This window comes from Micromonospora sp. NPDC004336 (assembly GCF_053602615.1).
Window position 1 is genome coordinate 1 of the sequence record NZ_JBSGDY010000005.1, and the last position, 56626, is coordinate 56626.

Here is a 56626-nt window from a genome sequence, read left to right on the forward strand (position 1 = left end):
CCCCACACAGCCTGAACCCGAACGGGCGCCCGACCACCAGGTCGGGCGCCCGTTCGTATGGGTACGCCCGGTTCGCCCCGCCGTCGGCTCCCGTCCCGCCCGCCGCTGCGATACCGTCGCCTCTCTTTCGCCGTGCCGTCCACTGTCGTAAAAGAATTTTTCCCACTAAGGTGCGGCGGAGAAGGTTAGTGCCAAGCGGCGCGAGGGAGATGTGGCGTGAACAGGTGGAAGCGGCTGGCCCCGGTCACCGCCGTCGTGGCCTCGGCCGCGATGGTGCTGTCCGGTTGCGGTGGCTCCGATGACGAGAAGGCCGCGGACAACAGCAAGCTGACGGTCTGGATGATGGGCGAGGGAAGCGAGGCGCAGACCAAGTTCCTCGACAGCGTCGAGACCGAGTTCCGGCAGAAGCACCCGGACACCGACGTGGTGGTCCAGTACATCCCCTGGCTGGAGGCGCCGAAGAAGTTCCAGGCCGCCCTCGCCGGCGGTGAGGGGCCGGACGTCACGGAGCTGGGCAACACGGAGACCCAGGGCTGGGCGGCGCAGGAGGCCCTGGCCGACGTCACCGACAAGATGAACGGCTGGACCGAGGGCAAGGACATCCTGCCCGACCTGGTGAAGAACGCCCAGCTCGACGGCAAGCAGTTCGGCGTGCCGTGGTACGCCGGCGTCCGGGCGATGTACTACCGCACCGACTGGTTCGCCGAGGCGGGCGTGAAGCCGCCGACGAACTGGGACGAGCTGGTGGCCGCCGCCAAGACCGTGCAGGCCAAGAAGCCGGGCACCTACGGCATCGCCCTGCCGGGCAACTCGGAGCTGCCCTTCTACTCGTTCCTCTGGGGCGCGGGCGCGGAGATCGCCACCCAGCAGGGCGACAGCTGGAAGTCCGGCTACACCACGCCGGAGGCGCAGAAGGCGGTCAAGTTCTGGACCGACCTGGTGACGGTGCACAAGGTGGCCCCGCCGGCCGCCGCGGGCTGGAACGAGATCGACGCCCGGACCCAGTTCGCCACCGGCAAGGCGGCGATGGCCTTCGCCGGCAGCTGGCAGCAGGGCGCCATCAAGAAGGACAACCCGGAGATCGAGAAGGTGTGGGGCACGTTCCCCATCCCCGGCCCGGACGGCAAGGCCGCGCCCGCCTTCGCCGGTGGCTCCGACATCGCGATCTGGAAGGACAGCGAGCGGCAGAGCCTGGCCTGGGACTACCTGACCGTGCTGCTGAGCAAGAAGAACGACCAGGCCTTCGCCGACAGCCTCGGCTTCTTCCCGGTCTACAAGGACCTCGTCAGCGGCGACAAGTACGCCAGCGACAAGATCATGTCGGCCTTCGCCACCACGATGCAGAACACCAAGCTCACGCCGCTCACCCCGAAGTGGGTGGAGGTCAGCCGCACCAAGACGGTGACCCAGGCGATGAACAGCTCGGTCATGAAGGGTCAGAAGACGGTCGAGAAGGCTACCGCCGACGCGGCCGCGGAGATGGAAAGCATCCTCAACGCCAAGTGACCACGCTGACCGAGGCGCCGGAGGCAGCCGCCGCGCGGGAGACCCCCGCGCGGCGGCGCCGCCGGGTGGACCGCCTGCCCTACCTGCTGCTCCTGCCCTGCCTGGTGATCATCGGCGTGCTGCTGCTCTGGCCGCTCGGCCAGGTGGTGGTGATGTCCTTCCACCAGCTCAACAACGTCCGACAGTTGCGCGGCGACCGCGAGTGGCCGTGGGTGGGCCTGGGCAACTACACCGAGATCCTCGGCGACCCGTTCTTCCTGACGGTGCTGCGCAACACCGTGCTCTTCGCCGTGGCCAACGTGGTGCTCACGATGATCCTCGGCACCCTGGTCGGGCTGCTGCTCAACCGGCTCGGCAAGCGGATGGCCGCCTTCGTGGCCAGTTGCGTGATGCTCGCCTGGGCCACCCCCGCCCTGACCGGCACGATCGTCTGGAAATGGATCTTCGACGACACCAGCGGCCTGGTCACCTGGCTGTTCAACGCGTTGCCGGACGGGCTCTCGCAGAGCCTCTTCGGGCGCAGCGACTGGACCGGGTACGGCTGGTTCAACTCGCCGCTGCTGTTCTTCTCGATCCTGACGCTCGTCGTCGTCTGGCACTCGTTCCCGTTCATCGCGGTCAGCGTGCTCGCCGGGCTCAAGAGCGTGCCGAGCGAGCTGCACGAGGCCGCCCGCGTCGACGGGGCCGGGCCGTGGAAGGTGTTCTGGAAGATCACGTTCCCGCTGCTGCGGCCGGTCTTCGGGATCCTGATCGTGCTCTCCACCATCTGGGACTTCAAGGTCTTCACCCAGCAGTTCGTGCTGGCCGGCGGCACGCAGGACCGGCCGACGTTCATGCTCTCCATCTACTCGTACGCGGAGGCGTTCTCGCCCCCGCCCAAGTACGGGCTCGGCGCGGCGATCGCGGTGATCCTCACCCTGATCCTGCTGGTGGTGACCGGCCTCTACGTCCGCATGGTGCTCAAGCAGGAGGAGGACGCGTGACGCGACCCGAAGGAGGAGGGCGCGTGACGCGACGCGCGGGGGGCGCGGGCGTGAAGCGGCTCGCCCTCAACGGCGCGGGCGTGCTGGTGGCGCTCTTCGCGGCGTTCCCGGTCTACTGGATGATCGCCACGTCGCTGAAGCCGAGTTCGGAGATCTTCTCGTCGACGCCCCGGCCGGTGCCGTCGGAACCGACGCTGGAGCACTACCGGCAGATCCTCACCGGCAACCTGATCCCGGGGGTGACGTTCGCCGACTTCTTCCTCAACAGCGCGCTGGTCGCCGTCTCCACGGTGGTGCTCAGCGGCCTGGTCGCGCTGCTCGCCGCCACCGCCGTGGCCCGGTTCCGGTTCAAGCTGCGGACCTCCTTCCTGATCATGCTGCTGGTGGTGCAGATGATCCCGCTGGAGGCGCTGGTCATCCCGCTGTTCCTGATGATCCAGCGGCTGGGGCTCTACAACACCCTGCCCAGCCTGATCCTCACCTACCTCGGCTTCTCGCTGCCGTTCGCGGTCTGGATGCTGCGCGGCTTCGTCGCGGCGGTGCCGAAGGAGTTGGAGGAGGCCGCCGCCATCGACGGGGCCAGCCGGGCGCAGACCTTCCGGAAGGTCCTCTTCCCGCTGGTGGCGCCCGGACTGGTGGCGACGAGCATCTTCTCGTTCATCACCGCCTGGAACGAGCTGATCTTCGCGTTGACCTTCATCAACGACCAGGACAGCTACACGCTGCCGGTGGCGATGACGTTCTTCTTCGGCCGCGACGACACCGCCTGGGGGCCCGTGATGGCCGCCTCCACGCTGTTCACCCTGCCGGTGATCATCTTCTTCCTGCTGGTGCAGCGGCGGATGGTCTCCGGCCTGGTGGCCGGCGCCGTGAAGGGCTGACCGCGCGCAGGTTCGAGGGCCCCTCGTCGACGCACCCGTCGACCAGGGGCCCTTTCCGCACCCGACGGGGGTGCCCGCCTGCGGACTAGGCTGATCATCATGACGGGCAGGCTGGCATCGGTGAACCTCGGCATCGTGACCGAGGCTGCGTGGGCGGGCGACGCGAGCGGCCGCAGCGGCATCGACAAGCGTCCGGTGGACGGCCCGGTGCTGCTGCGCACCGACGGGGTGGCCGGCGACTTCATCGGCGAGCGCGCCCACCACGGCGGCCCGGAGCAGGCGGTCTACGCGTACGCCGAGGAGGACGCCGGCTGGTGGGCGACCGAGCTCGGCCGCGCCCCGCGCCCCGGCGGCTTCGGCGAGAACCTGACCACGTACGCGGTCGACGTGACGGGCGCCGTGATCGGCGAGCAGTGGGCGGTCGGGTCGGCGCTGCTCCAGGTGACCAAGCCTCGGACGCCCTGCCGGACGTTCGCCGGCTTCTGGGGCGTACCGGACCTGATCAAGCGGTTCACCGTGCGCGCTGCCCCGGGGGCGTACCTGCGGGTGCTGCGGGAGGGGGAGGTCGGCGCGGGCGACCCGGTGGAGGTGGTGGACCGGCCGGCGCACGGGGTGACGATCGGCGAGGTCTTCCGGGCACTGACGCTGGAGCCCGACCTGCTGCCCCGGCTGCTCGACGCGCCCGACCTGCCGGAGAAGATCCGGGACAAGGCCCGCCGCCGGCTCGCCGACCGGAGCTGAAGCGGGCTTCTGGCGGCCCGGCCCCGGACGCCGGCCTCTGGCGGCCCGGCGCTTAGGCCGGCCTTCTGGCGGCCCGGCCCTGACGCCGGCCTCTGGCGGCCCGGCGCTTAGGCCGGCCTTTTGGCGGCCCGGAGCTGAAGCCGGCCGACGCCTGGTTCCGCCGGCCATCGACGGCGGGGCGGGTGTCGGCCGGCACGCACGTGGAAGCGCGGAGACGGGGACGGGCCCCCTCCCACGCGGGAGGGGGCCCGTCCGACTACGCCCGGCCGGAGCCGGGTGAGCGGGTCAGCGGAGCCAGGGGATGTTGCGGTCGAGCAGACCGCGCTGCTTGAGCTCCTTGCGCAGCGGGATCTCGTCGTCGATGTAGCCGTCCCAGTTGATGCCCCAGTAGTTCGCGGTGTGGGTGCCCTCACCGCAGAGCTGGCGCTGCACCGGCGTGCGGTTGGCCCACCACTCGCCGTCCTTGTCGATGTGCAGCTCGTCCAGGGGGCGGATCCACCGGTAGGTGTAGCCGACGAAGAGCATCTTGCGGGTGATGGTCGACAGGTTCGTCGACCGGGAGTGCCACTGGCGGCGGTCGAAGATGAACGCGTCGCCCGGGTTCGCGGTGATCTCCACCGTGCCCTCCGGGTCCGGGTTGTGCACCGAGGTGTCCTCCGGGCGCGGCAGCGAGTTCCACAGGTGGCTGCCCGGGATCACCTTGGTGGCGCCCCGGCCGTTCTCCGACAGGTCGGACAGGACGTAGGCCACCTTCAGCGAGAACATCGGCCGGGGCAGGTTGGGGTCCATCGTCTCCGGGTCGGAGTTCTGCCGGTACCCGTCCTGGTGCCATCCCCAGTACGGCTTCTCCGGCTCGGCCGCCGGCGGGGTGACGTCCAGGTGGTTGTGGTGCGTGTAGATGTTCCAGCCGGCCAGGCCCCACATGTAGGGGAAGGCGATCGGGTGGGTCAGCAGGTCGCCGAAGAGCTCGTCCCGGTCCAGGAAGCCCAGCAGGTGCAGGGTGCCGTCCTTGGTGGTGTTGCCCTTGGCCTGCTCCTCGGCGTAGACGCGGTCGACCGCCGCCTCCAGCGCCGCCCGGTGGTCCTCCGTCAGGACGTTGCGCAGCAGGAGGAAGCCCTGCTCGTGGAACTCCTTGCGGTCGGTGTCACTGATCGGTTCGTAACCGGTCCGGTCGCCGTAGTCGAACACCTCGACGTACCCCTCCCCATGAGGCGAAACCATTGCTGGCACAGGCCGCCGATCGTAACGCGCTGGCTCCGGGGCGGGGTACCGCCGGGCCTGATATGCGACCGTTGTCCGAACCGTGGGGAGCCGGTCGACTACGATGCGTCGCGTCGACGCGCGCTGTCGAGGTTTTTGGCCCGAAATGACGGATTGTGCGGTGACTGCCGGTAAGGAGATCGGGCCCGCTACGCCTCGGCGAAGACCTCGGCCACCACCCGGTCGTCGGTCGCGGGCTCGCCGTCGACCCGGCTCCAGGTGCCGTTGCGGGCGGTCCACTCCAGGCCGCCGAAGCGCACCCGCTTGACGCCGTGGTCGTCCGCGTGGGAGACCAGCCAGTGCGCGTACCGCCAGCCCCGACGCTCGTCGGCGGCCGGAACGGTGAGGCCGGTCAGGTCCGCCGCGCCGACGGCGGCCAGGCCCCAGTCCAGCGACAGGCCGCGGGTCAGCGCGGTCGCCGCCGCGGCCCCGCGCATCGCCGGGTCGCGGCTCACCGTGCAGGCGACCGCGCCGGTGGCGTGCCCGAGCAGGGCCCGGGTCAGCACCTCGGACTCGTCCGCCCACTTCTGGTACGCCTCGGGGAAGGCGGAGCGCTGCACCTTCTGCGCGGCGTCGGTGACCCGCATCCGCTCCCAGCCACGCACCTTTTTGAGCGCGGCGTAGAACCGGTTCGTCGCGTAGCGCGGGTCGCGGATCTGTTCCGCGGTGCCCCAGCCCTGGCTCGGGCGCTGCTGGAACAGCCCCACCGAGTCGCGGTCGCCCCCGGCGAGGTTGCGCAGGCCGGACTCCTGGTACGCGGTGGCCAGCGCCACCACGACGGCCCGGTCGGGCATCTTGCGCTGGATCCCGATCGCCGCGATCGTCGCCGCGTTGGCCATCTGGTCGGCGTCCAGGGCCACCCGGCCGTCCGCCTGCACCGTGCAGGTCCGGCTGGACAGCGGCAGGCGCAGCTGCCCACCCACCTGCCGGATGACGATCCAGATTCCGACCACGGCGACGAGGACGAGGACGACGCCGCCCGTCACGACTGCCCGAGTTCGCACCCACACCCCCTGTTCGACAGCCCGCCAAGCGTACGTCCCCCGTGGTACCCCCAGGGTCGTCCGACCGGTTTCGGTGGCCCCGCCGGCCGCCCGGCCCGCCGGTCCGTGCGCCCGCCGGGGCCCGGCCGGGTGAGCTTCCACGTTCCCCGTTTCCGGCGCGGCCTCACCCGCCGGCCCCGGCGGGCGGACGCGAGAGCCGCCCCGGGCCCGTCCCGGCGCGACGTCGCCCGCCCACGAACGCGACGGCGCCGGCCCGGCGGCTACCGGCCGGCGCCCGCCTCGGCGTCGCCGTCGGCGGCGGGCACCCAGCGTGCCGGCCGCTTCTCCCGGAACGCCAGCACGCCCTCGCGACCCTCCTCGGACAGGAAGTATCCGGTCGAGAGCGTCGACAGCCCGGCGATCTCCTCCCGCAGGTCGGCGGCGGGCCGCCGGCGCAGCAGCTCCTTCGCCCCGGCCAGCGCGCCGGGCGCGCCCCGCACCAGCGAGTCGCAGTATCCGGCGACGGCGGTGGCCAGCCCGTCCGCCGGCACCGCGGCGGTGACCAGGCCGATCTCGGCCGCCCGCCGGCCGTCGAAGGTGTCCCCGGTCAGGTAGAGCTCGGCCGCCGCGCGGGGGTGCAGCAGGGGCAGCACGGTCGCGGAGATGACCGCCGGGATCACCCCGATCCGCACCTCGGTGAAGGCGAACGTCGCCTCCTGCGCGCACACCGCCAGGTCGGCCGCCGCGATCAGGCCCAGGCCGCCGGCCCGGGCCGGCCCGGCCACCTTCGCCACCACCGGTTTCGGGCACTCTCGGACCGCCGCGAGCACGTCGCCCAGCATCCCGGCGGGCACGGTGCCGCTGGCGTACGCGGCGGCCGTCTCCCTCAGGTCCGCTCCCGAGCAGAAGACCGGGCCGGTGTGGTCCAGCACGACCACGCGTACGGCGTCGTCGGCGACCGCCTCGGCGAGGCCGGCCAGCAGCTGGGTCATCAGCGGCGTGGAGAGCGCGTTGCGGTTGTGCGGGCTGTCCAGGGTGAGCGTGGTCACCCCGCGGGCCGTGGCGGCCCGCACGAGCACGTCGGGAGAGGTCATGCCGGGCACACTAGTGGCCATGCCCGGCGTCCTTCCAGAAGGCGAAACCGTCCCCGTCGACGGGTCGCTGCCCGCCACCGCCACCCGCGCCGTCGGCGCGCGGGGCTTCGGCGTGTACGTGCACGTGCCGTTCTGCGCCAGCCGCTGCGGCTACTGCGACTTCAACACGTACACCGCCGCCGAGCTGGGCGGCGGCGCGAGCCGCGAGGGCTACGCCGACACCGTGCTGGCCGAGCTGGCGCTCGCCGGCCGGGTGCTGGGCGACGCCCCGCCGCCCCGGGTCGACACGGTCTTCGTCGGCGGCGGCACCCCGACCCTGCTCCCCGCCGACGACCTGGCCCGGATCCTCGACGGCATCGACCGCGCCTGGGGGCTCGCGCCCGACGCCGAGGTGACCACCGAGGCCAACCCGGAGTCGGTCACGCCGGAGTCGCTGAAGGCGCTGCGGGCCGCCGGCTACACCCGGATCTCGTTGGGCATGCAGTCCGCCGCCCCCGGCGTGCTGGCGATCCTCGACCGCACGCACAGCGCCGGCCGGGCCGTCGCCGCCGCCCGGGAGGCCCGCGAGGCGGGGTTCGACCACGTCAACCTGGACCTCATCTACGGCACGCCGGGGGAGACCGAGGCCGACTTCGCCGCCTCCCTGGACCAGGTCGTCTCCGCCGGGGTGGACCACGTCAGCGCGTACGCCCTGATCGTGGAGGACGGCACCCGGCTCGCCGCCCGGATGCGGCGCGGCGAGCTGCCGTACCCCTCCGACGACGTCGCCGCGGACCGCTACCTCGCCGCGGAGGCCGCCCTCGGCGCGGCCGGTCTCTCCTGGTACGAGGTGTCGAACTGGGCCCGCGACGAGGCGGCCCGCTGCCGCCACAACCTGCTCTACTGGACCGGCGCCGACTGGTGGGGCCTCGGCCCGGGCGCGCACAGCCACGTCGGCGGCGTGCGCTGGTGGAACGTCAAGCACCCCACGACGTACGCGAAGCGGCTGGCCGCCGGCGAGTCACCCGGCCTGGCCCGGGAGGTGCTCACCGCCGACGAGGCGCACATGGAGGACGTCATGCTCCGGCTGCGCCTCGCCTCCGGGCTGCCGCTGGACGCCCTCGACGAGGCCGGCCGGGCCGGTGCGGCGCGGGCGCTCGCCGACGGCCTGCTGGCTGCCCCCGAGTACGCGGCGGGCCGCGCGGTGCTGACCCTGCGCGGGCGGCTGCTCGCCGACGCCGTGGTCCGCGACCTGCTGCCCTGACCGGCGGGCGGCGGAAAGCGGCGCGGCGGGCGGCCGGCGGCCGGGCCGGTGGGCCGCCCCGGGCCGGCGCTCGTCGCGTTGGTGGGACGTGGCCGAGGCCGGCCGGGGGAGCGGCCGGCCCCGGCTCACCTGGTGAAGCTGTAGCTCATCGGGTAGCGGTAGAGGACGCCCTCGTTGGCCTTGACCCCGCCGATGATCCCGAAGATCAGCGGCACGAGCCAGACGAGCATCGGGACGAAGAACAGGATCCCGCAGGTGATCAGGGTGAGCACCCAGCTCAGCACGCTGGCGATCGCCCAGGTGATCTGGAAGTTCAGCGCCGCGACGGCGTGCGCCCGGACGGTCGGCGACTGCTGGCCGCGGGTCATCAGCGCGATGAGCGGCGCCACCCAGCCGAGGAGGCCACCGCCGACGATCACCCCGAGCGCGCCGCCGAAGTGGGCGATCAGGGCCCAGTTCTTGTCGTCGTTGCTGGCGTAGCCGGCGGTGGGCGCGCCGTAGCCGCCGGGCGGATAGCCGCCCGGCGGGGGATAGCCACCCGGTGGGGGGTAGCCGCCCGGTGGGGGATAGCCACCCGGCGGCGGGTAGCCGCCCGACGGCGGGTAGCCGCCCGACGGCGGTTGGTCACCGGCGGGCGGCGGATAGCCACCGGGCGGGGGATAGCCGCCCGGGCCCGGCGCCCCGGACAGTGGTGCGGTGGGTTCGTCGGCGCCGGGCGGGCCGGGAACCCCCGACGGAGCGGCCGGGTCCGGCCGGTCGCCGGGGTCCCCCGCTCCGGGAGGGCGAGGTGGTTCAGTCATGGACGTCACGGTAGGCGCAGCCGGCAAGGCCGCACCAGAGCGACACCGGCCGGGTTGCCGGGATGATCGGCCCTGGCGGCCGCCGCCCCGGCCGGCCGGCGGCCCGCCCCGGACGACCGGTCCAAGGTTGATCATCGCGTGGCCGGGCGCGCCGACGTAGACTGGCACTCGCTACGGACGAGTGCCAGCAGCCCGCCCGGCCCCCGGGGTGCCGGGCCCGACGTGCGACAGGGAGGTGGAAGGGATGGGTCTCGACGACCGCAAGCTCGCCGTGCTGCGCGCGATCGTCGAGGACTACGTCGCCACGCAGGAGCCCGTCGGCAGCAAGGCGCTGGTCGAGCGGCACCAGCTCGGGGTCTCGCCGGCGACCGTCCGCAACGACATGGCCGTGCTGGAGGAGGAGGGCTACATCCGCCAGCCGCACACCAGCGCCGGCCGGGTGCCCACCGACCGCGGCTACCGGCTCTTCGTGGACCGGCTGTCCCGGGTCAAGCCGCTCAGCCCGGCCGAGCGCCGGGCGATCGAGCGTTTCCTGGTCGGGGCGGTCGACCTCGACGACGTGGTGCACCGCACCGTCCGGCTGCTGGCGCAGCTCACCCGGCAGGTCGCCGTCGTGCAGTACCCGTCGCTGGCCCGCTCCTCGGTGCGCCACCTGGAGCTGGTGCCGATCTCCACGACCCGGCTCATGCTGGTCATGATCGCCGACACCGGGCGGGTCGAGCAGCGGCTGGTCGAGCTGCCCGCGCCGATCCCCGCCGAGGACGTGACGGACCTGCGCCGGCTGGTCAACGAGAAGCTGGTCGGCACCCGGCTCTCGGAGACCCCGCCGCTGGTGCAGGCGCTGGTCGACGAGTCGGTGCCGCACCTGCGGCCCGCCATGACCACCCTCTCCACGGTGCTGCTGGAGACGCTGATCGAGCGGCACGAGGAGCGGATCGCGCTGGCCGGGACGGCCAACCTCACCCGCGGCGGGCTGCTCGACTTCCAGGGCTCCCTGCGCCCCATCCTGGAGGCGCTGGAGGAGGAGGTCGTCATGCTCAAGCTGATCGGCGAGGCGGAGCCGAGCACGACGCGGGTGCTGATCGGCGACGAGAACGAGATCGACAACCTGCGCGCCGCGTCGGTGGTCAGCACCGGCTACGGCCCGGGCTCGACCAGCGTCGGCGGGCTCGGCGTGCTCGGTCCGACGCGGATGGACTACCCCGGCACCATCGCCACGGTACGAGCCGTGGCACGCTACGTGGGCGAGCTGCTGGCCCAGAACTGACCAGTCAGGGCCGACGGCCGGCTCCGGCCGACGACCGGCGCAACGCGAGACGAACATGAGGACACGGAACGCAGTGGCCAGGGACTACTACGGCATTCTCGGGGTGAGCCGGGAAGCCTCCGACGACGAGATCAAGCGCGCCTACCGCAAGCTGGCGCGGCAGTTCCACCCGGACGTCAATCCGGACCCGGAGGCACAGGAGAAGTTCAAGGACATCAACGCCGCGTACGAGGTCCTCTCGGACGACCGGAAACGGCAGATCGTCGACCTGGGCGGCGACCCGCTCGCCCCGGGCGGCGGGGGCGCGGGCGGCCCGGGCGGTCCCGGCGGCGCCGGCCCGTTCGTCGGCTTCCAGGACATCATGGACGCCTTCTTCGGCGGTGCGGCCGGCGGCTCGCGGGGCCCCCGACCCCGGACCCGGCCGGGCGCCGACGCGATCCTGCGGCTGGAGCTGGACCTGCACGAGACCGCGTTCGGTGTCGAGGCGCCGATCACCGTCGACACCGCCGTGCTCTGCACCACCTGCTCCGGCGCCGGCACCGCCGCCGGCACCCACCTCGCGACCTGCGAGGCGTGCGCCGGCCGGGGCGAGGTGCAGTCCGTGCAGCGCACCTTCCTCGGCCAGGTGGTCTCCGCCCGGCCGTGCACGGTCTGCCAGGGCTACGGCACCACCATCCCGCACCCCTGCCCGACCTGCGCCGGCGACGGCCGCGTCCGCACCCGGCGCTCGCTGACCGTCAAGATCCCGGCCGGCGTCGAGGACGGCATGCGCATCCGACTGGCCCAGCAGGGCGAGGTCGGCCCGGGCGGCGGCACGGCCGGCGACCTCTACGTGGAGATCCACGAGCGGCCGCACGACGTCTACTCCCGCAAGGGCGACGACCTGCACTGCCGGGTCACCGTGCCGATGACGGCGGCGGCGCTGGGCACGCGGCTGACCATCAAGACGCTCGACAGCGAGGAGACCGTCGACGTCAAGGCCGGCACCCAGCCGGGCAGCACCCTGCGGCTGCGCGCCCGGGGCGTACCGCACCTGCGCGGCACCGGCCGGGGCGACCTCTACGTCCACCTCGACGTGCGCACCCCGACCAAGCTCGACGCCGACCAGGAGCGGATGCTGCGCGACTTCGCCAAGACCCGGGGCGAGGAGGTCGCCGAGCTGACCAAGCAGGGCGGCTTCTTCTCCCGGATGCGCGACGCGTTCAACGGTCACGCCTGACCGGCGGCTCGCCGTCCCCGGCGCCGCCCGGGGCGGCTAGCCTGTTGATCGTGTCCGCACCGCTGTTCCTGGTCGAGTCGCTGCCCACCGCCGACCGGCTGACCCTCGACGGCCCCGAGGGGCACCACGCCGCCACCGTGCAGCGCCTGCGCGTCGGCGAGGAGCTGCTGCTCGCCGACGGGCGCGGCGGCACGGCCGCCGCCGTGGTCACCGCCGTCGGCCGGGGCACCCTCGACCTGGAGATCACCTCCCGGGGGTACGCCGACGCGTCCGTCCCGCGCCTCGTGGTGGTGCAGGGCATCGCCAAGGGCGACCGGGGCGAGCTGGCCGTGCAGGCGATGACCGAGGTCGGGGTCGACGAGATCGTGCCCTGGGCCGCGGCCCGCTCGGTCACCCAGTGGCGCGGCGAGCGGGGCGTACGGGCACGCGAGAAGTGGGCGGCGACCGCCCGGGAGGCCGCCAAGCAGGCCCGCCGTGCCTGGTTGCCCGTCGTGGCCGGCATCCCGGACGAGTCGACCGTCCGGGTCGCGCGCCGGATCGCCGGGGCCGCCGCGGCGTTCGTGCTGCACGAGGGGGCGCAGGAGCGGCTGACCGCCGCCGAGCTGCCCGGCACCGGCGAGATCGTGCTGGTCGTCGGCCCGGAGGGCGGCATCGCCGACGCCGAGCTGGACGCCTTCCTGGCCGCCGGCGCCCGCGCCGTACGGCTGGGCTCCACGGTGCTGCGCACGTCGACGGCCGGCGTGGCCGCCCTCTCGGTGCTCGCCACCCGCCTCGACCGCTGGTGACCGGGCCCCGCCGGCCGGGCGCGACGGACGGTCAGGTGCGCAGGTAGGACGCGCCGTTGAGGTCGACGATGGTGCCCGAGGCCCACTCTGCCCCGGGGCTGGCCAGCCAGTGCACGGCGGCGGCGATCTCCTCGGGGCGGGCCACCCGGTTGAACGGGCTCTGCGCCCGGATCGCGTCGCCCCGCTCGCCGCGCAGGTGCTCGGTGGTCATGTCGGTCTCGACGAAACCCGGGGCGACCGTGGCGACGGCGATGCCGTACGGGGCGAGGGCCACCGCCAGCGACTGCCCGAGCGCGTTCAGCCCCGCCTTGCTGGCCCCGTACGCCGGCTGCTCCGGCTCGCCCCGGAAGGCGCCCCGGGAGGAGACGTTGACGATCCGGCCGCCCCGGTCGCGCATGTGCTGGGCGGCGCACCAGACGACGTTGCCGGCGCCGGTCAGGTTGGTCTCGACCACCTGCCGCCACTGCCGGCGCCACTGCTCGTAGGAGGCGCCGAAGACGGGGTGCGGGGCGTCCCGCTCGCCGTACACGCCGGCGTTGTTGACCAGCACGTCCAGCCCGCCCAGCAGGCCGGCCGCCTCGTCGACCATGGCGCGTACGGCGTCCGGGTCGGTCAGGTCGGCGCGGACCACCACGTGCCCCTCGCCGGGCAGTTCGGCGCGCAGCCGCTCGGCCAGTTCCGCGGAGTCCCGGTGGTGGATCGCCACCCGGTCGCCGCCGGCGGCGAACGCGGTCGCCACCGCCCGCCCGATGCCGCGCGAGGCCCCCGTCACCAGTACCGCCCGTGAAGTCACGCCGGCCATCATGCCGTGCGGGCCCGGAGGGGGCGGCAGGGCCCCTTCCGCCGGCGCGGGCGACGGCAGGCTGCGCTTCCTTACACTGCCCCGATGGGAACCGACTGCCTGTTCTGCCGGATCGTCGCCGGGGAGATCCCGGCCACCGTCGTCCGGGAAACCGCCACCACGCTCGCCTTCCGCGACATCGGCCCGAAGGCGCCCGTGCACGTCCTGGTCATTCCGAAGGAGCACTACGCCGACGTGGCGACCCTCGCCCAGGGCGACCCGGCGCTGGCCGGCGAGGTGCTCGCGACGGCCGCCGCGGTGGCCGAGGACGAGGGGCTGCTCGGCGACGGCTTCCGGCTGATGTTCAACACCGGCGCGTACGGCGGTCAGGAGGTCTTCCACGTGCACGCGCACGTGCTCGGCGGCGCGCCGCTGGGCCCGATGCTGGCCCGGGACCTCGCGTGACGGCGGTCGACGAACGGCTGTCCCGGCTGGTGCGTACGGTCCAGGCGCAGGCCCGGGTGCCGGCGGTCTCGGCGGCCCTGCACCGGGCGGACCGCCCGCTGTGGACGTGCGCGGTCGGCGGCACCGGCAACGACACCGAGCTTGGGCCGGGCACCCGGTTCCGGATCGGCTCGGTCACCAAGACGTTCACCGCCGTGCTGACCCTCCAGTGCCGCGACGACGGCCTGCTCGACCTGGACGACCCGCTGGGCCGCCACCTGGACCTGCCGGCCCACGGCGAGCTGACCGTGCGGCGGCTGCTGTCGCACACCGCCGGCCTGCAACGGGAGCCGTACGGCGACGTCTGGGACACCCTGCGTGCCCCCGACGTCGACGAGTTCGTCGCCGACCTGGCCCGGGCCGAGCGCGTGCTGCCGCCGGGCCGTCGCTACCACTACTCCAACCTCGGCATGGCGCTGCTCGGCCGGCTCGTCGGCCACCTGCGGGGCGGCACCTGGGCGGAGGTGCTCGCCGAGCGGGTGCTGACCCCGCTGGGGCTGGCCGACACCTCGGTGACGCCGGGCCCGGACGCGGCGACCGGCTTCCTGGTCGACGCGTACTCCGACGAGGCGCACCCGGAGCCGCCCACGGACTTCGGGGCGGTGGGGCCGGCGGCACAGCTCTGGAGCACCGCCTCGGACATGGCCCGCTGGGCGGCCTTCCTCGCCGACCCGGCGGCGCTGGACCCGGCGGGCGCGGTGCTCGCCCCGGCGACGCTCGAGGAGATGCGCTGGCCGGCGACGGTCACCGACGAGACGCTCTGGTCGGGCGGCTTCGGGCTCGGGCTGATCCTGGTGCCGCAGGGGAGGCGGATCGTGCACGTCGGGCACGACGGCGCGATGCCCGGCTTCCTGGCCGGTGTCTACGGCCGGCGCGGCGGCGAGGGGACGCCCGGCGCGATGGGCGTGGCGGTGCTCGGCTCCTCCGGCACGGCCGCCGAGGTCCTCGACCTGCCGCACCGGCTGCTGGCCGCCGCCGTCGAGCACGACCCGGCCGACATCGCGCCGTGGCGGCCCGGCCCGCCCGCCCCGCCCGACGTACGCGGGCTGCTCGGCCGCTGGTGGGGCGAGGGCTTCGAGTACGTCTTCTCCTGGCACGACGGCGCGCTGCGGGCCCGGGGCGCGGACGACCCGGCGGGGAAGCCGCCGGCGGTCTTCGCCCCGCTGCCGGACCGGCCCGACGTCTACCGCACCGTCTCCGGCCGCGAGGTCGGCGAGCTGCTGCGGCTCACGCGGGACGAGCGCGGCGCGGTGGTCCGGATGCACTGGGCGACCTACCGGTTCACCCGCGCCCAGGAGACCTTCGACCGGTACGACTTCCGCGCCGGCTCCTGAGCGACCACCGGGACCGGCGGGGTGCGACGGCTCTGCGCGGGCCGTCGCACCCGCCGGGGTGGGCCGTGCCACCGGGCGGGGAAATGGGCGCGGTGCCGCCGCTGTTGAACCGATACGATGGAGCCAACGTCAGTACGCCGCGCCGGCAGGCCCGGCAACGAGATCGAGAGCAGGTGGCGCAGGGCCTTTCGGCCCGACCTATGACCGGCACCCCACCTCCCGGCCCGCCCCGGGTGCAGACCAGGATCACCGTCCCGGACCCGAAGATCATGGTCAACCTGCTGGGCGCGGGCGACGAGATCCTGCGACTGGTCGAGCGCTCCGTCAACAGCGACGTGCACGTGCGGGGCAACGAGATCACCATCACCGGCGCCCCCGCCGACAACGCCCTCGCCGAGCGGGTCTTCAGCGAGCTGCTCGAGCTCATCGAGAAAGGCGAGACCCTGACCACTGACGCCGTCCGGCGTACCGTCGGCATGCTCGAGCAGGGTGGCGCCGAGCGGCCCGCCGAGGTCCTGACGCTCAACATCCTCTCGCGGCGCGGGCGCACCATCCGTCCCAAGACGCTGGGGCAGAAGAAGTACGTCGACGCGATCGACGCGCACACCATCGTCTTCGGCATCGGCCCCGCGGGCACCGGCAAGACCTACCTGGCCATGGCCAAGGCCGTCCAGTCGTTGCAGGCGAAGCAGGTCAACCGGATCATCCTCACCCGGCCGGCGGTCGAGGCGGGGGAGCGGCTCGGCTTCCTGCCCGGCACGCTCAACGAGAAGATCGACCCCTACCTGCGCCCGCTCTACGACGCGCTGCACGACATGCTCGACCCGGACTCCATCCCGAAGCTGATGGCGGCGGGCACGATCGAGGTCGCCCCGCTGGCATACATGCGGGGGCGAGCGCAGCCGTACGACGCCCGGGTATTGACCCCGGAGGGCTTCAAGCCGTTCGGTTCGCTGCGAATCGGTGACCTGGTCATCGGCTCGAACGGCGCGCCCACGCCGGTGATCGGCATCTATCCGCAGGGCCCGAAGCAGGTCTACCGGGTCACCACGCAGGACGGGGCATCCACCGTCTGTTGCGGTGAGCACCTCTGGACCGTCGCCACTCCCGACGACAAACGGCGTGGCCGTCGGCGCACTCTCGAGACGCGAGAGATGATCGGCAAGGAGTGGCGGGGGCACGCCCGACGGTACGAACTCCCGGTCGTGGCGCCCGTACACATGGAGCCGCAGGACGTCCCGCTCGATCCGTACGCCCTCGGTCTGCTGCTCGGTGACGGCTCGATCTCTTCCCGGGCGACGCCCGCCTTCTGCACCTCGGATCCAGAACTCGCCGTCGCGCTCGAGGACGCGCTGCCCGGCATCGAAGTCGTCCGCAAGGACGGCTACGACCACGTCCTTCGGCACGTCAACGGGCACCGGGGCGGGGTGATCGTCGCCAATCCGGTGACGCTCGCCATCCGTGAGTTGGGTTTGGCCGGGGCCAAGTCGGGCACGAAGTTCGTGCCCGACGTCTACAAGAACAACAGTGTCGGCGTCCGACTGGCCGTGCTTCAGGGGCTGCTGGACACGGACGGCGGGCCGGTCGTCCAGGCGGGGCGTACGTGTCGGGTGCAGTACTCGACGACGTCCCCGCGGCTGCGAGACGACGTGGTGCACCTGGTCCAGTCGCTCGGCGGAGTGGCCACCTGGCGGGTGCGGGAGGCCGAGGGGCGCAAGCCCGGGCTGGCCAAGGGACGTCCGGTTCCCTACCGTGCCGACGCCTACGTCGTGGAGATCCGGCTTCCCGCCGGTGTGGCCCCGTTCCGCCTGTCACGTAAGCGACGGCTGTACGACGAGGGCGGCGGCGGCAGGCCCATGCGTTTCATCGACTCGATCATCCCGGCGGGTGTGCAGGAGACGATGTGCATCCAGGTGGCGGCGGAAGACTCGCTGTACGTGACCGATGACTTCCTGGTCACGCACAACACCTTGAACGACGCCTTCATCATCCTCGACGAGGCGCAGAACACCACGCCCGAGCAGATGAAGATGTTCCTGACCCGGCTCGGCTTCAACTCCAAGATCGTCGTCACCGGCGACGTCACCCAGGTGGACCTCCCCGGCGGGACGACCAGCGGCCTGCGGGTGGTCCGGGAGATCCTGGAGAACGTCGAGGACGTGCACTTCGCCCAGCTCTCCAGCTCCGACGTGGTCCGGCACCGGCTGGTCGGGGAGATCGTCGACGCGTACGCCCGCTGGGACGCCGAGCGGGAGAACCAGCAGGCGCAGAGCGTGCACGCCGTGCCGGGGCGGACCGCCCAGGGCGGCCGTGCCGGCCGGCGCCGCTAGACCACCGAGGGAAGACAGTTGTCCATCGAGATCGCCAACGAGTCCGGCGTCGACGTCGACACCGACGCCGTGCTCGCCGTCGCCCGGCACGCCCTCGACGAGATGGGGGTCAACCCCCTCGCCGAGCTCTCCGTGCTGCTGGTCGACATCGACTACATGACCGAGCTCAACCACCGGTGGATGGGCGGCGACGGCCCGACCGACGTGCTCGCCTTCCCCATGGACGAGGGCAGCGTCGACCACGGGCCGGGCGAGAGCACCGCGGCCGGCGGCGAGCCGGCGCTGCTCGGTGACATTGTGCTCTGCCCCGAGGTGGCGGCCAAGCAGGCGGCCACCGCCGGGCACTCCGCCGCCGACGAGCTGCACCTGCTCACCGTGCACGGCGTGCTGCACCTGCTCGGCTACGACCACGCCGAGCCGGAGGAGGAGCGGGAGATGTTCGCGCTCCAGGCCCGACTGCTGGCGAGCTGGCGGTCGACCCGGTCCCGGTGATGGTCACCCCGACACTGGCGGCCGGCGCCACCGGCCTGCCCGACCTGCAACTGCTGGTCTTCGCCGCCGGCCTGGTGGTGCTGGCCGGCCTCATCGCGATGACCGAGGCGGCCCTCGCCGCCGTCTCGCCCGCCCGCGCCGCCGAGCTGGCCCGCGACGGCGCGCGGGGCGCCCGGACGCTCCAGGCCGTCGCCGGGGACGTGGTCCGCCACCTCAACCTGCTCCTGTTGCTGAGGCTGCTCGCCGAGCTGACCGCCACCACACTGGTCGCGCTCGTCGCGGTGGACACCTTCGGCGCGGGCTGGCGCGCGGCGCTGGTCACCGCCGGCGCGATGACCGTGATCAGCTTCGTGGTGGTGGGGGTCGGGCCGCGCACCCTCGGCCGGCAGCACGCGTACGCGGTCGGGCGCTCCGTCGCGCCGCTGGTCCGCTGGCTGGGCCGGGCGCTCAACCCGCTGGCCTCGCTGCTCATCCTGATCGGCAACGCGGTCACCCCGGGGCGCGGCTTCCGGGAGGGGCCGTTCGCCACCCAGGTGGAGCTGCGCGAGCTGGTCGACCTCGCCGAGCAGCGCGGCGTCGTGGAGCACGGCGAACGCCAGATGATCCACTCGGTCTTCGCGCTCGGCGACACGATCGCCCGCGAGGTGATGGTGCCGCGCACCGAGATGGTGTGGATCGAGGAACGCAAGACGCTCTCCCAGGCGCTGGCGCTCTTCCTGCGCTCCGGGTTCTCCCGGATCCCGGTCATCGGCGAGAGCGTCGACGACGTGCTCGGCGTGCTCTACCTCAAGGACCTGATCCGGCGCACCCAGGGCGGCGCCCCGGAGGACCGCCGGCTTCCCGTCGCCGAGCTGATGCGCCCGGCCACCTTCGTGCCGGAGTCCAAGCCGGTCGACGACCTGCTCTCGGAGATGCAGGCCGCCCGCAACCACCTGGTCATCGTCGTCGACGAGTACGGCGGCACCGGCGGACTGGTCACCATCGAGGACATCCTGGAGGAGATCGTCGGCGAGATCACCGACGAGTACGATGTCGAGCGCCCGCCGGTCGAGCACCTCGACGACGGGGCGGTGCGGGTCACCGCGCGGCTCCCGGTGGAGGACCTGGGCGAGCTGTTCGACACCGAGCTGCCTGCCGACGAGGTGGAGACCGTCGGCGGCCTGCTCGCCCAGTCCCTGGGCCGCGTCCCGATCCCCGGGGCGCAGGTCGAGGTCGCCGGTCTCCGGCTGGTCGCCGAGGGCACCACGCCGACCTGGAGGACAACTCCGTGCTCACCGAGGCCGGGGTGCTGCTGCGCGACCACGAGGACATGGTCTCCGCGTTCGCCGCCGCCGGCATCCTGGTGCTCGTCGGCCTCACCGGCATCCGGGCGATCCGCACCGCGCTGCCCTACGAGCTGTGGCACGCCCTGCACCTGTCGAGCTACGCGGTGCTGCTGCTCGGCTTCGGCCACCAGTTCAGCAACGGCGCGCAGCTCTTCCGGCCGGGCCCGGTGCGCACCGGCTGGATCGCCGCGTACGCGCTGGTGGTCGCCGCCCTGCTCGGGGGCCGGGTGGTCGCGCCGCTGGCGTTCAACCTGCGCCACCGGCTGCGGGTCGCCGACGTGGTCGCCGAGAGCCCCGACACGATCTCGATCTATTTGACGGGGGAGCGGCTGGAGCGCCTGGACCTGCTCGGCGGGCAGTTCTTCCGCTGGCGCTTCCTGACCCGGGGCTGCTGGTGGCAGTCGCACCCGTTCTCCGTCTCCGCCGCCGCCAACGGCCGCTGGCTGCGGCTCACCGTGAAGGTGGTCGGCAGACACACCGCCGACCTGCGCGACCTCGAACCGGGCACCCGCGTCTGGGCGGAGGGCCCGTCGGGCACCTTCACCGCCGCCCACCGCACCCGCGAGCGGGCCCTGCTGATCGCCGGCGGCAGCGGGATCACCCCGATCCGCGCCATGCTGGAGGAGCTGCCGCCGGGCGCCGCGCTGATCTACCGCGCCCGTACCCCGGCCGACGTGCTGCTGCACCGGGAACTGGACTGGCTCGCCGAGGCCCGGGACACCTCGATCTGGTACGTCGTCGGCTCCCGCCACGACCCCGGCCCCCGCCAGGTGCTGAGCCCGGAGGGGCTGCGCCGCCTGGTGCCCGACGTCGCCCGCCGCGACGTCTACCTCTGCGGGCCGCCCGGCCTGGTCGAAGAGGCGCTCCGGGCGCTCCGCCGGGCCGGCGTGCCCCGCCGACAGATCCACCTCGCCACGTTCGAGCTGTAGGAAGGTCCCATGCGCCGCGCACTGCTCGCGATCACCGGCCTGGCGGCCAGCACCACCGTCCTGGTGGTGTTGAAGGGCTCGCCCGGCGCCACCGGCGCCACCGGGGTCGCCCAGGACCTGCCGGCCGAGCGGCCGCCGGTCGTCCCCGCCCCGGCGGGCCCCACCCCGACCGGCGACGACGCCTCCGCCGCGCCGTCGCCGAGCGGCCCCACCGCCTCGCCCCGCCCCGGGCGTACCGCCACCCGGACGCCGTCGGGCCGGCCCAGCGCCACCACCAGGGCGCCGTCGGCCCCGCGTACCAGCAGCAAGCCGCCACCGGCCCCGACCACCCGCACCGTGACCGGCCCGGTCGTGGAGAACGAGTACGGCAACGTCCAGGTGCAGATCACCCTTCGCGGGACGCGCATCGTCGACGTGGTGGCGCTGGAGCTGCCGGAGGAGACGGCCCAGTCCGACCAGCGCAGCGAGCAGGTCGACGGCCGCTACAGCGGCAGCTCCGGGCTGGTGGTGCAGCGGCAGAGCGCCGACGTGGACACCGTCTCCGGGGCGACCGCCACCAGCAACGCGTACAAGCAGTCGTTGCAGGCCGCGATCGACCGGGCGAACTGACATGCCGGCGTCGCCCTCAATCCCGGCGTCGGTTTCGGTCGCCGGGGCGGAGCGTGGTCGGGGCGGGTCCTCGCCGGCGGCCAGGCCCGGGTTGCGCCGGGTCGAGCAGGTGATGGGCACGCCGATCAGCCTCGACCTCGCCGACGACCTGCCCGCCACCGAGCTGGACGAGCTGGCCGAGGGCGTGTTCGCCTGGCTCCGCGAGGTGGACGCGCGGTTCAGCACGTACCGGGCCGACAGCGAGGTGTCCCGCCTCGACCGGGGCGAACTGCCGCTCGCCGAGGCCAGCGACGACCTGCGGTACGTGCTGGCGCGCTGCGCCGACCTGTGGGCCGCCACCGACGGCTTCTTCGACGCGTACGTCACCGGCCGGCTCGACCCGTCCGGGTACGTCAAGGGCTGGGCGGCGCAGGTCGCCTCGGACCGGCTGCTGGCGGCCGGGGCGGCGAACCACTGCCTCAACGCCGGCGGCGACGTGCGGGCCCGCGGGCGGTCGTCGTCCGGGCGGCCCTGGCGGATCGGCGTCCGGCACCCGTGGGACCCGACGGCCACCTGCCTGGTGCTGGCCGGCACCGACCTGGCCGTGGCCACGTCAGGCGTCTACGAGCGCGGCCACCACGTGCGGGACCCGCGCCGGGGCGTACCGGCCGTGGGGCTGCGCTCGGTGACCGTGGTCGGCTCCGACCTCGGCCTGGCCGACGCGTACGCCACCGCGGCCGTGGCGATGGGCACCGCCGGCATCGGCTGGCTCGACAACCTCCCCGGCCACCAGCACGCGATCATCACCGACGAAGCCCGCTACCTCCACTCCACCACCCTCCCCCTGCTGCCCCCCTGACCGCCCCTCCTGCCCTCCCCGCCCTCCTGCCCTCCGCGCCCTCCCCGCCCTCCCCGCCCCTCCTGCCCTCCCCGCCCCTCCTGCCCTCGGCGATCTTGCACTTTCGGCCCTCTATTCGCGCCGAATGACCGATATGGGCGGGCACAAAGTGCAAGATCGACGGGGCAGGGGAGGACGGGGCAGGGGAGGACGGGGCAGGGGGAGGGCGGGGGTTAGCGGTAGGGGCGGTGGGTGGCGGGGCGGGAGCCGAGGGGGCGTGGGCGGCCCGGGCGGGAGCCGGCGGGCCGGGTGGCCGCCCAGCGGCGGTGCGGACGGTGGTGACGGGGCGGCGGTTCGGCCCCGCCCGGCTGACGCGTGGTGTCGTCGGTGGACATGTAACCCCCGCTCCCGGCGCGGACGCGCCGTCGCCGTGCTCAACGAGCACCGACCCCTGAGCGTCGCGTCCCGGCCGCCCTGCCGGGCACCGGCCCGCTGCCTCCGGTCGACGGGTGCCGGAATTCGCCGTCGTGGCAAGCCCGCTGCCTCCGGTCGACGGTGCCGGAATCCGCCGTCGTGGCAAGCCCGCTGCCTCCGGTCGACGGGCGCCGGAACCCGCCGCCATGGCAAGCCTTCTGCCCCCGGCGGACGGTTACCAGGATCCGCCGTCGTGGCGAGCGCCGTGGTCACGATCCCGGCCAGCGACACCACGGTCGGGCCGGGACCTCGCATTCCCCGGCTCTTTCTCGGGTTCGAACCGCCGGCAGGTGATCAGGCGCTGCGGGCGGGCCGGGAGTCACCTGCGCCGGCACTCCGAGCCGCCGGCAGATGTTCCGCGCCGCCGGCAGATGTTCCGCGCCGCGAGCGGGCTGCTGGCTCACCGCGCCGGCACTCGGAATCGCCGGCGGGTGATCCGGTGCCGTGGGCGGGTCGGAGTTCACATGCCCCGGCGGGGGAGCGGCAGTTGGCCGGGGAGGAGGTCGGAGGTGAGCGTGACGCCGGTGGCCCGCAGGGCGTCGATCAGGGTGTTCTGCACCAGGTACGAGTCGGGCAACTGCCAGCGGGCCTGCTCGGGCGCGACCGCCCAGCGGACGGTGCCTTCGGGCAGCCGGGTCGGCGGGGCCGGGATCCACGACCCGGGGCCGTGCCGGACGACGTGGAAGCAGTGGTCCAGTTCGGGGCGGAGCGGGTCGCCGGGGCGGACCAGGAACATCCAGCGGCCGGTGGGGGTCACCAGCACCGGACCGCGTACGCCGACGCCGGCCGGGTGGGTCCGCACGGCGTCCAGGACGTGTCGACCGAGGTGCGTGGGGACCTCCAGCACGTCGAACGCCCGGCCGGTGGGCAGCAGCACCCCGTGCGGGCGGGTGCGCCACCAGGTCGCGACGCGGGCCGGGTCGGCGCTGGCCGCGTGCTCCCAGTTTTCCAGGGCGGGATGGCAGCCGACCGTCGGGCAGCCGGCGCGTCCGCAGACGAAGCGGCTGCGGGCGAGGCAGGCGCCGGGGGTCACGTCCCAGCCGTGCAGCGCGTACCGCACGGCGACCCGACGCAGGCGTACCCGTTCCAGCGGCGACAGGTGCACGACGCGCGGACCGACATTTCCCCACATGTGCCATCTCCCTCCGCCGGACCCGGTCGGCATCCAGGTCGCATGTCGAGCACCGTCACTGCCGTAACCCGCGATCGTTGACCTGACGAACGGCTGATGCAACTTGCACGGAAACTATGAGAACTGGCTGTACGGCTGACGTACATGCTGTGCGACCGGCGAAAACCTGAGACGTACCGCGCGCGCCCGCAACCGCGTAGGCCGATCCGGCCGCCGGTCGGCTCAGGCAGGGGAGGGGTGGAAAGATGGACGAGTTACCCATCGGGCGGCGGGTGGCCTACTGGCGCGGGCGGCGCAAGATGTCGCAGCAGGTCTTCGCCGACCGGCTGGGCAAGTCGAAGAGCTGGGTGGACAAGGTCGAGCGCGGGGTGCGCCGGCTCGACAAGTTCTCGGTCCTCTACGAGATCGCCGACATCCTCCAGGTCGACGTGCAGCTGCTGCTGGGCAAGGACCCGGAGCGGCGTACGGACGCGTTGAACTGCATCGACCAGGTCGAGGTGCAGGAGATCCGGGCGGCCCTCGAACGGTACGACTCGATGAGCGCGTACTTCGACGCCGCGCCCTTCCCGCCGCCGCTGGCCGACATGCGCAAGGCCGTCAACCACGCCTGGCTGACCTACCAGTACGGCCGCTACGGGATGCTCACCCGGGCGCTGCCGAAGCTGCTGCGCGACGCCCAGGCCGCCGACGCCGGCTATCGCGGCGACGACGGCCGGGAGGCCGCCCACCTGCTCGGGCAGGTCTACCAGATCGCCTCGTCGGTGCTGCGCAAGCTGGGCGAGTGCGAGCTGGCCTGGCTGGCCGCCGACCGCTCGATGGCGGTCGCCCAGCGCGCCGACGACCAGCTCCTGGCGGGCATCGCCACCACCCGGGTGTGCAACGCGCTGGTGGCGATGGGCCGGCCCCGCCCCGCTCTGGAACTCAACGTCACCATCGCCAACCGGCTGGCCCCCGGCGGCGGCAACGAGGCGTCCCCGGCTCGGCTCTCGGTCTACGGAATGCTGCTGCTCCAGGGCGCGATGGCCGCCGCGCGGATCGGCGACTCGGCCACGGTCGGCGACCTGATCAACGGCGCGCAGGAGGCCGCGACCCTCCTCGGCGGCGACCACAACCACTACTGGACCTCGTTCGGGCCCACCAACGTGGAGCTGCACCGCGCGGCGGCGGCGGTCGAGCTGGGCGACGGTGGCCGGGCCGTGGAGGTCCACCGCCAGCGCATCCAGGAGCCCGCGTTCAACGCGCTGCTGCCCGAGCGCCGCGCCCACCACCTGCTCGACATCGCCCGGGGCTTCGCCCAGATCGGCGACGTGGCCAACGCCGGCGAGATGCTGCTGCGCGGCGACCGCCTCGCCCCGTCGGAGATCCGCTGCCGGCCGATCGCCCACGAGGCGATGTCGGACATCCTGCGTCGCACACGGGGTGCGCCGCCTTCTCTGATCGCGGAGTTGGCTGAGCACATGGGAGTAGGGGTATGAGCACGGAGCCGGCCTGATGGCCGGCCCGCGCCCGAGCAGCGAGCGCCGCGAGGTGCTCTACGTCATCGCCTGCGGTTCGCCGCTGGCCCGTAACGTCGGTCGGCTCGTCGAGCTGGCCCAGCAGGACGGTTGGGACGTCTGCGTGGTGACCACGCCGGATGGCGCCAAGTTCGTCGACCGGGCCGAGCTGGCCCGGCAGACCGGTCATCCGGTCCGCACCCACTACAAGAACCCCGGTGACCTCGACGTGCTGCCGCCGGCGGACGCGATGATCGTCTGCCCGGCGACGGTCAACACGGTCAACAAGTGGGCGGCCGGCATCACCGACACGCTGGCCCTCGGCCTGCTGGTGGAGGCGCAGGGGTTGGGGGTGCCGCTGGTGGCCGTGCCGTACACGAACGCGGCCATGGCGGTCCACCCGGCCTTCCGGGCGGCCCTCGACCGGCTCGCCGAGTGGGGGGTGACGGTGCTCTTCGGCGACCACGTCGTCCCGCTGCACCCGCCCGGCACCGGCGAACGCCACCTGCACGCCTTCCCCTGGGCGATGGGCCTGGCCGTCGTCCGGGACCGCCTCTGCCCCGTCGCCTGACGCGCGGGAGGGACCCTGCCGCGATCGCGCCGGCCGGCCCACGGGCCGCCGCGCCGGCAGGGTCCCCTTCCCCCACCGCGCCGGCAGGGTTCCTCCCCGCGCCGCCCGGGACGATCGGCCGGTGCCGCGACGCGGCCCACGGCTTCGCGGACTTCCGTCAGGCTGGGTGGGCGACGCGACGCGGCCTCGGCCTCGCGGACTTCCGTCACGTTGGTGGGCGACGCGACGTGGGCCACGGCCTCGCGGACTTCGGTCGCGTCGGCGCCGCGACGTGGGCCACGGCTTCGCGGACACTTCCGTCGCGTCGGGTGGGCGACGCCCCCGGCCACGGCCAACGCCGGTAAGCTGGCCCGCCGTGAGCACCAACGCGGTCCCGCCGACCGTCTCCGACGTGGTCGCCGAGCTGGAGCGGCGCTACCCGCCGGCCTGGGCCGAGGAGTGGGACCGGGTCGGGCTGGTGCTCGGCGAGCCGTGCGCCCCGGTGCGCCGGGTCCTCTGCGTGGTCGACGTGGTGCCCGAGACGGTCGCCGAGGCGCTCGACGCCGGCGTCGACATGATCGTCGCCCACCACCCGCTGCTGCTGCGCGGCGTCTCGTCGGTGGCCCCGACGACGTACAAGGGGCGGATCGTCCACCGGCTGATCAAGGCCGACGTGGCGCTGTACGTCGCGCACACCAACGCCGACGTGGCCGACCCGGGGGTCTCCGACGCGCTCGCCGCCCGGTTCGGGCTGACCGGCCTGCGCCCGCTGCACCGGCCCGCGCCCGGCTCGCCGGCGCACGGCGCCGGCCGGGGGATCGGCCGGATCGGCGAGCTGCCGGAGCCGATGACCCTGGCGGAGCTGACCCGGCACGCCGCCGCCGTGCTCCCGGCCACGTCCTGGGGAGTTCGCGCCGCCGGCGAACCCGGGCGTATGGTTCGTACCCTCGCGGTCAGCGGCGGCGCGGGGGACGGCTTCCTCGCCGACGCGACCGCCGCCGGGGCGGACGCGTTCCTCACCGCCGACCTGCGGCACCACCCGGCCGGCGAGCACCTCGCCGCCGGCGGCCCGGCCCTGCTCGACGCCGCCCACTGGGCGACCGAACGACCGTGGCTGGACGACCTGGCCGCCATCCTGCGGGAGGCGCCGGGCGTCGAGACGCTGGTGTCCGACCTGGACACCGACCCGTGGACCGTGCACGCCGCCCCACCCGCTGTGGACGACAAGGAGCCCCGACCGTGAAGGCTGACCCGCAGGTCCAGCGCCGCCTGCTCGACCTCCAGGCGATCGACACCAACCTCGCCCAGCTCGCCCACCGCCGCCGCACGCTCCCGGAGCGGGCCGAGCTGGAGGGGCTGGCCCGGGAGCTCTCCGCGCTGGAGGACGAGCGGGTCCGCGCGCAGGTGACGGTCGACGACCTCGACCGGGACATCGCCCGGCTGGAGAAGGACATCGACCAGGTGCGGGCCCGCAAGTCCAAGAACGAGGACCGGCTGGCCGCCGGCACCGGCCCGGCCCGGGAGCTGGAGGCGCTCCAGCACGAACTGGTCTCGCTCAACCGCCGCCAGGGCGACCTGGAGGACGCCGAGCTGGAGCTGATGGAGCAGCGGGAGACCGCCCAGGGCGTGCTGGACGGCATCGAGAAGCGGCTCGCCGAGGCGCGGGAGAAGCGGGACGCCGTCGAGCGGCGCCGCGACGACGCCCTGGCCGAGATCGCCAAGGAGGAGGAGTTCAAGCGCGGCGCCCGTCAGCCGCTCGCGGCCGACCTCCCCGCCGACCTGGTCCAGCTGTACGACAGGATCCGCGAGGACTCGGGGCTCGGCGCGGCGCTGCTCACCGCGGGCCGGTGCGGCGGCTGCCGGCTGGACCTCTCCGGCGCCGACCTGGCCCGGATCCGCAAGGCCGCGCCGGACGACGTGGTCCGCTGCGAGGAGTGCCGGCGGATCATGGTCCGCACCAACGAGTCCGGCCTGTAGGCCGTGGCGCCGCGCGTGGTCGTCGTCGAGGCCGACGGCGGTTCCCGGGGCAACCCGGGCCCGGCGGGCTACGGCGCGGTGGTCCGCGACCAGGGCACCGGCGAGGTGCTGGCGGAGCGGAGCGAGTCGATCGGCGTCGCCACCAACAACGTCGCCGAGTACCGGGGGCTGATCGCCGGGCTGGAGGCCGCCGCCGAGCTGGGCGCCGCCGAGGTCGAGGCCAGGATGGACTCGAAGCTGGTGGTCGAGCAGATGTGCGGCCGCTGGCAGATCAAGCACCCGGGGCTGCGCCCGCTCGCCGCGCGGGCCGCCGGCCTGGTGGAGCGCTTCGCGGCGGTCCGGTTCAGCTGGATCCCCCGGGAGCGCAACCGGCACGCCGACGCCCTCGCCAACGCCGCCATGGACGCCGCGGCGGCCGGCCGGGCCCCCGCCCCGGCGACGGTCGAGCCGCCCCGCGTGGCGGAGCCCCCGCGCGAGGTCGCCGGCCCCGACTCGGCCGCCCGGGCGAGGGCCCGCGAGGTGGCCGCCCGGGCCGCGTCGGCGGCGAGCACCGGCACCGACCCGGCGACCGCCCCCGCCTCCTGGGAGCCGCGGCCCAGCTTCACCGCCACCCGGCTGATCCTGGTCCGGCACGGCGAGACCGCGTACACCGAGCAGCGCCGCTACTCCGGCCGCGGCGACGTGCCGCTGTCGGAGCGCGGCCGGGCCCAGGCCCGGGCGACGGCCGCCCGGGTGGCCGGGCTGGCCCCGTCCGTCGCGGCCGTGGTCAGCTCCCCCCTGTCCCGGTGTACGGCGACCGCGGAGGCGATCGCCGGTGCGCTCGGCGGGGTGCCGGTGCGCCGCGAGGACGACCTCGTCGAGTGCGACTTCGGTGCCTGGGAGGGGCGCACCTTCGCCGAGGTCCGCGAGGGCTGGCCGGGGGAGATGGACGCCTGGCTCGCCTCCACCCGGGTGGCGCCGCCGGGCGGCGAGTCGTTCGCCGACGTCGCCGAGCGCAGCCGCCGCGCGGTCGACGGGCTGTGCCGGGCGTACCCCGGGGAGACCGTCGTGGTGGTCTCGCACGTCTCGCCGATCAAGCTGGTGCTGCGCGACGCGCTGGCGGCCGGCGACGGGTTCCTGCACCGGCTCTTCCTCGACGCGGCCGGCATCTCGGTGCTGGACCTGTGGCCCGACGGCGGCGTCGCCGTGCGCACGGTCAACGACACCGCACACCTCGACGCCATCCGCTGACGCCCCACCCGCCGAGCAGGGAACGTCCGGCGCGGAGCCGCCGTTCGGCGCATCCCGTCGGCCGTTCGGCGCAGCAGGCTTCATCGGCAGAACGTGACCGGGCTCACATGGCCGTAGCCTCCGGCCGTCATCACTGCCGATCCACGACCTGCGGAGGTTTGTCGCAATGGCAGCACCCGAACCGGAGGCGCCGACAGCGGCGCGGTCCAGGGCGAAGGACCACAGCCCCTGGAACTGGTTGCTCTTCATCCCCATCGTGGTGCCGCTGATCCCGGTGTTCTTCAACGCGGACTCGCCCCGGATTCTCGGCTTCCCGCGCTTCTACTGGCTCCAGCTCGCCTACATCCTGCTCGGCGTGGCCACCACGACGCTGGTCTACCAGATGACGAAGAAGCGGGGTGGCCGCTGATGTGGCGCGACCACCTCACCGAGATCGTCATCTTCTCGCTGCTCTTCCTGCTGGTCAGCGGGATGGGCTTCGTGGCGGCCCGGTGGCGCGCCCCGAAGGACATGGCCCACCTCGACGAGTGGGGGCTGGGCGGGCGCAACTTCGGCGGCTGGATCACCTGGTTCCTGGTCGGCGGAGACCTCTACACGGCGTACACCTTCGTGGCGGTGCCGGCGCTGATGTTCGGGGCCGGCGCGGCCGGCTTCTTCGCCGTCCCGTACACGATCGTGATCTACCCGCTGGTGTTCCTGGTGCTGTGCCGGCTCTGGTCGGTCTCGCACCGGCACGGCTTCGTCACCCCGGCGGACTTCGTCCGCAGCCGGTTCGACTCGCCCGTGCTGGCGCTGCTCGTGGCGATCACCGGCATCGTCGCCACGATGCCCTACATCGCGCTGCAACTCGTCGGCATCGAGGCGGTGCTCAAGACGATGGGGGTCACCGGCGAGAGCGCCCTGGCCCGGCACCTGCCGATCATCGTCGCGTTCGCGATCCTGGCCGCGTACACGTACCAGTCCGGGCTGCGCGCGCCGGCGCTGATCGCGTTCGTCAAGGACACGCTGATCTACATCGTGATCCTGGTGGCGGTCCTCTGGCTGCCCCAGAAGCTCGGCGGCTGGGGCGAGATCTTCGACGCCGCCGAAGCGAAGTTCGACGCGTCACCCAACCCGAACGACGGGGTGCTGCTCAACGCCAACAACCAGCTCCAGTACGTCACGCTGGCGTTCGGCTCGGCGCTGGCGCTGTTCCTCTACCCGCACAGCATCACCGGCGTGCTGGCCAGCCGGAACCGGGACGTGATCAAGCGGAACATGTCGGCGCTGCCCGCGTACAGCCTGCTGCTGGGGCTGATCGCGCTGCTCGGCTTCATGGCCATCGCGGCCGGCGTGAAGCCGCTGCCCGGGGCGAAGGAAGGCTCGGTGGACAGCAACACCGTCGTGCCGGTCCTGTTCGACCAGCAGTTCCCCGACTGGTTCGCCGGCGTCGCGTACGCGGCCATCGGCATCGGCGCGCTGGTGCCGGCGGCGATCATGTCCATCGCGGCGGCGAACCTGTTCACCCGCAACATCTACAAGGAGTACCTGAAGCGGGACGCCTCCCCGGCCCAGGAGGCGAACGTCTCGAAGATCACCTCGCTGGTGGTGAAGGTCGGCGCGGTGGCCTGCATCGTCTTCCTCGACCCGCAGTTCTCCATCGACCTCCAGCTCATCGGCGGCGTGATCATCCTCCAGACGCTGCCGGCGGTGGCGCTCGGCCTCTACACCCGCTGGTTCCACCGGGGCGCGCTCGTCGCCGGCTGGGCCGCCGGCATGGGGCTGGGCATGTGGATGCTCTACCAGATCCCCAACGCGGCCACCGGACGCAAGCACTTCGGCGGCTCGGCGTTCCCGCTGTCGGACTTCGGCCTCGACACCCCGAAGACGATCTACGTCGGGATCGTGGCGGTGCTGGTCAACCTGCTGGTGGCGGCCCTGCTGACGCTGGTGCTGCGGGCGGCCAAAGTACGCGACGGCGTCGACGGCACCACGCCGGACGACTACTTCGCCGACGAGGGCGACCCGCGCGTCGTGCCCGGCCAGCGCCGCGACGCCGACGCCGCCCCGGAACCGGTCGCGTAGCAGGAAGGGCCCCCTCTCGCCGGACCAGCCCGGCGCGCGGGGGCCCTTCCGTCCCGGCGCGCTGGGCCCTTCCGTCCCGCGTCGTCGGGACGGTCCGGGTGACCGGCGCGCCCGTACACCTCGACCAGCATGGCGTCGATCTCGTCGCGCTCGCCGACGGCCGCGCCTGTCGGCGGCCGTCGGCGGCGGGTGGGCTCAGTTCAGGGCGCGCCAGAGCAGGTAGAGGCCGATCACCGTGCCGAAGGCCACGATCAGCGTCCTGAGCACCACCGACGGCAGCCGGCGGACCAGCCGCGCGCCGGCGTACCCGCCGACCAGCGTCGCCGGGGCGACCAGCGCCACCGCCGCCCAGTTCACCGGGCCGAACAGCGCGAACACCACGAGCGTGGTCAACCCGACCAGGGCGGAGAGCAGGTTCTTGATCGCGCTCACCCGGGCCAGCGTCGCGTCCAGCACCAGGGCCAGGCCGGCGACCAGCATCACCCCGAGCGCCGCGCCGAAGTAGCCTCCGTAGACCGCGCCGACCGCGACCATCGCCTGCACGCTCACCGTACGGCGACGCGGCGACAGGTCGCGCGGATGCCCGACCAGCCGGCGCAGCGGATCCTGGAAGGCCAGCACCGCCGTCGCCCCGAGCACCAGGAAGGGCACCACCAGCTCGAACGCCCGCGCCGGGGTGGCCAGCAGCAGCAGCGCCCCGGCGATCGTGCCGACGATGGTGGTCGGCACCAGCGTGGCCAGCGCCCGCCCACCCGGCAGGTCGGTCCGGCTGCCCGCCACGCTCGCCACGTACCCCGGAAAGACCGCAACCGAATTGCTCACGTTGGCCGGCACCGGCGGCAGGCCCACCGCGATCATCGCCGGGAAGGTGATGAGCGAGCCGCCGCCGGCCACCGCGTTGACCGTGCCCGCGGCGAGACCGGCGGTGAGCAGCAGCGCGGCGTCGGAGAGATCCATGGTCCCCCGAGGCTAGTACGCGCCCCACCCGACCGCCCGCCACGGCGAGCCCTGCCCGCCTCGCCCTGCCTGCCCTGCCCGCCTCGCCCGGCCCGGGGCGCCCCGGTGGCCGTGGCGGCTATTTCAGGGAAACTGCGGCCTCGCGAGGCGGGGAGGCCACAGTTTCCCCGAAGTAGTGCGATCGACTCCGGTGTCGCGCTCCGGCGGCGGGACCGGGGCGGCAATAGACGCGGCGACGGCGTCGTTAGGATGGGTGCGCGACGGACGAGTCGACCGGGCGGTCGCGTCGGCGGGCCCCGGCCCGCCGCCGAGGAACGTCCGGACTCCACAGGGCAGGGTGGTTGCTAACGGCAACCCGGGGTGACCCGCGGGACAGTGCCACAGAAAACAGACCGCCGGCCCCATCGGGGGCGGTAAGGGTGAAACGGTGGGGTAAGAGCCCACCAGCACCCCGGGTGACCGGGGTGGCTCGGTAAACCCCACCCGGAGCAAGGCCAAGAAAGGGCCGTCGACCAGCAGGACGACGACCCGCGCAGACGCTTGAGGACGGCCCGTCCGATGTCTGCGGGTAGGCCGCTTGAGCCTGCCGGCGACGGCAGGTCTAGATGGATGGCCGCCGCCGTCGCGAGCCCCTCCGGGGCGCGCGACGGTCACAGAATCCGGCGTACAGGTCGACTCGTCCGTCGCCCACCAGCTCAGAGCCCTGATCAAGGCTCTGAGCTGGTCTTTTGTTTGGTGCCGTTGGTTGACCTTGGTCATCGTTGGGTGGCGTTTGACGGCCTGGTTACGGCCTGGGACGGCCTGTAGACGGCCTGAGCGGGGGATCAGTTGACCGCCTGGTCCTGGCGCGTGCTGTCCCGTCGCGGGGGCTTCCGGGTCGGCTGGGCGGGCCTCCTGTGCGTTGCCGACGGCGGTAGACGGGGCCGGCCATGTCCTGGCGGTGCAGCTGCTACCGCGACTCGGTGACACGGTGGCAAGCCAGTCCCGGGTTTGGACTGGCGCGGCAGCCGGAAGCCCCGACCACGCGACCAGGTCGAGCCGCTGGCTTCCGTCACGGCCCCTTTGAGGTTGGTTCCTGCGAGGGGGCGGTGTCCCGGCGGCTGTCGGTGGCTTACCGCCCCGGCGCCGTAGGCGGCCGGGGCGGCTTGCCGCCGGCCGGGCTTGCCGCCCCGCACCGCGCGGAGCGCGGTGCCTTGATCTTAAACAGAGCAATTCAGCAATGATGCAATGTTGATTCGCCGTGCCACAACTCCGGGAGTCTTACAAAGTCGCCATCTCCAAGGCTTGCCCCCCGGTGGCTCCAAATGTGGTCAAGCTGCTCCTCTAATGTCTGCGTCGGTTCTGGATCAAGGTCGACGTGCAAGAAGACTTGGCGCAAGCCCTCTGCGATATCGGAAGAAATGTTCTTCATCGCAGCGCACAATTCTTGAGCTACTAGCTGTGCAACAAAGTCAATGCTGGCGCCCCGAGCCGTGTATATCGCCTCCATGTCATCGACGTCCATCTGAAACTTTGCTAGCAGCTCCCGAGCACCTGTCCACCGTGAGGTAGCCTTGGCGTGGGCCATCTCTCCCAGCGCCCGGTTGAGGGCTGTGAGGCGTTTCCATCCTGCGGCTTCAAGCCAATCCCGCGGTGTGGTCTCTGCTCGGCTTTCCAGCACGGCCGCCTTTGTGGGCTTCAAACGCCATGTACGCAGACGGGCGGCCTGTTCTAAGACGCAGCGCAACACACTCATTGCCCTGTCGTCGTCTTCTAGCCACAGCCAGTATGCCGATCGGAGCGCAGTCCCGATAAGAGTTGCTGCTGCTGACGCCTCCGGAATTTTTAGCCAGCGCCCGAGCAGAGAAACGGACTCGGTCAATAAAACCCACCTTGCGGCCCTTCCGCTGAGGCTATCAAGGTCGAATTGCTCCCCCTTGATGCGCTCTTCGCGGCGCAGCGCAGCTCTGGCTGTTCGTATGCTCCGCGCGCGGTGCCATGCAAAGGCATACGTAGTGAGTTCATCGTCTCGAAAAAGACGTCCTGCTGGTCGCTGGCCAGCCATGACTGAGCTGTACACTGCGGCCATCCGACTCGTGAAATCGGTTACTTTGGGGCTAAGTCCTTCGTTCGGAAGGAGTGGTATAAGGGTGAGCAGAGGTGGGGTGACTACATGCGCTGCAGCTGGCCGAACGCCAGGATGGTCCGGTTCTGGCTCGGGTTCTTGGCTTGCCTCAGAGAAAGTGTCGAGCGAGCGCTTCAGAACCTCTACGCCCCGCTTCTTTCCGCTACGCTCGGCTAGGGCTGCTGCCGCTGCACGTAACTCCCGGAGGCATAGCGTAATGCCATCTGAAATGACGTGGATTGCCATAAGCATGTCTTCGGGCCATTCGTGGGACTCCAGCAGCCCTCTGGAGTCCCAGGCGACGGCATCAGGGAGGGCGCGTCCGTGCATGACCTCGCTGAGTAGTTCGTAGAGTAGGGCTGGGCAAATCCATGAACCGTCAGAGATAATTATATGCTTATGGTCGATGCCGGGCTCATTTCCTGTTCCCTCGGGCTCTTCCAGGGAGTCAGGCGGGTCTGTTGTGGAGAACCATTCCGGGTGGAAGGTATCCTCGGCCGTCCACACCCGGGCTACATAATCCGTGGTCGACTCTCCGGGTTGCTGCTGCAAGCCGGCGCTTGTAGCCCGATGCAGCGTCCATCTTTCAAGTTGATTGCGCACTATCGCCGAAGCGCCTACTACCTGTCCGCACAGGAGTAAGCGGGCGGCGGATACGGCACTGTCTACACCCCACGCTAAGTGATCTTCCCATCCACCTGAATATGCGGCCGGAGGGCGCCGAGTTGATGCTCCGCTTCGAAATAGAACCAAGTCAAGTAGGGTAATGGGCGCCAGGGCTGATAAGACTGCTACCTGCTGATCCTTTTGAGATAACCGGATCGCGTCCATGCGAAGAGTGTGACGAGCTACGAGCGCCTGCGCGAGCTTCTTGGTGCTCTTCCTTGAAACCTGTTCGTATGCCTCAATCGTAGGGCTTACCTTGCGCCCAAGGCTGTCGGCCTTCGAAATCTTGCGCCGAAGAATCCGGGCCCGCTCTTGGCGGCTTTGCTGGCGTTGACGCCGAGGGTTGCTCATCGCTTTACGTCCGAATCGAAATCTGCTTGCGAGCCGCGCGCCATTTAGGGTTCGTCCCGCTATTCAACATCGGCGCCGAGCATCCCATGCCTCGGCACCGTCTGCTACCGAATTTGCTGCGACTTCTCTCGCGATAAGCGGATGGTGACTTTCGTGCCTTAACGCTCACTGCATGTTCGCGATATGTGTCGCGCGCCGCAATTGGGCAGACTTGCTGGCTTTGCTCCCGCTTTGAGCACGTACAACTCCCTACGCGCTAAAGCATCCCCCTTTCCGTCTAGCTGGTAGCCGTCAAGCCATGCCCAGCCGCAGTAGGTCTCTAGCTGCGTGTTGATCCTGATCAAACGAAAGAAGATCGGCCGTATGAACTGTGGACCTGCCGCACGGGTCAGGTGCAGCACGTCACCGGCCTTCACGTCGGCTCTTCCTGTCTCGCCAGGCGCGTAGGGTCTCGCCGGCCTCTGTCAAGCGTGGGCATCCCTCGTCGGTGCACTGCGAGCAAGTGGCGCGGTTGTGGAAGTCCATAACGTTGCCGGCCATTAGAACGGGGAACGGCGGCTCCGGCTGCCGCTGCGGGATCGACATGGCCTACCTCTGGTTGAGGCGCGTCGTGGCGTTCCTGGAGCGCCAGAGTCCTGCCTTGGTCATCAGGGGTGGCTCTGGTGCGGGGGCGGCGGCTCGGCCAACCCATCTCTGTGGCTCCCGGCCGTACCTGGACGGGGCTGGTTCACCGGCTACGTAGTCGACAGGTTGGTCCGGGCGTTGGAACCACTTGAACCTAGTCATGCGTCAAGGGTAAGTGACTAGAGGCGGCGGTAACTAGGCGTCCATCAACTTGGCCCACGCCTAGTCGGCGTGTGCCTAGCGTCAGCGTCATGGGCAGGAAGCTGCGGTTGGTGGGTTCGGGGGAAATCCGGACCATGCTCGGTGGCGTCTCCCGGCAGCGCGTCTACCAGATCACCAACCGGCGCGACTTCCCGGAGCCTGTAGCCACGCTCCAGATGGGCAACGTCTGGCTTGCCGAAGACGTTGAGGCGTGGATTGCGGCCAAGCGTGGGGATCTGGACTAGCTCCAGGGTGGCTGGCACCGCGACACCGGGCCGGGGGTGAACTGACGACACGAGAAACGCCCCGGTGATGATCTCCCGGGGCGCTCGTGTGCGGTGTGGTGGTGCTACAGCTCGTCGACGGCGAAGGCGGTCACCAGTTCGGCCATGCTGTCGATGACGACATCAGCGGTGGCGAACCGTTCGCGCTTGCCGGGCTTGTTGGCGTACCCGATGGCGGCGACTCCGGCGGCGTGGGCGGCCTCGATGTCGCTGACCGAGTCACCCACGAGGACGCATTCCGCCGGCTCCGCGCCCAGCTCCCGCACGGCCGCCAGCACCGGGAACGGGTCCGGCTTCATCCGCTCGGGCGCTGCCTCGGGGCGGCCGATTACCGGGTGCACGTACGAGGTGAGCCGGCGGGCGCTCAGGTAGGCGTGGACGGAGCCGGCCGAGTTGTTCGACACCACGGCGACCCGGCGGCCGGTCTGATGGGCGGCGACGATCACTTCCCGGCCGTACAGGGTCGGCTCGGCGGTGCGGGCCGCGGTGACTTCCTCGCGGGTCATGGCCTCGTCGACCAGGCGGACGACGGCGGGGCGTCCAAGGGTGGCGGTGAAGCGGAGTACGGCGAGCGGGTCGCGTTCGGCCAGGATTTCGGGCGGCAGGGTGACGGCCTGGTCGACGAGCAGCCGGCGCAACTCATGGGCGACAGTCGACGCCGAGTGTTGGGCGAAGATGCTGCACACGGGGCCGTCGAAGTCGAGCAGGATCACCCGTGCGCGGTCGATCACCTTGGCCAGGTCGGCGGCGGTCACGAGGCGTACTCGCGGGCGATGGTGCCCCACATGCTGTCGAACCAGGCGCGGGCCTGCTCGACGTAGAGGGCGTCGTTGCTGGCGTCCTCGTCGCTGGGCGTGAACGGGAAGAGGATCGCGTCCTTGCCCATCGCGTCGTAAATCGCCATCGGCTTGCCGTCGACGGAGACGGTGTGCTCGACCACCGGGTAGAAGCCGAAGAAGGCTTCCTGCTCGTTGATGATGAAGAGCTTGAACAGCGGGGCGGCCCTGTGGACGCGTACCTCGGTGGTGGCGGTCTTGACCAATCCGAGGTCGGCAAGTTCCTGGACGGCGTCGGTGAGGGCGTGGATCGAGCGGTCGGTGATGCGGCGGGCTCGGGCGCGGATGCCGGGGTCGTCGGCCTGGTCCTCGGCGCGGCAGGGGATCGCCATCGGTGAGGTCATGTCGGAGATCAGGACGCGGACCCGGATCGACTCCGGGGTGAGGCGCCCGATGCGGACCTTGTCCAAGGTCTCCTGGATCGCGTTGTACATCGTCTCTCCGGAGAAGCCAGCGAAGTCGATCGTGACGTTCGTGGCCTCGAAGGCTCGTTCGATGTGGGGCCGGAGTCCGACCGGGCGTTCCGTGTTGGCGCGGACGAAGGTGCCGCTGCCCTGACGGGTGACGATAAGGCGCTCATCTTGCAGCTTCCGTAGGGCAGCCTTGATCGTCTCGCGGGCGACGCTGAACCGCTCGACGAGGTCGTGTTGGGACGGCAACTTCTCGCCCGGTGCGAACTTCCCTGTCTTGATCTCTGCGCGAAGTGTGGCCGCGATCTGTTGCGACGGCGTGCGCGGGTCGTCTGGGTCAAGAGCCATGAAGGGACGGTACCGCTGACTAGCCAGGCTAGGAAAGTTTCGACACTGTCGTTGACATGACTAGCCAAGCCGGCCTACCTTTGATCCACGCCACCTGGCTAGTCAGGACAGTCAGGTGAAGTCAGGAGGTTGAGCTATGGCTCTGCGTGGCGGTACGAGGTTCGCCGTGCGTTGTGAGGACGTGTTCCCGGCGGGGTGCGCGTTGGTGCCCGAGTCGCTGGGCGAGGTGGAGGACTACGACGAGAAGACGGGGCGACGCTCGCCCGCAAAGGACAAGCTGACCGGCCAGCGGGTGTGGCAGGTCCGGGTGATGGACCTGGACCCCGAACTCGGGAAGCGGTCCCGGGAGACGACGGTGAAGATCTCGGCTGACTACCAGCCGGTTCCGCCGACGGGGGCGCCGTTCGAGGCGGTCGAGTTCGAGGGCATGACGGTCACGCCGTACGTGTCGAACAACGGCCGGATGGCGTACTCGCTGCGTGCGACCGGGATGCGTGCCCCGGCGGGCGTGACCGGCAAGGCGGCGGCGTAGCTGCTTCGAGTGTGGGCGGGGCTGTCTGATCTTGGCGGACGGCAGCCCCGCCCTTCTCTGTCTCTTCCCCCTGCTCTGTCGAGAGAGGTAGTGACGTGTCCAAGGGTAGGCGTCGGGCTGGCAGTGGCTGGCCCCGGTGTGGTGTGTGTCAGGTCCGATTCGATCCGGTCAGCGGTGCTGACGGCCGCTGTGGTGTCTGCGTCGGGCAGCTTGTTCTTCCGTTCCCTCCGGTCCGCGACGCGTCGGGACGGTTCGTGTCTCTGCGGGGTGCCAAGTGATCGGGCGGCCTCGCGGTGAAGTGGTGATGACCTCGGCCGGGGATCTGCTCGTGATTCGGCCCAAGCGGTTCGAGCTGCCAGTCTGGGCGGCGCTGCTCTGGCTGGTGTTGCGTTGGTCCGGGCGGGTGCTCTGGTGGTGCCTACGTCACCCGGTGACCACCGTCTCGACCGTGCTGGCGTTCTGGCTGTGCGTCGAGTTCGGCTGGTCCGGCCTGGTGGTGCCGCTCGTGCTGGCGGCGGCGTTCGCTGCGGTTTGGCGCTGGCGGGATGAGTCGTCCTGGTGGACCTGGTTGGCGGGTCCGCTGCTCGGTTCGTTCCGTCGGGTGTTCGTCTACCGGCGGGTCTGGCGTGAGGCCATGACGCTGTGCGGGCTTGCCGAGACGTACGACCATCGCAAGGTTCTGCCCGAACTACTGCGGGTCCGCTCGGATCAGGCGCTCGACGTGCTGACCGTCCGCATGGTGCGGGGCCAGACGCCGGAGCAGTTCCAGAAGGCGAGTGCCCACCTGGCGTACGCCTTCGGCCGGCGGCACGCCCGGGTCTACGCGGAACGTCCCGAGGAGGCGCCGACCCGGACCGGTCGGGGTGCCTGGCTGCTTCGGCTCGTCGACCGAGTGCGGTACCGGGACCGTCCGACCGTCGTCTACCTGGCGCTGGTGCGTACCGATGCGCTGCGAACGGTGGTTCCGCCGTTTCCGGTGCCGGCGGTGCCGGACTTCACCGCGCTGCCGCTGGCCCGGCGGGAAGACCTGCGTAAATGGTCGCTTCACCTGCTCGCGACTCACGTCCTGGTCGGCGGTGCCACCCGGTCGGGGAAGGGCTCGGTGCTCTGGTCGCTCGTGCGGGTCCTCGGCGGCGGGATCGCCTCCGGGCTGGTGCGGCTCTGGGTGATCGACCCCAAGGGCGGGATGGAGTTCGCGCTTGGTCGGCCGATGTTCGCCCGGTTCGCCTGCAAGTCCTTCGAGGCCATGGCGGACCTGCTCGACGAGGCCGTGACCGTCCTGCGTGAGCGTCAGACCCGGTTGGCCGGAACGGTCCGGGTGCACACCCCGACTGAGGCTGACCCCCTGGTCGTGGTCGTCGTCGACGAGATGGCGGCGCTGACGGCGTACCTCCAAGATGTCGACCTGCGGAAGCGCATCGCGTCCTCGCTGGGGCTGTTGCTGTCGCAGGGTGCCGGCGTCGGGGTCCTGGTCGTGGCCGCGTTGCAGGACCCGCGCAAGGAGGTGCTGCCGTTCCGGGACCTGTTCCCGACCCGTATCGCGCTCGGGCTCACTGAGGCGTCGCAAGTCGACCTGGTCCTTGGCGACGGTGCCCGCAACCGGGGCGCGCTGGCTGACCAGATGCCCCGATGGGCCAAGGGCGTCGGCTACGTGATCCTCGACGGCACCCCCGGACCGATGCGGGTCCGGTTCTCGTACGTCAGCGACGACGACATCCGCGACATGGCGCGGCAGTACCCGGCGCCGGTCGACGCGTCGGACATCCTCGCCCAGGTCGGCCGGGAAACCGCCACCGAACCGGTACGCCTTCCGTTGCCCCGCAAGCCGTCCGGGCCGCTGCTGCCCGACGCGCTGCGCAACCTGCTCGACCGGGACAGCGGGGGTGAGCCGCGGTGACCGCCACCCCGAATGGCCGCCGGTTCTACCGGCTCCGTACCCCCGAACCGACTACTGCCGTCTCCGTCCGGGTCGACCCCGAACGGCCCGACCCGTACCCGGTCTATCTGGCGGTCGGTGCGGGTCGGCGGCGGATGTCCCTGACCCCCGACGAGGCGTGGGCGCTGTGGCGCTGCCTCTCCGAAGCGGTCGCCGCGCTCGGCACCCCTCCCGACTACATCCGCACCGACATCCGACCGGCCCGGAGGTAACCGCCGTGACCCCCCTCATCCGCCTGACCAACCACCTCCGGCGTCCGCTTCACATCCAGCTCGTCGGGCCGGCCGACCAGACCGCCGCCGCGTTGCGCGGGCTCGCCCACTTCATCAACCGTCGCCGCGACCTGGACGGCCGGCGCATCCGGATCGACGTGACCATCCGCGAGAAGGCGAAGGGGGAACAGCGATGAGCCAACGAACCGAATCCGCCGTACGCCTGGTGATCCTGCTTGCCATCGGCACCATGGCCGGCGCTGCCGCCTTCACCCACGTTCACGACCTGTCCGTGGCCCACGGCCAACCGCATTGGATCGGCTGGGCCAACGCCGTAGCGGTCGAACTGATGGCCATCTACCTCGGCCTGGAGATCCGCGCCCGGCGGCGTGCCGGTCGCCCCGTCGGCCTGGTCGGCTCGCTGCTGGTGGCGTTCGCGCTCCTGTCGCTCGCGGCCCAGGTCGCGGAAGCCGAACCGTCGGTGTGGGGCTGGATCGTGGCGGCGGTGCCGTCGCTGGCCTTCCTCGCCCTGGTGAAGGTCGTCCTGTCGAACGCACCCGTCACCCCACCGGCTGTCGAGCCGGACCAGCCGACCGCGTACCAGTACGAGGAACCAGAGCAGACCACCGAGGTCGAACCAGTTCGCCCGGTCGACCCGAATCCGGCCGTTGTCCCCGCCCCGGCGGCGATCCTGCCTCCGCGTGGCGTCGTCCAGTCCAACCGGCCGCACGTCGTCGGGATCATTCGATGACTGCGCCGACTCTGCCCGGCCTCGTGCCGGCCGCCCCGACTCCGGTTGCTCCTCGGCCGGGGTCGCGGGCGGCCCGCATGGCGCTTCCTCGCTCGGTCGACGTGCTGAAGGAGATCGCGGCCGAATACGGGGTCTGCGTCCGACCGCTCGCCATGCGGCGCACGGATCTCGACACCGGCCGTACCGAGGTCATCGACCTGCCCTGCGGCGCGACGCGGGAGGACAAGTGCGCGCCGTGTGCCAAGAAGAACCGGCGGCTGCGGCAGGCCCAGATCCGCGAGGGATGGCACCGGGACGACGAGCCGCTACCGCCCCCCGAACCCGCGACCGAGGAACAGAAGGCGCTGATCCTGCTGCGCGGGCACCTGGAGTTCTCCCGTGACGAGGCTTCTCGGGCGTGCCAGTGGGACCAGGTCTCCGACCTAAACGAGGCGATCTCGGAGGTGGAAGAGGCGATTACCGCCGAAGGTCTGCGCGGCCGGGTCGCGCCGCCGCACTCGACCGGCGACGAGGACCAGGGCGACGAGGACAACGGCCGGCGCCGGAAGCGGTCGACCAAGCGGCGCCAGGATGCCCCGGATCTGCCTCGGCGCAAGGTCGAGCGGCGCACGGTCGGCAAGACGTACACCGCTCCGGACGGGTCGACCTACCGGCCGTCGATGTGGCTGACGCTGACGCTCGACTCGTACGGGCCGGTCCGCCCGGATGGCACCCCGGTCAATCCCGACCGGTACGACTACCGGCGGGCCGCCTGGGATGCGGTGCACTTCCCCCGGCTGCTCGATCGGTTCTGGCAGAACCTGCGGCGGTGTGAGGGCTGGAACGTCCAGTACGCGGGCTGCGTCGAGCCTCAGCGCCGTCTCGCCCCACACGCTCACTTCGCCATTCGGGGGACCATCCCTCGGGACATCCTGCGCACCGTTGCGGCGGCGACGTACCACCAGGTGTGGTGGCCCTCGGTCGACGTCCAGCGGTACACCGCCGATCGGCCGCCGGTATGGGACGAGGACGCCTCGACGTGGGTCGACCCGGACACCCGCCAGCCGTTGACCAGATGGACGGAAGCGCTCGACGCGATCGACGAGGACCCGGACGCGGAACCGGTGCACGTGGTCCGCTTCGGCGCCCAGGTCGACGCGCGCGGCGTCATGCCCGGCACCGAGGACGCGGAACGCACCATCAGGTACGTCACGAAGTACATCACCAAGCACACCGGCGACTGCCACAAGATCACGAGTGGCCGGCAGCGTGCCCACCTCGACCGGCTGTGGCAGGAACTGCGCGTCACGCCGTGCACCGACCGATGCGCGAACTGGCTGCTCTACGGCGTCCAGCCGCGCAAGGCGAACGCGAAGCTCAAGCCGGGCCGATGCAAGGGCAAGGTCCACCAGCGGGACACCCTCGGCATCGGCGGCCGGCGCATCCTCATCTCCCGTGACTGGTCGGGCAAGACGCTGACCGACCACAAGCACGACGTACGGGCCTGGGTGCGGGCACTGCTCGGCGTGACTGTCGGCCTGGATGGCGTCGACGACCAGGGCGCCAACGTCGAACCGGTCCGACACGCCTGGGAACTCGCCCGGCCCGACGATCCCGACGTTCCTGCCATGGCGCACCGCCTCCTGCGGTCAATCAGCGAACGCGCCCGCTGGCGCTCCGAGCTGCTTGCCGCTAAGGACCGGGCCGCACAGCCGCCGTCGAGCACATCACCGGACGGATCGACGCACGACACGGGGGAGGGGCAGCAATGAAGACGGTCGACGAGCTGTGGACGATCCGGGACGTGTCGGCGTACCTGCGGGTGCCCGCTGAGACGCTGTACCGCTGGCGCAAGGTCAAGTACGGTCCGCCGGCGGCTCGGGTCGGTCGACACCTGCGGTATGAGCCGGATTCGGTCCGGGCGTGGGTACGTGAGCAGGCGGCGGCCTGATGGGACACGTAGAAGATCGCTGGTACAAGGTGATCCGGCACCCCGGCGGCCGAAAGGAGCGGATCAAGTCGGATCTGTTCGGCAAGGGGATGCGCTACCGGGTCCGGTACATCGGCCCGGACGGCCGGGAACGTAGCCAGTCCTTCCCGGACCGGGCCAAGCGCGACGCTGACGCCTTCCTCGTCTCCACCGAGACGGACAAGCTCCGGGGCTCGTACGTCGACCCGTCCGCCGGCCGGATCACCTTCGCCGAGTACGCCGAGAGTTGGTTGCGTACGCGCTCCTTCGATGAGTCGACCCGGGAGAGCACGGAGTTCCGGGTACGGAAGCACCTGCTGCCGTTCTTCGGCTCTCGGCAACTGGCCTCGATCAAGCCGGGGCACATCCGGGAGTGGGATGCCGGGATGGTCGGCAAGCTGGCCCCAGCGACCCGGGCCGTCGTCTTCGCGCACCTGCGGACCATCCTTAGCGCGGCCGTTGATGACGAGCGCATCGCCAAGAACCCCTGCTCGGCCGCCTCCGTCAAGCCGCCCCGACCGGTACAACGTCGCGTCGTTCCGTGGCGGGCCGACGAGGTTTCGGCAATCCGCGGTGGCCTCTCTGAGCGGTACCGCCCGATGGTCGACCTGGGCGCCGGCTGTGGGATGCGGCAGGGTGAGATCTTCGGGCTCGGCGTCGATGACGTCGACTTCGCGTCGGGCTGGGTCCACGTCGTTCGGCAAGTCAAGGTGGTCCGCTCCCGGCTGGTCTTCGGCCTGCCCAAGAACGATCGGGACCGCCGCGTACCGCTGCCCGACTCGGTGGCTCAGTCGCTCAAAGAGCACGCCGACAAGTACCCTCCGCTGTCGATCACTCTGCCGTGGGAAGACCCGTTCAGCGACGAGCGGGAGACGGTGCCACTGATCTTCACCACCACCCGGCGGGGTGCGATCAAGCGGGCCACCTTCGACGGGAAGAGCTGGCGTCCTGCGGTCGAGGCGGCCGGCATCGTCCCGACGCGGACTACCGGGATGCACGCGCTGCGCCACTTCTACGCTTCCGCGCTTCTCGACGCGGGGGAGAGTATCAAGGCCCTTGCCTCGTACCTAGGGCATTCCGACCCCGGCTTCACGCTGCGGGTCTACACCCACCTGATGCCGGCCAGCGAGGAACGGACCCGCCGTGCCATTGATGATCTTTGGCCATGGCAATAATGAACTTCTGCACTCCCCGTGTCGTCTTTTTGACAGGCAAGAATGTCCCATAAAGTTCCTAAAGGATAAGTTTTGAGCGTATGAAGAGGGTGGTCGTGTCTGCCTACGACAAATACTGTCATTTACAGTGGTGGACGTGGCCGGATCTCTAACCGTTGGTGTGCAGCCAGTTCATATTTATCAGCGCAGGTTCGATTCACAGGACCTGGCCATTGCCCTCCGAAATTCTCACCTATACTTGATCTCGCGTCGCCCTCGGGTGCGCCTAGATCCTGCGACCGCCGCTTGGAAACCTTATGGTGCCAAAGTGATGGCTTATGGTCGTCGTGAGGGTTCGGAGTCGGTGTGGCGGGAGAAAATCGTTCTTTATCCGCCGCCGGGAGGTGACCCCATCCAGGACTTCCGTGTGCATGCCGATGGGAGCTACTTTTCGCTGCGGGTTGCAGATCAAGTGATACACGGTGACGCATGGGCCCTCGCCAGTTTCCACTCGAATGCGGCAGAGCACATCGCCGGGCAGGAGGTGGTATACGTCGGCAAGGCGTACGGCCGGGAAGGCTCAAGCAATGTCTGGGAGCGGACGCAGAAGCACGTGAAGCTGCAAAGGATATACGAAGACCACCTAGCTGAGGGGTGGGACATATTCCTTACTCCGCTGGAGGTCGAGTATATACAGATGGGGTCAGATGATCATATCAATGATCTCGATGATGGCCCCGATATGCTGGGCGGTTACTATGGCGTCTACATTGATCGCGAAACCAGTAGAATTCTAGCGCCCACCATTGACCTTGCCGAGCATGCCTTAATTTCATATTTCGTTCCTCACTACAATGAGAATCTGCTAGAGTGGTGCGCAGCTGAGCCCACCAAAGATATGCGCTTGATGCGCTCAGGTGGGTTCAGGCTATTGCAGATTCATTTCAACGGATGGAATGGCCTCTCGCGGTTCTACTCGCGGCAGGAGCCTGCCAGGGTTCGGAGTCACCTGATATCGCACGATATTCCCCCTCGGCCCAGCAGATTGGTTCGTCGAGGGATAGGGGCCGAAGACCTTGACAATTGGCGTGCGAGAGCGAGCCTGGTGCCGCACGGCCATGCACTATTTGCGGGTCATGCCGAGCGGGCCGGTGTCATTCTTCGGGCTTTCGGCAAAGCTGCGCCGGATGTGCGCCGCCCGCCCGAAGTCGTCTTCTGACCAGATGGTTGAGGGCTTCGCACCCGGCTCTTTTGCCCTACTCGGCGTACGACCCCAGAGTTTCCCCGGCGGCCGGGTGCAGAAGACAAGTGACTGCGACGGCCTGGCGACGGCCTACAGCGGTTGTCGCCAGGCTCCGTCCATGGTCAGCAGGGGTGTCGCAGCCATAATCCGGCGTACAGGTCGACTCGTCCGTCGCCCACCAGCTCAGAGGCCTGATCATGGCTCTGAGCTGGTTCTATGTTCGGGTGTCGACGGTCGTTCTGGTCAACATTGGCCGGCGTTTGACGCCCTAGGGACGCCCTGACGCCCTGGAGATGCCCTGATCTTGGCGGTGTAGCGGCCTGGAAATCGGCGGGCGCTAAGCGATGACCTGATAGCGGGCAAGCATCGACATGATGGTTTCGATGCGGGCTGCCAATAGCTGGTTGGGCGCGTCGTGGACCTGAACCATCGTGACGATGGAACCGGGGTCGTTCGCCAGCTCTAGACGGAGCGTGGTGGTCCCGACGAGTGGATAGTCGTACCACCCGTGTGGGTCTTCGGCGTCGGTCCCGCGCAGCCCTGCGTCGATGGCGTCCCAGTCCCAGTTGTCGGCCTCGTAATCGATCAGGGCTGCCAGTGACTCGACCAGTGGGCGGACGTTCGCGGTGAGGACCCAACTGCCGGTGCTCGCAGATTGACTAGCCTCGACGCTGTCGGTCATGCGCGTCAGGGTAAGGCGGGAAGGCCATTGGGCGCCTGACCCATCCGAACGGTCGGCCGGAGCGAGTCAAGACGGAACTGTTCGGCAAGGGGCTGCGCTACCGCGTGCGCTACATCGGGCCAGACGGCAGGGAACGCAAGAAGTCCTTCCCAGACCGGGCCAAGCGTGATGCTGAGGCGTTTCTTGTCTCGACCGAGACGGACAAGCTCCGTGGCTCCTACGTCGAACCGCTCGCCGGCCGGATGACCTTCGCCGAGTACGCCGGAACCTGGCTCCGCACGCGCTCACGAGTCGACCCGGGAGAGCACGGAGTTCCGGGTCCGGAAGCACCTGCTGCCGTTCTTCGGCTCTCGGCAACTGGCCTCGATCAAGCCGGGCCACATGCCTCGTCGCTGCTTGACGCGGGGGAGAGCAGCAAGGCCCTTGCGTCGTTGCCTCGGGCACGCCGACTCCGGGTTCACGCTCCGGGTCTACACGCATCCGATGCCGGCCAGCGAGGAACGCACCCGACGCGCCATTGATGATCTGTTCGCGGCATCGTAGAGACCGAACGCGCCGCACCCGGGATACTTCGACAGGCAGGATGCGAGCAGATGGACCGACACGCCCTCCGACCTGGTGACCACGTTGATCTTTCCTGCGAAGCGGTCGAGTGGGTGGACCGGGCCTTCTTCCCGGCCGTGGTCCGGGTCGTGTTCACCGATGCGCAGGGCCGCGCATGGTCGCTCGTCGACAAGGCGCCGATCTTCGGTGTCGACCTTGATCCCGAATCACTGTTGCCGAGGCCGGCTGTGGTGCGGTGCATCGTCAAGGAGTTCCGGGATGAGTCCGATGCCTCGCCGGTATCGCTGGTCCTGGTGTCGACGGAGCCCGACGGCGTAGCTGCTGAGGACGGAACGGCCGCCTTCCTCGTGTCCTCGGACCTCTTAGGTCCGGCGGCCAAATAGTGGCGTTGCGATCGTGCAGTTGTAGCTGAGCGGCCATCGTCGAGGCTCTCTGAAGTTCGCCAGACGCACTGGCGGCGCCCTGAGCGGGTACCTGGAAGGCGCGCATGAGCACGGCTTGATCAGTGCTGATCGGTTTCCTCGCCGGTCACCTTGTCCTCGGAGCCGACGGACGGGGCCGTGCCGTCGCGGAGGTCGTGGGCGGCGCCGGGCGCGGCGAACTCCAGCAGTCGGGCGCCTTCGGCCTCGACCTCGGCACGCTCGGTGGCGGTCAGCGGCCGGAACGGGTCGATCTCCAAAGTCGCTGACGCCTTGCCCGGATGGAGCTTCCAGGCGCCCGTCACCTGCCCATCCACCAGGAAGGTGGCGCGCATCCCGTTGCGCGTCATGACCCGTTTGCGGGCCTCCTCTGAGATCACGCGGGTGCGGTCGGTGTGGGAGGCCAGGAGGTTGTCGTATTCGGGCAGGAAGCGAACCGGAGCGCAGGCGTCGGCGTCGGGGCGTGGCGCATCAGGCAGGTCGAACAGCTCCACCCCGTGCTCGTCACGGAAGACCGCCAGCCGCGGCCGCAGCCTCTCCAGGACGGGACGCAGCCGGGTTCGGCCGGCCCACGTCTGCACGTCGGTGACCGAGGCCGGGCCGAACGCGGCGAGGTAGCGCAGCACGATCTGTTCAGAGTCGGCGGCGGGGGCGGGCTCGGCTCCGGTCCAGCCGGCCGCCGTCGCGTACCGGGTGGTGCCGCCGACGCCCCAGATGGCGCGTGGCGGCACCTGGACCAGCGGCACCAGGTTCCGCACTACGGTGGCGAGCGCGCGGGGCTCGCGATCGGGCCATCGCTGGTGCAGCGCCGCCCCGAGCTCCTTGGGGGTGAGGTGTCGTGTGCCGAGCAGCGCCCGGCCGGACTCCGCCACGGTCGCACGGTCCAGACCGGTGAGGGTCGTCTTGAATGCGGTGTCCAGCTCACGGTCGAGCGCGGGCTGCGCCCATGGCCGCAACGAGCGGTAGTCCGCCGTGGTGACCAGGTGGACGGTGCTGCGCATCAGCGCGACCCGCACCAGGCGGCGCTCGGTCAGCGCGTCGGCCAGGTCGGCGGTGCCGAACTTCCGCAATCTGCTCCAGAGCCCGAAGTAGGGCGCGTACGGTGCCTGCGCCTGCATGCCGACCAGCCGGGTGACCGCCTCCTCGACGGTCGCGTCGGCCCGTTCCAGCAGCCACTGACGGGCCAGCAGGGCTCGCCCCAACTCCCGTCGCCCCAGCACCTGTGCCACCGTGCCGTCCTTCCCGTCCACACGGCAGGGGCGGCGGATGCCGCCCCTGCCTCGTTGATCAGCCGCCGAAGTCGGCCCGGTGATCCGCGGCCCACTCGGCGTAGGTGCGCGCGGGGTGCCCGGTGATCTGCTCGATGACGTCGTTGACCGGCGCGGGCTTGCCGATCGCCTGCGCCATGAGAGCGAACAGCGCCGCCAGGAACTCGGGGTCCATGAACTGGCTCATCTGCTCCAGCACGGGCTCCGGGTCGAGGTCCTCGACGGTGAGCGGGCGCCCCAACGTCTCGCCGAGGACGCGGACCTGCTGCGCCTGGGTCAGCGACTCGGGGCCGGTCAAATCGTAGGCCCGCCCCGCGTGCCCGCCGCCGGTCAGGATCCGCGCGGCCACCTCGGCGACGTCCCGCTCGTGCACGGCGCTGAACGCGGCTTCGGTGTACGGCGCGCGGATGACGTCACCGCCCTGGAGCTGCATCGCGAACGTCAACGAGTTGATGGCGGGGAAGAGCAGCCGCAGGAACGTCCACTCGATCCCGGACGCCTCGATGGCCCGCTCGACATCGCGGTGGTACTGGGCGATCACGTCGGGCTGCCGCTCGGCGCCCGGGACGACCGCCCCCGAGGACAGGAACACCAGCCGCCGCACCCCGGCCTGGCCCGCGGCCGCCAGCAGCGGAGCGACATCCATCCCGTACTGCAGAACCAGGAAGGCGGCTTCGACGCCGGCCAGCGCCGCCGGCAGCGTCTCGGGCTTGGTCAGATCGCCCTGGACGACGTCGACTTCCGCCGGGAGCCCGGCCTGTTCCGGGGTACGGGTCAGCGCCCGCACCGGGGCGCCCGCGGCGACCAGCTCCTCTACGGTCTGACGTCCAAAGTGAGCCGTGGCACCGATGACGAGATACATGAGGGTTTCCCTTCGTGTGAAGACTGGGGGGTCTGATGGGGTCCGCCGACAACCGGCGGCGGATCAGCGAACCTTGCGGAAGAACTGCTGGATGTCGTGGACGAGCAGATCGGGCGCGTCGTGGGCGGCGAAGTGGCTGCCCCGGTCGTAGACGTTCCAGGAGACGATGTTTTCGTGGTCGCGGTCGGCGAACGTCCGGATGGACTGGTAGTCCCAGGCGAAGTTGGCCAGGCCGAGGGGCACGGTGGTCGGTTTCGGCACGGTGGTGCCCCGGCCGTTCGACTTCTGCTGTACGGGGGCCGCCGCCGCGTCCTCGTAGTAGAACCGGGCGGCTGAGGCGGCCGTGTTGGTCAGCCAGTAGATCATCACGTTGGTGAGCACGAAGTCCGGGTCGAGCGACGCGCCGAGCAGCTGCGCGTGCCAACCGAGCAGACCGGCCGGGGAGTCGGCCAGGGCGTGCGCCAGGTTCTGCGGCTCGGTGGACTGGAGCTTGTCGTAGGCGCCCCGGTTGGTGGTGAACCACTCGGCGAACGCGAGCTTGCCGCGCTCCTCCTCGGAGAGGCCGGCCAGCTCGGCGGGGTCGCCCGACGGGAACGAGAAGACCTGCGTCACGTGCACGCCGCAGACGTGCTCGGGGTCGACCCGGCCCACCTCGGGCGAGATCAGCGACCCGCCGTCGTTGCCGACCGCGCCGTACCGGTCGTACCCGAGCCGGCGCATCAGCTCGGCCCAGGCCCGGGCCACCCGGTACCGGTCCCAGCCACGCTCCCGGGTCGGCCCGGAGAAGCCGAAGCCCGGCACCGACGGAATGACGAGGTGGAACGCGTCCGCCGGGTCGCCGCCGTGGGCCCGCGGGTCGGTGAGCGGGCCGATCACGTCCAGCCACTCGACCACCGTGGTCGGCCAGCCGTGGGTCAGGATCAGCGGCGTCGCGTCCGGCTCCGGCGACCGCACGTGCAGGAAGTGGACGTTCTGGCCGTCGATCTCCGTCGTGAACTGCGGGTACGCATTCAACTTTGTTTCCCAGGCCCGCCAGTCGTACCCGGTGCGCCACCGCTCGACCAGCTGCTTGACGTAGCCCACCGGTACGCCGTACTCCCAACCGGGCGGCACCGGGCCGGCCGGCGCCGACTCGTCCGCGGGCAGTTCCTCCGCCCATCGGGTCCGGGCCAGCCGCTGCTGGAGATCGTCGAGCTCGGACTGGGGGATGTCGATCCGGAACGGGGCGATCGTGCTGTCGTTCGTCATGGTCATCAGCGTACGATCCGTTTAGGCAAGGTCCGTTCCTAATGAACTGGCAGACTCCGAAGAATGTTGGAAACCTCGGCGCGGCTGCTGCGCCTGCTCTCGCTACTCCAGACGCCCCGCGAGTGGACCGGCGCCGAACTGGCCGAGCGGCTGACGGTCAGCACCCGCACCGTCCGCAACGACGTGGACCGCCTGCGAAACCTCGGCTACCCGGTGCACGGCACCCGAGGCGCGGTAGGCGGCTACCGACTCGGCGCCGGCGCCGCATTGCCGCCCCTGTTGCTCGACGACGAGGAGGCGGTCGCGGTGGCGATCGGGCTCCGCACCGCCGCCGGGGGCACCATCACCGGGGTCGAGGAAACCTCGCTGCGCGCACTGGCCAAGCTGGAGCAGGTGCTGCCAGCCCGCCTCCGGCGTCGCGTCGACGCCCTCAAGCAGTACGCCGTAGCGGTGCCCCGGGACGACCTGGGCCCGCGGGTGGACGCCGACACGCTGAGCGCCCTCGCCGCCGCCTGCCGGGACCACGAGCGCCTGCGATTCGACTACCGAAGCCACGACGGCTCCGAGAGTCGGCGCGAGGTGGAACCGTACCGGCTGGTCAACTGGGGACGACGGTGGTACCTCGTCGGGTTCGACGTCGAGCGGGCTGACTGGCGGACGTTCCGGGTGGACCGGCTCCACCCACGCACCCCAACAGGTCCCAGATTCACCCCCCGAGATCTTCCCGAGGAAGCCGTCGACCAGGTACGCCGGGGCGTGTCGTCGGCCGCCTGGCGGTACCGGGCCCAGGTCGTCGTACACGCACCGGCCGAACAGCTCATCGAGCAAATCAACGCCGCCATCGGCACCGTCACCCCGGTCGACGACACCCACTGTCTGCTGGACACCGGCGCGGACAGCATCGAGGCGCTCGCCGTCCACCTCGGCCTGCTCGGCGTCGACTTCACCGTGACGGAACCCGCGGAACTCGTCGAACTCGTGCGTGCGCTCGCCGGCCGCTACCACCGCGCCACCGCCGAATCGCGTCCGCAGGACACCTAGGCCAGGGCCGCCTCGGACCGCCCGGCGCGACCCATCTTCACCATCAAGGTCGCACGGATTACCGCAGACCGACAGGACGATCCGCACACCCGAGGCATGCACTCTTCTCGGCAGATCCGCGCACTGCCATGCGCCAGCACCAGCAGTCTTGGCCCTCACGCACCGTTACTTGACTCTCGGCGAGACCGGCCCGTGGTGGGGCCCGTTATGGCCGTCCCGGTGGAGCCCACGGCAGCGAGCAGAAAATGGTGGCGGCCCGGTTGCCCAGGGCACTGGTGGAGTGCACCTATTCGATTCCTGCGCTATTCCCTGATCATGAGCGCGGCGTGGGGCTGCAAGATCCGGATCGCGGCCGCAGGTGGGTGCCTGTGCGGGTGGAGTCCCTGACCGACGATCAGGGCTCAGGCGGTGAGGCGGTCGTTGCTGGCGAGCCGTCGGCTGGCCAGGATGCTCGCGGTGATGGTGGCGAGGTAGAACGCGGCGGTGATCATCAGGAGCCAGGTCCACGGGATGGACAGGGTGAAGCCTCGGAGCTTGACGGCGGTGATGATGACTGGCGGCACGGCGATGAGCGCGGCGAGTGCGGTGCTGACCAGGATGACGAGGCCGTTCTGGATGAGCAGGACGTGCCGGGCCCATCGCGGGGACAGGCCGATGGCGATGAGCCGGCCGAGGTAGCTGCGCAGTGTGATCACTTGGCTGCGGGCGACGGCCATGGTCGTGGCCAGGACGATCGCGGCGAGGCCAAGGACGGCGGTGTAGTAGGCCGGGGGGACCTTGATGGGTTCGGGTGGCTGGTAGATGCCGACTTGCAGCGGGTCGAGTCCGTTGTCGATGGCGGCTTGCTCGGCGGCGGTTGCCTGGTCGTCGCTGACGTCGGTGAACACGACCGCGGCTGGGGTGATGGTGAGGTTGAGACGCTGGGCGGTCGCGCTGAGCAGCAGGCCGCTGACGCCGGCGGTCCATGCTGGTTCGAAGGTGGTGCGGATCGCGGGCAGGGCGGGGCTGGTGGCTGTCACCCGGTCGCTGGCCAGGTCGTGTGTGAGTAGCGGCCGCTGGGTGGGTCCGTCATCCCAGACGAGCAGGCCGCCGCGGTGCAGTGTCTGGAGTTGCTGGTCGGTGAGCGGGTGGTTGTTCAGCCGGCTGGCCTGTTCGGGGGTGTCGACTATGAGGACGGCGCCGATGCCGGCGTCCTTGACCGTGACGTGCACCTTGTCGGTCGTCAGGTATCCGGTCTTCACGGGTGGTGCGGCGGAGGTGAGCCGGGCCGAGACGGCGGTGACCACCTCGGGAGAGGGAGGTTGCATGGCCCCACCGGGTCCTGAGAGGACCACTTGGTGTGGCGCGACGGTGGAGACGACGTCGTCCTGCGCGGTCGTGATCAGGGTGGCGAGCAGCGTCATCATGCCCAGCGGGGCGCCGAGGGCGGCGGTGAGGACGGCGACGGCGGCGACGGCTCGGGTGCGGTCATTGTGCAGCTGCTGGCGGCCCAGGCGGGTGCGAGGTTCGGTGATGGGCAGCAGGCGGATCGCCGTGCCGACCACTTCGGGGGTGAACAGCAGGACCGCCGCGGCGAGGGTCGCCGTCAGCACCATGGCCTTCGGAACAGTGTCGAGCATGCCGATCTGGATGATGATCGCGATGCCCGCGATGACGGCGGCGACGCGGCGAACGGCCCTGCCGTTGATGCGCTGACGACGGTCCTCGGGTGCCTGTCGGGCCGGCGCGGCCCCGGCCGCTGGTGCTGGCACGGATCGGGGGTGGGCCAGGTGCAGGAGGAGCGCCGCGACCAGGCACGCCACGGCGGTGACCGCGAGCAGCCGCCCGGCCGGTGCGAGCAGGTCCGGCCATGGGGAGATCGGTCCGGGAAGGAATCGGTCTACCACCGGCCGGGCGACGGCGCCGAGGCCAACGCCGGTGAGGATGCCAGCGGCAGCCGCGGCCAGGGTCCACACCGTTGTCGCGGCGGCGACACCCGCGGTGGCGGTGGTTCTGTTCATCCCGACCGACGTCATGATCGCCATGCTGCGGCGGAAGCGGCGGGCGTTGAGGCCGAAGACGGTGAGCACCGTCAGCAGCGGTAGTGCCAGCGATGGGATGTCGTAGGCGATCGGGAGCCGGTCGGTCCACGACCGGCGGGGTTTCGTCAGCTCGTGTGCCCGGGTCCGCACCGCGGCGGCGAGTTCTTTCTCGACGGCGCCGGGTGATGCCTTGGGCAGGTCACCGGCGACGACGGCGGTCACCGACGTGATCATCCGCTGCTGGTCGCCGCCGTTCCAGTGCACTGTCGCGGTGGCCAGGACGGTGGAGAAGTTGCGGGCGGTCGCGTCGCTCAGCGACGCCCAGGTGCCGTTCGCGGCGAGGATGCGCGGTGTGGCACCGAACAGGTCCCGGGCGACGCCGACGACGCGCAGTCGGTCGTTGCCAGAGAACACGGTGAACGACTCGACCGGCCCGAGGACCCGCCGCAGCGCGTCGGTCACCAGAACCTCGCCGGGTTGGCTGGGCCACCGCCCTTCCCGCAGCTGGTAGCGGCGAGGAAACGGGTCAGCCGGCCAGGGGGCCTCGGTGTAGAGGGTGAACGGCGGCCGGGCCATGTCGGGGCGCACGTCGAACGAGGCCAGCGTCACCACCGCCTCCGATGCCCCGCCGCCTCGGGCCGCCCCTGCCAACTGCTGGACCACCTGGGCGTCACCCGGCCGGATCCGGGTGACGTCGGTCAGATCCATCTGCGAATCGAAACGCCCGAGATCGCGGTCGGTGACCTGCCGTGGGGACAGCGTGAACGCGTTCAGCGTGACGAACACCGCGACCAGCAGTGCGGCCGTCACCGCGACCAAGAACGTGGACCGTCCCAACGACCTGCTACGCACGAATCTGCGCGCCACCGACGCGACCAGCCGGATCCGCACGTCAGGTTGTCCTCTCCGCCGCCAGATCCCGGCGAACGACACGGCCGTCGACCATCTCGTACACGGTGTCGGCGTACTCGCGGCACATCATGTCGTGGGTGCAGACCACCGCCAGGGTGCCCTGGTCGCACAGCTGCCGCAGCAGCACGAACAACGCCCGCGAGTTGGTGGAGTCCAACGCCCCGGTCGGTTCGTCGGCGAGCAGCACTCGCCGGTCGCCGACCAGCGCCCGGGCGATCCCCACGCGTTGCCGCTGCCCGCCGGACAACTGGGTCGGCAGGCGACCTCCCAGACCTTCCAACCCGACCCTCGCCAACTGCTGGTCGGCCTGTACGAGGGCTTCCCGATAGGGCACACCGGTGACTTCCAGCGGCAGCGCCACGTTCTCCCGCGCCGTGAACTCCTCAATCAGGTTGTGGTCCTGGAAGACCACCCCGACGCTGGTCAGACGCAGCCGCGCCCGCTGGTCCTCGTTGAGCCGACCAACATCGGTCGACTCAACGAGGATCCGGCCGTCATCCGCCTGATCCAGCCCCGCGACGAGGTTCAGCAACGTCGACTTGCCGGACCCGCTGGCGCCGAACACGCAGACGAACTCGCCCGCACGCGCCCGCAGGTCCGCCTCCCGCACGGCCCACACCGTCTCCGAACGGGTCACAAAGCGACGGCTGACACCCTCGACGGCGAGCAGGGTCTCAGCGGCGTCGGCCGGCGAGATCAGCACCCGCGATCGGTCCGCCACGACGACAGTTCGTCACTGTCGAAGACGTTGATGTTGTCGTCCTCGGTCAGCTTCGCCATGTTCCTGCACGCACCTCCACCGTCGTGGTCGTAGTACCAGGCGGCATTCGTGCTCGTCCGGTTCTCCCACGAGTCCATGTGATCGTTCGCGGAGGCGCTCACATTCGCGATACCACCACCGGGACCACGCGAACCCAGGAATCCGACCCAGCTGTTGCCATCGTAGATGCAGACCAGGTTGGATCCGCAGAACGCGGGATTTCCGGCCGACGCGGCGGCCGGGAACGCCAGCCCACCGGCCGCGATCACCGCCCCCGCCAGCAGCACTTTGCTGATACGCACGCGCTCTCCCTCCGTGAGCCTGACAGCCGAACGACCACCAGGCAGCGACATTGCATGTGCAGAACGTAATTTGCCCATTCCAATAGGCCAATGGATCGAACGGTGCTACGCCTTGCGAAAGGTGAACCTCGCGACATGACACATATTCACGCCGCTTGCTCGGCGGGAATTCCACTGAAAACAATTTCGCGGAGGTGATGATGGGCGAAGAGAGGGGTGATGCCGTCGGCATCACCGACCAGAAGCGCAAAAAGGGTGCGGGCGGCGCCGAACACCCGCCCGGGAGGCTCCCTAGACCCGGTGGGCTCGGCCGGCGGACTATCGGCCTGCCGGGTCGAGCAGGTACGACAGCCCGATGAGCTCCAGGATTCGTTGCACCCGCCGGCTGGGCGCGTTGGTGAGCTGGCGACCCGCATCGTGTGCGGCGTTGTAGGCGTAGACGAGCGTGGCAGTCACGGTGGAGTCGATGAAGGTGACCGCTGACATGTCGATGAGCAGGCTGGTGAGGCCGGGCCGCTGAAGCTCGCCGGTGAGCGCGTTGCGTACGTCTGGGTCGACAGGTCGAGTTCCCCGGACAGCGTGATGGTGCTGCTCTCCCCGAGCCGGCCGATGGTGCGCTGCCACAGCGGCGCCTGCATCGGCGCATCGTATCGGCGCACCGGCATCGCTGCGACGCTCCGAGGATCGCGTTCCCGAACAAGATCAGGACGTGGGGGGCTCGGGCTCGGGCCGGCTGTTGAGGTAGGCCGTCCAGTCGGCTCGTGCGTAGTTGCTCCAGGTGGCGGCGGTCTTGCGGGCGAGACCGAAGAGGTCTGCGATGACTGGTCCGGGTAGGTCGGCCGCGAGGGCGATAAGGGCGGTGTTACGGGCGGCGCCGGCCGGGATGCCGTGCTGGCGCAGGCGGGCTCCGAGGCTGGCCGCCGCGATGGGGCGAGTCGGCGGTTTGCCCGGGAAGAGGTAGGTCGCGGGCACCTGGACCGCGGGGTGCAGACCGAACCTGCGTGGTGGTTCCGCGATGAGCTGGTCGACGAGCTGCGCGAGGTTCGGGGGCAGCAGGACCGGCACGGAGTCGATGGTCAGGTAGGTCCCCTGGTCGTCTCGGGTCAGGCGGTCGGTGGTCAACGCGTGGATCTTCGACAGCCGGACGCCGTAGAGCAGGATGAGGCTACCGGCGACTTTCACGTCGA

Annotated in this window: 54 protein-coding genes, 1 other RNA gene and 4 pseudogenes (1 of these 59 cut by a window edge); 39 read left to right on the plus strand and 20 right to left on the minus strand. The window is 71.0% G+C overall.

What is annotated here, in order from left to right; genetic code table 11:
• Positions 1 to 216: 216 nt before the first annotated feature.
• The 4 genes from ACWENR_RS02125 (at position 217) to ACWENR_RS02140 (ending at position 4111) form a co-directional block, all read left to right on the plus strand.
• Complete coding sequence (locus ACWENR_RS02125; protein WP_452275232.1) at positions 217 to 1506, plus strand: sugar ABC transporter substrate-binding protein; 1290 nt, start codon at positions 217 to 219, stop codon at positions 1504 to 1506.
• Positions 1503 to 2489 carry a carbohydrate ABC transporter permease gene (locus ACWENR_RS02130; RefSeq protein WP_091104047.1) on the plus strand — a complete coding sequence of 329 codons (987 nt, stop codon included), beginning with the start codon at positions 1503 to 1505 and terminating at the stop codon, positions 2487 to 2489. Before ACWENR_RS02125 ends, ACWENR_RS02130 begins: the two co-directional genes overlap by 4 nt.
• Before the next feature lie 50 nt (positions 2490 to 2539).
• Positions 2540 to 3370: a carbohydrate ABC transporter permease gene (locus ACWENR_RS02135; RefSeq protein ID WP_452275308.1), complete on the plus strand. Its 831-nt coding sequence runs from the start codon at positions 2540 to 2542 to the stop codon at positions 3368 to 3370.
• Between the two features lie 99 nt (positions 3371 to 3469).
• Positions 3470 to 4111 (plus strand): MOSC domain-containing protein, encoded by a 642-nt coding sequence (locus ACWENR_RS02140; protein WP_452275233.1) that lies wholly within the window; start codon positions 3470 to 3472, stop codon positions 4109 to 4111.
• Positions 4112 to 4396: 285 nt separating this feature from the next.
• On the opposite strand, the gene ACWENR_RS02145 is transcribed toward ACWENR_RS02140, so the two are convergent.
• From ACWENR_RS02145 to ACWENR_RS02155, 3 genes are all read right to left on the minus strand, one after another.
• Positions 4397 to 5332, minus strand: coding sequence for a phytanoyl-CoA dioxygenase family protein (locus ACWENR_RS02145; RefSeq protein WP_452275309.1), 936 nt, complete (start codon positions 5330 to 5332; stop codon positions 4397 to 4399).
• 188 nt (positions 5333 to 5520) lie between these two features.
• Complete coding sequence (locus ACWENR_RS02150) at positions 5521 to 6381, minus strand: hypothetical protein (protein ID WP_452275234.1); 861 nt, start codon at positions 6379 to 6381, stop codon at positions 5521 to 5523.
• 254 nt (positions 6382 to 6635) lie between these two features.
• Positions 6636 to 7448: an enoyl-CoA hydratase-related protein gene (locus ACWENR_RS02155; protein ID WP_452275235.1), complete on the minus strand. Its 813-nt coding sequence runs from the start codon at positions 7446 to 7448 to the stop codon at positions 6636 to 6638.
• A 19-nt stretch (positions 7449 to 7467) separates the two neighbouring features.
• Here ACWENR_RS02155 and hemW point away from each other — a divergent pair, with 19 nt between their 5' ends.
• Positions 7468 to 8691 carry a radical SAM family heme chaperone HemW gene (gene hemW / locus ACWENR_RS02160; protein ID WP_452275236.1) on the plus strand — a complete coding sequence of 408 codons (1224 nt, stop codon included), beginning with the start codon at positions 7468 to 7470 and terminating at the stop codon, positions 8689 to 8691.
• A 125-nt stretch (positions 8692 to 8816) separates the two neighbouring features.
• Here the strand turns inward: hemW and ACWENR_RS02165 are convergent, their stop codons facing one another.
• Entirely contained in the window at positions 8817 to 9491 is a 675-nt protein-coding gene (locus ACWENR_RS02165) for a DUF4870 domain-containing protein (protein WP_452275237.1), read from the minus strand.
• A gap of 244 nt (positions 9492 to 9735) precedes the next feature.
• On the opposite strand from ACWENR_RS02165, the gene hrcA reads away from it, so the two are divergent.
• The 3 genes from hrcA to ACWENR_RS02180 all read left to right on the plus strand — a co-directional run bounded on the left by hrcA (position 9736) and on the right by ACWENR_RS02180 (position 12762).
• Positions 9736 to 10758, plus strand: a complete 1023-nt coding sequence (hrcA, locus tag ACWENR_RS02170) for a heat-inducible transcriptional repressor HrcA (RefSeq protein WP_452275238.1) — start codon at positions 9736 to 9738, stop codon at positions 10756 to 10758.
• 73 nt (positions 10759 to 10831) lie between these two features.
• Positions 10832 to 11977 (plus strand): molecular chaperone DnaJ, encoded by a 1146-nt coding sequence (dnaJ, locus tag ACWENR_RS02175; protein ID WP_393002861.1) that lies wholly within the window; start codon positions 10832 to 10834, stop codon positions 11975 to 11977.
• 50 nt (positions 11978 to 12027) lie between these two features.
• Positions 12028 to 12762, plus strand: a complete 735-nt coding sequence (locus ACWENR_RS02180) for a 16S rRNA (uracil(1498)-N(3))-methyltransferase (protein ID WP_452275239.1) — start codon at positions 12028 to 12030, stop codon at positions 12760 to 12762.
• A 31-nt stretch (positions 12763 to 12793) separates the two neighbouring features.
• Here ACWENR_RS02180 and ACWENR_RS02185 read toward each other — a convergent pair whose 3' ends face one another.
• Positions 12794 to 13555, minus strand: a complete 762-nt coding sequence (locus ACWENR_RS02185) for an SDR family NAD(P)-dependent oxidoreductase (protein ID WP_452275240.1) — start codon at positions 13553 to 13555, stop codon at positions 12794 to 12796.
• A 93-nt stretch (positions 13556 to 13648) separates the two neighbouring features.
• Here ACWENR_RS02185 and ACWENR_RS02190 point away from each other — a divergent pair, with 93 nt between their 5' ends.
• From ACWENR_RS02190 to ACWENR_RS02235, 10 genes and pseudogenes are all read left to right on the plus strand, one after another.
• A complete protein-coding gene (locus ACWENR_RS02190; RefSeq protein WP_350710800.1) occupies positions 13649 to 14008 on the plus strand; it encodes a histidine triad nucleotide-binding protein in 360 nt (119 codons plus the stop codon).
• Positions 14005 to 15381 carry a serine hydrolase domain-containing protein gene (locus ACWENR_RS02195; RefSeq protein WP_452275241.1) on the plus strand — a complete coding sequence of 459 codons (1377 nt, stop codon included), beginning with the start codon at positions 14005 to 14007 and terminating at the stop codon, positions 15379 to 15381. Before ACWENR_RS02190 ends, ACWENR_RS02195 begins: the two co-directional genes overlap by 4 nt.
• Positions 15382 to 15581: 200 nt before the next feature.
• A pseudogene (locus ACWENR_RS02200) lies at positions 15582 to 16328 on the plus strand (PhoH family protein); the annotation flags it as partial.
• Positions 16329 to 16601: 273 nt separating this feature from the next.
• Positions 16602 to 17084: pseudogene (locus ACWENR_RS02205) on the plus strand (LAGLIDADG family homing endonuclease); the annotation flags it as partial.
• Between the two features lie 264 nt (positions 17085 to 17348).
• A pseudogene (locus ACWENR_RS02210) lies at positions 17349 to 17711 on the plus strand (PhoH family protein); the annotation flags it as partial.
• Positions 17712 to 17729: 18 nt separating this feature from the next.
• Entirely contained in the window at positions 17730 to 18203 is a 474-nt protein-coding gene (gene ybeY / locus ACWENR_RS02215; protein WP_091104080.1) for an rRNA maturation RNase YbeY, read from the plus strand.
• Positions 18179 to 19450: pseudogene (locus ACWENR_RS02220) on the plus strand (hemolysin family protein); the annotation flags it as partial. The gene ybeY and the pseudogene ACWENR_RS02220, both read left to right, overlap by 25 nt.
• 245 nt (positions 19451 to 19695) lie before the next feature.
• Positions 19696 to 20457, plus strand: coding sequence for a hypothetical protein (locus ACWENR_RS02225; RefSeq protein WP_452275242.1), 762 nt, complete (start codon positions 19696 to 19698; stop codon positions 20455 to 20457).
• Between the two features lie 9 nt (positions 20458 to 20466).
• Positions 20467 to 21066, plus strand: a complete 600-nt coding sequence (locus ACWENR_RS02230; RefSeq protein WP_452275243.1) for an FMN-binding protein — start codon at positions 20467 to 20469, stop codon at positions 21064 to 21066.
• Between the two features lie 112 nt (positions 21067 to 21178).
• The gene (locus ACWENR_RS02235; RefSeq protein ID WP_452275244.1) at positions 21179 to 21904 is read left to right on the plus strand and encodes an FAD:protein FMN transferase; all 726 of its coding nucleotides are present in this window, start codon (positions 21179 to 21181) and stop codon (positions 21902 to 21904) included.
• Between the two features lie 913 nt (positions 21905 to 22817).
• Here ACWENR_RS02235 and ACWENR_RS02240 read toward each other — a convergent pair.
• Positions 22818 to 23489, minus strand: a complete 672-nt coding sequence (locus ACWENR_RS02240; protein WP_452275245.1) for a bifunctional DNA primase/polymerase — start codon at positions 23487 to 23489, stop codon at positions 22818 to 22820.
• A gap of 245 nt (positions 23490 to 23734) precedes the next feature.
• Here ACWENR_RS02240 and ACWENR_RS02245 point away from each other — a divergent pair, with 245 nt between their 5' ends.
• The 7 genes from ACWENR_RS02245 (at position 23735) to mctP (ending at position 30803) form a co-directional block, all read left to right on the plus strand.
• Positions 23735 to 24964: a helix-turn-helix domain-containing protein gene (locus ACWENR_RS02245; protein WP_452275246.1), complete on the plus strand. Its 1230-nt coding sequence runs from the start codon at positions 23735 to 23737 to the stop codon at positions 24962 to 24964.
• Between the two features lie 16 nt (positions 24965 to 24980).
• Complete coding sequence (locus tag ACWENR_RS02250; protein WP_452275247.1) at positions 24981 to 25553, plus strand: flavoprotein; 573 nt, start codon at positions 24981 to 24983, stop codon at positions 25551 to 25553.
• A 391-nt stretch (positions 25554 to 25944) separates the two neighbouring features.
• Positions 25945 to 26775: a Nif3-like dinuclear metal center hexameric protein gene (locus tag ACWENR_RS02255; RefSeq protein ID WP_452275310.1), complete on the plus strand. Its 831-nt coding sequence runs from the start codon at positions 25945 to 25947 to the stop codon at positions 26773 to 26775.
• Positions 26772 to 27509 (plus strand): zinc ribbon domain-containing protein, encoded by a 738-nt coding sequence (locus tag ACWENR_RS02260; protein ID WP_452275248.1) that lies wholly within the window; start codon positions 26772 to 26774, stop codon positions 27507 to 27509. Before ACWENR_RS02255 ends, ACWENR_RS02260 begins: the two co-directional genes overlap by 4 nt.
• A gap of 3 nt (positions 27510 to 27512) precedes the next feature.
• A complete protein-coding gene (locus ACWENR_RS02265; RefSeq protein WP_452275249.1) occupies positions 27513 to 28739 on the plus strand; it encodes a bifunctional RNase H/acid phosphatase in 1227 nt (408 codons plus the stop codon).
• 166 nt (positions 28740 to 28905) lie between these two features.
• Positions 28906 to 29148: a DUF3311 domain-containing protein gene (locus ACWENR_RS02270; protein WP_091104467.1), complete on the plus strand. Its 243-nt coding sequence runs from the start codon at positions 28906 to 28908 to the stop codon at positions 29146 to 29148.
• Positions 29148 to 30803 carry a monocarboxylate uptake permease MctP gene (mctP, locus tag ACWENR_RS02275; RefSeq protein ID WP_452275250.1) on the plus strand — a complete coding sequence of 552 codons (1656 nt, stop codon included), beginning with the start codon at positions 29148 to 29150 and terminating at the stop codon, positions 30801 to 30803. The genes ACWENR_RS02270 and mctP overlap by 1 nt, the downstream gene beginning before the upstream one ends.
• A gap of 195 nt (positions 30804 to 30998) precedes the next feature.
• On the opposite strand, the gene ACWENR_RS02280 is transcribed toward mctP, so the two are convergent.
• A complete protein-coding gene (locus ACWENR_RS02280) occupies positions 30999 to 31760 on the minus strand; it encodes a sulfite exporter TauE/SafE family protein (protein WP_452275251.1) in 762 nt (253 codons plus the stop codon).
• 265 nt (positions 31761 to 32025) lie between these two features.
• Between ACWENR_RS02280 and rnpB the strand changes: the two genes are divergently transcribed.
• Positions 32026 to 32443, plus strand: an RNA gene (rnpB, locus tag ACWENR_RS02285) — RNase P RNA component class A.
• A 530-nt stretch (positions 32444 to 32973) separates the two neighbouring features.
• Here the strand turns inward: rnpB and ACWENR_RS02290 are convergent.
• The gene (locus ACWENR_RS02290) at positions 32974 to 34416 is read right to left on the minus strand and encodes a hypothetical protein (RefSeq protein ID WP_452275252.1); all 1443 of its coding nucleotides are present in this window, start codon (positions 34414 to 34416) and stop codon (positions 32974 to 32976) included.
• Positions 34417 to 35756: 1340 nt separating this feature from the next.
• Here ACWENR_RS02290 and ACWENR_RS02295 point away from each other — a divergent pair.
• The gene (locus ACWENR_RS02295; RefSeq protein WP_244164556.1) at positions 35757 to 35951 is read left to right on the plus strand and encodes a helix-turn-helix transcriptional regulator; all 195 of its coding nucleotides are present in this window, start codon (positions 35757 to 35759) and stop codon (positions 35949 to 35951) included.
• A gap of 104 nt (positions 35952 to 36055) precedes the next feature.
• Here ACWENR_RS02295 and ACWENR_RS02300 read toward each other — a convergent pair whose 3' ends face one another.
• Positions 36056 to 36745, minus strand: a complete 690-nt coding sequence (locus tag ACWENR_RS02300; protein WP_452275253.1) for an HAD family hydrolase — start codon at positions 36743 to 36745, stop codon at positions 36056 to 36058.
• Positions 36742 to 37584, minus strand: a complete 843-nt coding sequence (locus ACWENR_RS02305; RefSeq protein ID WP_452275254.1) for a GntR family transcriptional regulator — start codon at positions 37582 to 37584, stop codon at positions 36742 to 36744. Before ACWENR_RS02305 ends, ACWENR_RS02300 begins: the two co-directional genes overlap by 4 nt.
• 136 nt (positions 37585 to 37720) lie before the next feature.
• Here ACWENR_RS02305 and ACWENR_RS02310 point away from each other — a divergent pair, with 136 nt between their 5' ends.
• The 9 genes from ACWENR_RS02310 (at position 37721) to ACWENR_RS02350 (ending at position 45336) form a co-directional block, all read left to right on the plus strand.
• Positions 37721 to 38116, plus strand: coding sequence for a transcriptional regulator (locus tag ACWENR_RS02310; protein WP_452275255.1), 396 nt, complete (start codon positions 37721 to 37723; stop codon positions 38114 to 38116).
• A gap of 304 nt (positions 38117 to 38420) precedes the next feature.
• A complete protein-coding gene (locus ACWENR_RS02315; RefSeq protein ID WP_452275256.1) occupies positions 38421 to 40013 on the plus strand; it encodes an FtsK/SpoIIIE domain-containing protein in 1593 nt (530 codons plus the stop codon).
• The gene (locus ACWENR_RS02320; protein WP_018807974.1) at positions 40010 to 40264 is read left to right on the plus strand and encodes a hypothetical protein; all 255 of its coding nucleotides are present in this window, start codon (positions 40010 to 40012) and stop codon (positions 40262 to 40264) included. The genes ACWENR_RS02315 and ACWENR_RS02320 overlap by 4 nt, the downstream gene beginning before the upstream one ends.
• 5 nt (positions 40265 to 40269) lie before the next feature.
• Complete coding sequence (locus ACWENR_RS02325) at positions 40270 to 40461, plus strand: hypothetical protein (protein ID WP_452275257.1); 192 nt, start codon at positions 40270 to 40272, stop codon at positions 40459 to 40461.
• Positions 40458 to 41015 (plus strand): DUF2637 domain-containing protein, encoded by a 558-nt coding sequence (locus tag ACWENR_RS02330; RefSeq protein ID WP_452275258.1) that lies wholly within the window; start codon positions 40458 to 40460, stop codon positions 41013 to 41015. Before ACWENR_RS02325 ends, ACWENR_RS02330 begins: the two co-directional genes overlap by 4 nt.
• Entirely contained in the window at positions 41012 to 42766 is a 1755-nt protein-coding gene (locus ACWENR_RS02335; RefSeq protein ID WP_452275259.1) for a replication initiator, read from the plus strand. Before ACWENR_RS02330 ends, ACWENR_RS02335 begins: the two co-directional genes overlap by 4 nt.
• Positions 42763 to 42945 (plus strand): helix-turn-helix transcriptional regulator, encoded by a 183-nt coding sequence (locus ACWENR_RS02340; protein ID WP_250100979.1) that lies wholly within the window; start codon positions 42763 to 42765, stop codon positions 42943 to 42945. Before ACWENR_RS02335 ends, ACWENR_RS02340 begins: the two co-directional genes overlap by 4 nt.
• Positions 42945 to 44138: a tyrosine-type recombinase/integrase gene (locus ACWENR_RS02345; RefSeq protein WP_452275260.1), complete on the plus strand. Its 1194-nt coding sequence runs from the start codon at positions 42945 to 42947 to the stop codon at positions 44136 to 44138. The genes ACWENR_RS02340 and ACWENR_RS02345 overlap by 1 nt, the downstream gene beginning before the upstream one ends.
• Positions 44139 to 44265: 127 nt before the next feature.
• Positions 44266 to 45336: a hypothetical protein gene (locus tag ACWENR_RS02350; protein ID WP_452275261.1), complete on the plus strand. Its 1071-nt coding sequence runs from the start codon at positions 44266 to 44268 to the stop codon at positions 45334 to 45336.
• 361 nt (positions 45337 to 45697) lie between these two features.
• On the opposite strand, the gene ACWENR_RS02355 is transcribed toward ACWENR_RS02350, so the two are convergent.
• A complete protein-coding gene (locus ACWENR_RS02355; protein WP_452275262.1) occupies positions 45698 to 46042 on the minus strand; it encodes a hypothetical protein in 345 nt (114 codons plus the stop codon).
• Between the two features lie 330 nt (positions 46043 to 46372).
• Here ACWENR_RS02355 and ACWENR_RS02360 point away from each other — a divergent pair, with 330 nt between their 5' ends.
• Both ACWENR_RS02360 and ACWENR_RS02365 read left to right on the plus strand, forming a co-directional pair.
• Positions 46373 to 46585 carry a hypothetical protein gene (locus ACWENR_RS02360; protein ID WP_452275311.1) on the plus strand — a complete coding sequence of 71 codons (213 nt, stop codon included), beginning with the start codon at positions 46373 to 46375 and terminating at the stop codon, positions 46583 to 46585.
• A 50-nt stretch (positions 46586 to 46635) separates the two neighbouring features.
• Positions 46636 to 46989 (plus strand): hypothetical protein, encoded by a 354-nt coding sequence (locus ACWENR_RS02365; RefSeq protein WP_452275263.1) that lies wholly within the window; start codon positions 46636 to 46638, stop codon positions 46987 to 46989.
• 119 nt (positions 46990 to 47108) lie between these two features.
• On the opposite strand, the gene ACWENR_RS02370 is transcribed toward ACWENR_RS02365, so the two are convergent.
• The 3 genes from ACWENR_RS02370 to ACWENR_RS02380 form a co-directional block, all read right to left on the minus strand.
• The gene (locus tag ACWENR_RS02370; RefSeq protein ID WP_452275264.1) at positions 47109 to 48254 is read right to left on the minus strand and encodes a winged helix DNA-binding domain-containing protein; all 1146 of its coding nucleotides are present in this window, start codon (positions 48252 to 48254) and stop codon (positions 47109 to 47111) included.
• 58 nt (positions 48255 to 48312) lie between these two features.
• Positions 48313 to 49155 (minus strand): NAD(P)H-binding protein, encoded by an 843-nt coding sequence (locus tag ACWENR_RS02375; RefSeq protein WP_452275265.1) that lies wholly within the window; start codon positions 49153 to 49155, stop codon positions 48313 to 48315.
• A 63-nt stretch (positions 49156 to 49218) separates the two neighbouring features.
• Positions 49219 to 50403, minus strand: coding sequence for an epoxide hydrolase family protein (locus tag ACWENR_RS02380; RefSeq protein ID WP_452275266.1), 1185 nt, complete (start codon positions 50401 to 50403; stop codon positions 49219 to 49221).
• Between the two features lie 63 nt (positions 50404 to 50466).
• On the opposite strand from ACWENR_RS02380, the gene ACWENR_RS02385 reads away from it, so the two are divergent.
• On the plus strand, positions 50467 to 51444 hold the full coding sequence (locus tag ACWENR_RS02385) for a helix-turn-helix transcriptional regulator (RefSeq protein WP_452275267.1): 978 nt from the start codon (positions 50467 to 50469) through the stop codon (positions 51442 to 51444).
• Between the two features lie 401 nt (positions 51445 to 51845).
• Here ACWENR_RS02385 and ACWENR_RS02390 read toward each other — a convergent pair whose 3' ends face one another.
• From ACWENR_RS02390 to ACWENR_RS02415, 6 genes are all read right to left on the minus strand, one after another.
• On the minus strand, positions 51846 to 54275 hold the full coding sequence (locus ACWENR_RS02390) for a hypothetical protein (protein WP_452275268.1): 2430 nt from the start codon (positions 54273 to 54275) through the stop codon (positions 51846 to 51848).
• 82 nt (positions 54276 to 54357) lie between these two features.
• The gene (locus ACWENR_RS02395; protein WP_452275269.1) at positions 54358 to 55080 is read right to left on the minus strand and encodes an ABC transporter ATP-binding protein; all 723 of its coding nucleotides are present in this window, start codon (positions 55078 to 55080) and stop codon (positions 54358 to 54360) included.
• Positions 55074 to 55439, minus strand: a complete 366-nt coding sequence (locus tag ACWENR_RS02400; RefSeq protein ID WP_452275270.1) for a peptidase inhibitor family I36 protein — start codon at positions 55437 to 55439, stop codon at positions 55074 to 55076. Before ACWENR_RS02400 ends, ACWENR_RS02395 begins: the two co-directional genes overlap by 7 nt.
• Before the next feature lie 146 nt (positions 55440 to 55585).
• Complete coding sequence (locus ACWENR_RS02405) at positions 55586 to 55714, minus strand: hypothetical protein (RefSeq protein ID WP_452275271.1); 129 nt, start codon at positions 55712 to 55714, stop codon at positions 55586 to 55588.
• Positions 55715 to 55757: 43 nt separating this feature from the next.
• Complete coding sequence (locus tag ACWENR_RS02410; RefSeq protein ID WP_452275272.1) at positions 55758 to 56063, minus strand: STAS domain-containing protein; 306 nt, start codon at positions 56061 to 56063, stop codon at positions 55758 to 55760.
• 78 nt (positions 56064 to 56141) lie between these two features.
• Positions 56142 to 56626, minus strand: partial view of a hypothetical protein gene (locus ACWENR_RS02415; protein ID WP_452275273.1) — the 3' end only. Its footprint extends 1882 nt past the window's final position; only the last 485 of its 2367 coding nucleotides appear in the window; its start codon lies beyond the right edge, outside the window; it ends in the stop codon at positions 56142 to 56144.

Excerpts from the sequence above, each read along its gene's own strand:
- hemW (WP_452275236.1), top strand. The coding sequence starts at position 7,468 with ATGCCCGGCGTCCTTCCAGAAGGCGAAACCGTCCCCGTCGACGGGTCG.
- ACWENR_RS02365 (WP_452275263.1), top strand. The coding sequence starts at position 46,636 with ATGGACCGACACGCCCTCCGACCTGGTGACCACGTTGATCTTTCCTGC.
- ACWENR_RS02240 (WP_452275245.1), bottom strand. The coding sequence starts at position 23,489 with ATGTGGGGAAATGTCGGTCCGCGCGTCGTGCACCTGTCGCCGCTGGAA.
- ACWENR_RS02315 (WP_452275256.1), top strand. The coding sequence starts at position 38,421 with ATGACCTCGGCCGGGGATCTGCTCGTGATTCGGCCCAAGCGGTTCGAG.
- ACWENR_RS02310 (WP_452275255.1), top strand. The coding sequence starts at position 37,721 with ATGGCTCTGCGTGGCGGTACGAGGTTCGCCGTGCGTTGTGAGGACGTG.
- ACWENR_RS02375 (WP_452275265.1), bottom strand. The coding sequence starts at position 49,155 with ATGTATCTCGTCATCGGTGCCACGGCTCACTTTGGACGTCAGACCGTA.
- ACWENR_RS02345 (WP_452275260.1), top strand. The coding sequence starts at position 42,945 with ATGGGACACGTAGAAGATCGCTGGTACAAGGTGATCCGGCACCCCGGC.
- ACWENR_RS02270 (WP_091104467.1), top strand. The coding sequence starts at position 28,906 with ATGGCAGCACCCGAACCGGAGGCGCCGACAGCGGCGCGGTCCAGGGCG.
- mctP (WP_452275250.1), top strand. The coding sequence starts at position 29,148 with ATGTGGCGCGACCACCTCACCGAGATCGTCATCTTCTCGCTGCTCTTC.
- hrcA (WP_452275238.1), top strand. The coding sequence starts at position 9,736 with ATGGGTCTCGACGACCGCAAGCTCGCCGTGCTGCGCGCGATCGTCGAG.
- ACWENR_RS02305 (WP_452275254.1), bottom strand. The coding sequence starts at position 37,584 with ATGGCTCTTGACCCAGACGACCCGCGCACGCCGTCGCAACAGATCGCG.
- ACWENR_RS02230 (WP_452275243.1), top strand. The coding sequence starts at position 20,467 with ATGCGCCGCGCACTGCTCGCGATCACCGGCCTGGCGGCCAGCACCACC.
- ACWENR_RS02165 (WP_452275237.1), bottom strand. The coding sequence starts at position 9,491 with ATGACTGAACCACCTCGCCCTCCCGGAGCGGGGGACCCCGGCGACCGG.
- ACWENR_RS02295 (WP_244164556.1), top strand. The coding sequence starts at position 35,757 with ATGGGCAGGAAGCTGCGGTTGGTGGGTTCGGGGGAAATCCGGACCATG.
- ACWENR_RS02140 (WP_452275233.1), top strand. The coding sequence starts at position 3,470 with ATGACGGGCAGGCTGGCATCGGTGAACCTCGGCATCGTGACCGAGGCT.
- ACWENR_RS02330 (WP_452275258.1), top strand. The coding sequence starts at position 40,458 with ATGAGCCAACGAACCGAATCCGCCGTACGCCTGGTGATCCTGCTTGCC.
- ACWENR_RS02355 (WP_452275262.1), bottom strand. The coding sequence starts at position 46,042 with ATGACCGACAGCGTCGAGGCTAGTCAATCTGCGAGCACCGGCAGTTGG.
- ACWENR_RS02385 (WP_452275267.1), top strand. The coding sequence starts at position 50,467 with ATGTTGGAAACCTCGGCGCGGCTGCTGCGCCTGCTCTCGCTACTCCAG.
- ACWENR_RS02340 (WP_250100979.1), top strand. The coding sequence starts at position 42,763 with ATGAAGACGGTCGACGAGCTGTGGACGATCCGGGACGTGTCGGCGTAC.
- ACWENR_RS02380 (WP_452275266.1), bottom strand. The coding sequence starts at position 50,403 with ATGACGAACGACAGCACGATCGCCCCGTTCCGGATCGACATCCCCCAG.
- ACWENR_RS02145 (WP_452275309.1), bottom strand. The coding sequence starts at position 5,332 with ATGGTTTCGCCTCATGGGGAGGGGTACGTCGAGGTGTTCGACTACGGC.
- ACWENR_RS02155 (WP_452275235.1), bottom strand. The coding sequence starts at position 7,448 with ATGACCTCTCCCGACGTGCTCGTGCGGGCCGCCACGGCCCGCGGGGTG.
- ACWENR_RS02235 (WP_452275244.1), top strand. The coding sequence starts at position 21,179 with ATGGGCACGCCGATCAGCCTCGACCTCGCCGACGACCTGCCCGCCACC.
- ACWENR_RS02245 (WP_452275246.1), top strand. The coding sequence starts at position 23,735 with ATGGACGAGTTACCCATCGGGCGGCGGGTGGCCTACTGGCGCGGGCGG.
- ACWENR_RS02250 (WP_452275247.1), top strand. The coding sequence starts at position 24,981 with ATGGCCGGCCCGCGCCCGAGCAGCGAGCGCCGCGAGGTGCTCTACGTC.
- ACWENR_RS02280 (WP_452275251.1), bottom strand. The coding sequence starts at position 31,760 with ATGGATCTCTCCGACGCCGCGCTGCTGCTCACCGCCGGTCTCGCCGCG.
- ACWENR_RS02335 (WP_452275259.1), top strand. The coding sequence starts at position 41,012 with ATGACTGCGCCGACTCTGCCCGGCCTCGTGCCGGCCGCCCCGACTCCG.
- ACWENR_RS02190 (WP_350710800.1), top strand. The coding sequence starts at position 13,649 with ATGGGAACCGACTGCCTGTTCTGCCGGATCGTCGCCGGGGAGATCCCG.